The 56,878-nt window shown below is 69.8% G+C and carries 51 protein-coding genes and 1 tRNA gene (1 of these 52 cut by a window edge); 37 read left to right on the forward strand and 15 right to left on the reverse strand.

Features of this window, described 5'->3' with window-relative positions:
* The first annotated feature begins 270 nt into the window (after positions 1 to 270).
* From MFF06_RS10465 to greA, 15 genes are all read left to right on the forward strand, one after another.
* Positions 271 to 347, forward strand: a tRNA-Trp gene (locus MFF06_RS10465).
* Positions 348 to 515: 168 nt separating this feature from the next.
* The gene (secE, locus tag MFF06_RS10470; RefSeq protein ID WP_238203559.1) at positions 516 to 812 is read left to right on the forward strand and encodes a preprotein translocase subunit SecE; all 297 of its coding nucleotides are present in this window, start codon (positions 516 to 518) and stop codon (positions 810 to 812) included.
* A 44-nt stretch (positions 813 to 856) separates the two neighbouring features.
* Positions 857 to 1,390: a transcription termination/antitermination protein NusG gene (nusG, locus tag MFF06_RS10475; RefSeq protein ID WP_238203561.1), complete on the forward strand. Its 534-nt coding sequence runs from the start codon at positions 857 to 859 to the stop codon at positions 1,388 to 1,390.
* 239 nt (positions 1,391 to 1,629) lie between these two features.
* The gene (gene rplK / locus MFF06_RS10480) at positions 1,630 to 2,079 is read left to right on the forward strand and encodes a 50S ribosomal protein L11 (RefSeq protein ID WP_238203563.1); all 450 of its coding nucleotides are present in this window, start codon (positions 1,630 to 1,632) and stop codon (positions 2,077 to 2,079) included.
* A 10-nt stretch (positions 2,080 to 2,089) separates the two neighbouring features.
* Positions 2,090 to 2,788, forward strand: coding sequence for a 50S ribosomal protein L1 (rplA, locus tag MFF06_RS10485; protein WP_238203564.1), 699 nt, complete (start codon positions 2,090 to 2,092; stop codon positions 2,786 to 2,788).
* 156 nt (positions 2,789 to 2,944) lie between these two features.
* Positions 2,945 to 4,588, forward strand: coding sequence for a B12-binding domain-containing radical SAM protein (locus MFF06_RS10490; RefSeq protein WP_238203567.1), 1,644 nt, complete (start codon positions 2,945 to 2,947; stop codon positions 4,586 to 4,588).
* Between the two features lie 621 nt (positions 4,589 to 5,209).
* On the forward strand, positions 5,210 to 5,728 hold the full coding sequence (gene rplJ, locus MFF06_RS10495; protein WP_238203569.1) for a 50S ribosomal protein L10: 519 nt from the start codon (positions 5,210 to 5,212) through the stop codon (positions 5,726 to 5,728).
* Positions 5,729 to 5,779: 51 nt separating this feature from the next.
* Entirely contained in the window at positions 5,780 to 6,160 is a 381-nt protein-coding gene (rplL, locus tag MFF06_RS10500; RefSeq protein ID WP_238203571.1) for a 50S ribosomal protein L7/L12, read from the forward strand.
* Between the two features lie 242 nt (positions 6,161 to 6,402).
* Entirely contained in the window at positions 6,403 to 10,527 is a 4,125-nt protein-coding gene (gene rpoB, locus MFF06_RS10505; RefSeq protein ID WP_238203573.1) for a DNA-directed RNA polymerase subunit beta, read from the forward strand.
* Positions 10,528 to 10,699: 172 nt separating this feature from the next.
* On the forward strand, positions 10,700 to 14,908 hold the full coding sequence (gene rpoC / locus MFF06_RS10510) for a DNA-directed RNA polymerase subunit beta' (protein ID WP_238203575.1): 4,209 nt from the start codon (positions 10,700 to 10,702) through the stop codon (positions 14,906 to 14,908).
* Between the two features lie 324 nt (positions 14,909 to 15,232).
* Positions 15,233 to 16,243, forward strand: coding sequence for a cell wall hydrolase (locus MFF06_RS10515; protein WP_238203811.1), 1,011 nt, complete (start codon positions 15,233 to 15,235; stop codon positions 16,241 to 16,243).
* 468 nt (positions 16,244 to 16,711) lie between these two features.
* Positions 16,712 to 17,299, forward strand: a complete 588-nt coding sequence (locus MFF06_RS10520) for a hypothetical protein (protein WP_238203577.1) — start codon at positions 16,712 to 16,714, stop codon at positions 17,297 to 17,299.
* 237 nt (positions 17,300 to 17,536) lie between these two features.
* Positions 17,537 to 18,097: a hypothetical protein gene (locus tag MFF06_RS10525; protein WP_238203579.1), complete on the forward strand. Its 561-nt coding sequence runs from the start codon at positions 17,537 to 17,539 to the stop codon at positions 18,095 to 18,097.
* A gap of 117 nt (positions 18,098 to 18,214) precedes the next feature.
* Entirely contained in the window at positions 18,215 to 19,201 is a 987-nt protein-coding gene (gene acuI, locus MFF06_RS10530; RefSeq protein WP_238203581.1) for an acrylyl-CoA reductase (NADPH), read from the forward strand.
* Positions 19,202 to 19,249: 48 nt separating this feature from the next.
* On the forward strand, positions 19,250 to 19,723 hold the full coding sequence (gene greA / locus MFF06_RS10535; protein WP_238203583.1) for a transcription elongation factor GreA: 474 nt from the start codon (positions 19,250 to 19,252) through the stop codon (positions 19,721 to 19,723).
* Here greA and MFF06_RS10540 read toward each other — a convergent pair.
* On the reverse strand, positions 19,716 to 20,600 hold the full coding sequence (locus MFF06_RS10540; protein ID WP_238203585.1) for a LysR family transcriptional regulator: 885 nt from the start codon (positions 20,598 to 20,600) through the stop codon (positions 19,716 to 19,718). The two genes, greA and MFF06_RS10540, sit on opposite strands and share 8 nt — an antisense overlap.
* A gap of 119 nt (positions 20,601 to 20,719) precedes the next feature.
* Between MFF06_RS10540 and wrbA the strand changes: the two genes are divergently transcribed.
* Entirely contained in the window at positions 20,720 to 21,316 is a 597-nt protein-coding gene (gene wrbA, locus MFF06_RS10545) for an NAD(P)H:quinone oxidoreductase (protein ID WP_238203587.1), read from the forward strand.
* 221 nt (positions 21,317 to 21,537) lie between these two features.
* Here the strand turns inward: wrbA and MFF06_RS10550 are convergent, their stop codons facing one another.
* Positions 21,538 to 22,536: an L-threonylcarbamoyladenylate synthase gene (locus MFF06_RS10550; protein ID WP_238203590.1), complete on the reverse strand. Its 999-nt coding sequence runs from the start codon at positions 22,534 to 22,536 to the stop codon at positions 21,538 to 21,540.
* Between the two features lie 114 nt (positions 22,537 to 22,650).
* On the opposite strand from MFF06_RS10550, the gene MFF06_RS10555 reads away from it, so the two are divergent.
* The 12 genes from MFF06_RS10555 (at position 22,651) to yciA (ending at position 35,735) form a co-directional block, all read left to right on the forward strand.
* Complete coding sequence (locus tag MFF06_RS10555) at positions 22,651 to 24,390, forward strand: acyl-CoA dehydrogenase family protein (protein WP_238203593.1); 1,740 nt, start codon at positions 22,651 to 22,653, stop codon at positions 24,388 to 24,390.
* An 84-nt stretch (positions 24,391 to 24,474) separates the two neighbouring features.
* Positions 24,475 to 25,248 (forward strand): enoyl-CoA hydratase-related protein, encoded by a 774-nt coding sequence (locus tag MFF06_RS10560; RefSeq protein ID WP_238203595.1) that lies wholly within the window; start codon positions 24,475 to 24,477, stop codon positions 25,246 to 25,248.
* Between the two features lies 1 nt (position 25,249).
* Positions 25,250 to 26,095, forward strand: coding sequence for an SDR family NAD(P)-dependent oxidoreductase (locus MFF06_RS10565; protein WP_238203597.1), 846 nt, complete (start codon positions 25,250 to 25,252; stop codon positions 26,093 to 26,095).
* Positions 26,096 to 26,217: 122 nt separating this feature from the next.
* Positions 26,218 to 27,903, forward strand: a complete 1,686-nt coding sequence (locus tag MFF06_RS10570; RefSeq protein WP_238203599.1) for a B12-binding domain-containing radical SAM protein — start codon at positions 26,218 to 26,220, stop codon at positions 27,901 to 27,903.
* A 383-nt stretch (positions 27,904 to 28,286) separates the two neighbouring features.
* Positions 28,287 to 28,682 carry a helix-turn-helix domain-containing protein gene (locus tag MFF06_RS10575; RefSeq protein WP_238203601.1) on the forward strand — a complete coding sequence of 132 codons (396 nt, stop codon included), beginning with the start codon at positions 28,287 to 28,289 and terminating at the stop codon, positions 28,680 to 28,682.
* A 144-nt stretch (positions 28,683 to 28,826) separates the two neighbouring features.
* Positions 28,827 to 30,005, forward strand: coding sequence for a methionine adenosyltransferase (gene metK, locus MFF06_RS10580; RefSeq protein WP_238203604.1), 1,179 nt, complete (start codon positions 28,827 to 28,829; stop codon positions 30,003 to 30,005).
* A gap of 59 nt (positions 30,006 to 30,064) precedes the next feature.
* A complete protein-coding gene (gene trmB / locus MFF06_RS10585; RefSeq protein WP_238203606.1) occupies positions 30,065 to 30,787 on the forward strand; it encodes a tRNA (guanine(46)-N(7))-methyltransferase TrmB in 723 nt (240 codons plus the stop codon).
* Between the two features lie 223 nt (positions 30,788 to 31,010).
* Positions 31,011 to 32,717, forward strand: a complete 1,707-nt coding sequence (locus MFF06_RS10590) for a sensor histidine kinase (protein ID WP_238203608.1) — start codon at positions 31,011 to 31,013, stop codon at positions 32,715 to 32,717.
* Between the two features lie 291 nt (positions 32,718 to 33,008).
* Positions 33,009 to 34,541: a DEAD/DEAH box helicase gene (locus MFF06_RS10595; protein WP_238203610.1), complete on the forward strand. Its 1,533-nt coding sequence runs from the start codon at positions 33,009 to 33,011 to the stop codon at positions 34,539 to 34,541.
* A 101-nt stretch (positions 34,542 to 34,642) separates the two neighbouring features.
* Positions 34,643 to 34,828 (forward strand): YegP family protein, encoded by a 186-nt coding sequence (locus tag MFF06_RS10600; protein ID WP_238203812.1) that lies wholly within the window; start codon positions 34,643 to 34,645, stop codon positions 34,826 to 34,828.
* A gap of 305 nt (positions 34,829 to 35,133) precedes the next feature.
* Positions 35,134 to 35,271 carry a hypothetical protein gene (locus tag MFF06_RS10605; RefSeq protein WP_238203612.1) on the forward strand — a complete coding sequence of 46 codons (138 nt, stop codon included), beginning with the start codon at positions 35,134 to 35,136 and terminating at the stop codon, positions 35,269 to 35,271.
* A gap of 8 nt (positions 35,272 to 35,279) precedes the next feature.
* On the forward strand, positions 35,280 to 35,735 hold the full coding sequence (yciA, locus tag MFF06_RS10610) for an acyl-CoA thioester hydrolase YciA (protein WP_283207262.1): 456 nt from the start codon (positions 35,280 to 35,282) through the stop codon (positions 35,733 to 35,735).
* On the opposite strand, the gene MFF06_RS10615 is transcribed toward yciA, so the two are convergent.
* Positions 35,728 to 36,273, reverse strand: coding sequence for a superoxide dismutase family protein (locus MFF06_RS10615; RefSeq protein WP_238203615.1), 546 nt, complete (start codon positions 36,271 to 36,273; stop codon positions 35,728 to 35,730). The two genes, yciA and MFF06_RS10615, sit on opposite strands and share 8 nt — an antisense overlap.
* A 202-nt stretch (positions 36,274 to 36,475) precedes the next feature.
* Here MFF06_RS10615 and MFF06_RS10620 point away from each other — a divergent pair, with 202 nt between their 5' ends.
* The 4 genes from MFF06_RS10620 to MFF06_RS10635 all read left to right on the forward strand — a co-directional run bounded on the left by MFF06_RS10620 (position 36,476) and on the right by MFF06_RS10635 (position 39,947).
* On the forward strand, positions 36,476 to 37,213 hold the full coding sequence (locus tag MFF06_RS10620) for a TlyA family RNA methyltransferase (protein ID WP_238203617.1): 738 nt from the start codon (positions 36,476 to 36,478) through the stop codon (positions 37,211 to 37,213).
* Positions 37,210 to 38,445 (forward strand): class I SAM-dependent RNA methyltransferase, encoded by a 1,236-nt coding sequence (locus tag MFF06_RS10625; RefSeq protein ID WP_238203619.1) that lies wholly within the window; start codon positions 37,210 to 37,212, stop codon positions 38,443 to 38,445. The genes MFF06_RS10620 and MFF06_RS10625 overlap by 4 nt, the downstream gene beginning before the upstream one ends.
* A gap of 80 nt (positions 38,446 to 38,525) precedes the next feature.
* Positions 38,526 to 38,810: a hypothetical protein gene (locus MFF06_RS10630; RefSeq protein WP_238203621.1), complete on the forward strand. Its 285-nt coding sequence runs from the start codon at positions 38,526 to 38,528 to the stop codon at positions 38,808 to 38,810.
* Between the two features lie 132 nt (positions 38,811 to 38,942).
* Positions 38,943 to 39,947, forward strand: a complete 1,005-nt coding sequence (locus MFF06_RS10635; protein ID WP_238203623.1) for a magnesium transporter CorA family protein — start codon at positions 38,943 to 38,945, stop codon at positions 39,945 to 39,947.
* Between the two features lie 379 nt (positions 39,948 to 40,326).
* On the opposite strand, the gene MFF06_RS10640 is transcribed toward MFF06_RS10635, so the two are convergent.
* Complete coding sequence (locus MFF06_RS10640; protein WP_238203625.1) at positions 40,327 to 40,758, reverse strand: CBS domain-containing protein; 432 nt, start codon at positions 40,756 to 40,758, stop codon at positions 40,327 to 40,329.
* A 150-nt stretch (positions 40,759 to 40,908) separates the two neighbouring features.
* Positions 40,909 to 41,724, reverse strand: a complete 816-nt coding sequence (locus MFF06_RS10645; protein ID WP_238203626.1) for a rhomboid family intramembrane serine protease — start codon at positions 41,722 to 41,724, stop codon at positions 40,909 to 40,911.
* Between the two features lie 363 nt (positions 41,725 to 42,087).
* Between MFF06_RS10645 and MFF06_RS10650 the strand changes: the two genes are divergently transcribed.
* The 3 genes from MFF06_RS10650 (at position 42,088) to MFF06_RS10660 (ending at position 43,781) form a co-directional block, all read left to right on the forward strand.
* Entirely contained in the window at positions 42,088 to 42,696 is a 609-nt protein-coding gene (locus MFF06_RS10650; protein ID WP_238203627.1) for a PAS domain-containing protein, read from the forward strand.
* Positions 42,697 to 42,818: 122 nt separating this feature from the next.
* The gene (locus MFF06_RS10655) at positions 42,819 to 43,463 is read left to right on the forward strand and encodes a PilZ domain-containing protein (RefSeq protein WP_370876741.1); all 645 of its coding nucleotides are present in this window, start codon (positions 42,819 to 42,821) and stop codon (positions 43,461 to 43,463) included.
* A gap of 78 nt (positions 43,464 to 43,541) precedes the next feature.
* Positions 43,542 to 43,781 (forward strand): hypothetical protein, encoded by a 240-nt coding sequence (locus MFF06_RS10660; protein ID WP_238203629.1) that lies wholly within the window; start codon positions 43,542 to 43,544, stop codon positions 43,779 to 43,781.
* 77 nt (positions 43,782 to 43,858) lie between these two features.
* On the opposite strand, the gene MFF06_RS10665 is transcribed toward MFF06_RS10660, so the two are convergent.
* The 3 genes from MFF06_RS10665 to MFF06_RS10675 all read right to left on the reverse strand — a co-directional run bounded on the left by MFF06_RS10665 (position 43,859) and on the right by MFF06_RS10675 (position 46,672).
* The gene (locus MFF06_RS10665; protein WP_238203814.1) at positions 43,859 to 44,788 is read right to left on the reverse strand and encodes an AEC family transporter; all 930 of its coding nucleotides are present in this window, start codon (positions 44,786 to 44,788) and stop codon (positions 43,859 to 43,861) included.
* Between the two features lie 150 nt (positions 44,789 to 44,938).
* The gene (locus MFF06_RS10670) at positions 44,939 to 45,403 is read right to left on the reverse strand and encodes a hypothetical protein (protein WP_238203630.1); all 465 of its coding nucleotides are present in this window, start codon (positions 45,401 to 45,403) and stop codon (positions 44,939 to 44,941) included.
* 87 nt (positions 45,404 to 45,490) lie between these two features.
* Positions 45,491 to 46,672 (reverse strand): trans-sulfuration enzyme family protein, encoded by a 1,182-nt coding sequence (locus MFF06_RS10675; protein ID WP_238203632.1) that lies wholly within the window; start codon positions 46,670 to 46,672, stop codon positions 45,491 to 45,493.
* 113 nt (positions 46,673 to 46,785) lie between these two features.
* Between MFF06_RS10675 and MFF06_RS10680 the strand changes: the two genes are divergently transcribed.
* Positions 46,786 to 47,316, forward strand: coding sequence for a TspO/MBR family protein (locus MFF06_RS10680; RefSeq protein ID WP_238203634.1), 531 nt, complete (start codon positions 46,786 to 46,788; stop codon positions 47,314 to 47,316).
* 217 nt (positions 47,317 to 47,533) lie between these two features.
* On the opposite strand, the gene MFF06_RS10685 is transcribed toward MFF06_RS10680, so the two are convergent.
* From MFF06_RS10685 to MFF06_RS10700, 4 genes are all read right to left on the reverse strand, one after another.
* The gene (locus tag MFF06_RS10685) at positions 47,534 to 48,064 is read right to left on the reverse strand and encodes a phosphate-starvation-inducible PsiE family protein (protein ID WP_238203636.1); all 531 of its coding nucleotides are present in this window, start codon (positions 48,062 to 48,064) and stop codon (positions 47,534 to 47,536) included.
* A gap of 326 nt (positions 48,065 to 48,390) precedes the next feature.
* Positions 48,391 to 48,948: a DUF4337 domain-containing protein gene (locus MFF06_RS10690; RefSeq protein WP_238203638.1), complete on the reverse strand. Its 558-nt coding sequence runs from the start codon at positions 48,946 to 48,948 to the stop codon at positions 48,391 to 48,393.
* Positions 48,949 to 49,028: 80 nt separating this feature from the next.
* A complete protein-coding gene (locus MFF06_RS10695) occupies positions 49,029 to 52,163 on the reverse strand; it encodes an efflux RND transporter permease subunit (RefSeq protein ID WP_238203640.1) in 3,135 nt (1,044 codons plus the stop codon).
* A gap of 9 nt (positions 52,164 to 52,172) precedes the next feature.
* Positions 52,173 to 53,363, reverse strand: coding sequence for an efflux RND transporter periplasmic adaptor subunit (locus MFF06_RS10700; protein WP_370876742.1), 1,191 nt, complete (start codon positions 53,361 to 53,363; stop codon positions 52,173 to 52,175).
* Between the two features lie 167 nt (positions 53,364 to 53,530).
* Between MFF06_RS10700 and MFF06_RS10705 the strand changes: the two genes are divergently transcribed.
* Positions 53,531 to 53,713, forward strand: a complete 183-nt coding sequence (locus MFF06_RS10705; RefSeq protein WP_238203642.1) for a hypothetical protein — start codon at positions 53,531 to 53,533, stop codon at positions 53,711 to 53,713.
* 153 nt (positions 53,714 to 53,866) lie between these two features.
* On the opposite strand, the gene MFF06_RS10710 is transcribed toward MFF06_RS10705, so the two are convergent.
* The 3 genes in view from MFF06_RS10710 to MFF06_RS10720 are tightly spaced (at most 16 nt apart) and all read right to left on the reverse strand, a layout consistent with a single transcriptional unit that may run on beyond the window.
* A complete protein-coding gene (locus MFF06_RS10710) occupies positions 53,867 to 54,901 on the reverse strand; it encodes a glycosyltransferase (RefSeq protein WP_238203644.1) in 1,035 nt (344 codons plus the stop codon).
* On the reverse strand, positions 54,898 to 55,989 hold the full coding sequence (locus MFF06_RS10715) for a glycosyltransferase family 2 protein (protein ID WP_238203645.1): 1,092 nt from the start codon (positions 55,987 to 55,989) through the stop codon (positions 54,898 to 54,900). Before MFF06_RS10715 ends, MFF06_RS10710 begins: the two co-directional genes overlap by 4 nt.
* Before the next feature lie 16 nt (positions 55,990 to 56,005).
* Positions 56,006 to 56,878: the 3' portion of a glycosyltransferase family 4 protein gene (locus MFF06_RS10720; RefSeq protein WP_283207263.1), read on the reverse strand. It continues 225 nt past the right edge of the window; only the last 873 of its 1,098 coding nucleotides appear in the window; the start codon falls outside the window, past its right edge — the gene reads right to left on this strand; its stop codon occupies positions 56,006 to 56,008.

Below are 56,878 nucleotides of genomic sequence, written 5' to 3' on the forward strand. Positions count from 1 at the left end.
CGCCATCAACGACTGATCGCCCGTCACGGGTGAAGGAAAAGGCCGGCTCCGTGCCGGCCTTTTCTTTTCCGCACTCTCCACCCTCTCGGCGGTGCGAGGGGCGCCGAAGCGATCCAGGGATCCACCGCGTCCCGGTGCGTCTCGGAACGGCTCGCTGCCCCGGACGGCGTCGCGGCCCTCGCAACGGCGGGCGCAGGCCGGCGCAGAAGGCCCTTGCATCCACGGGCGGGTTGCGGCATGGAGCGGTCGCGCCGCGCGAGCGGCGCACACAGGAGTGTAGCTCAACTGGTCAGAGCGCCGGTCTCCAAAACCGGAGGTTGCGGGTTCGAGTCCCTCCACTCCTGCCAGTCCGGCCCGATACCGCGTCCGGTCGACAAGTCTCCCGACTTGCGCTAGAGCGGCTGCGATCCGAGATCTGAAACGACCGTCGGTGCGGGCCCTATGGCCTTCGGCGCCGGGCGTTCGTATTTCCGGATGCGCCGTCACACCTCGCATCCGTCAACGAATCTGGCGCCATGGCATCGAACGAAGCGACGAAGAAGGTGGACCTCGCCCGCGGCACGACCCGCGGTCGCGACGTCGTTCCCCCGGCCCGCCAGGCGCCTCCGGCCCGCGCGCCCCAGAAGCGCGCCTCGCCGGCCGAGTTCATCGCCCAGGTCCGCGACGAGGGCCGCAAGGTCACGTGGCCATCCCGGCGCGAGACCACCATCACCACGATCATGGTGTTCATCATGGTGGTGGTGATGAGCCTGTTCTTCACCGTGGTCGATCAGGCCCTGCGGTACGTCGTCGGCCTGATCCTGGGCCTGTGAGAAGAGGCGCCGGGCCTCGGACCTATCGGAGTTGAGCCAAAGCCGTGTCCAAGCGCTGGTATATCGTCCACGCCTACTCGAATTTCGAGAACAAGGTCGCCCAGTCCATCAAGGATCAGGCCGCCCAGCGCGGGCTGACCGAGCTGTTCGACGAGGTGATGGTTCCGACCGAGAAGGTCGTCGAGGTGCGCCGCGGCCGTAAGGTCGATGCCGAGCGCAAGTTCTTCCCCGGCTACGTGCTAGTGAAGTGCGACCTGACGGACGAGGTCTACCACCTCATCAAGAACACCCCGAAGGTTACGGGCTTCCTCGGTGCGGACAAATCCAAGCCGGTGCCGATCCCGGATGCCGAGGCCGAGCGCATCAAGGGCCAGGTCGCCGAAGGCGTCGACCGTCCCAAGCCCTCGATCTCCTTCGAGATCGGCGAGACCGTCCGCGTGGCGGACGGCCCGTTCGCGAGCTTCAACGGCACCGTCGAGGAAGTCGACGATGCCCGTTCCCGCCTGAAGGTGGCCGTGTCGATCTTCGGCCGCGCCACCCCGGTGGAACTGGAATACGCCCAGGTCGAGAAGGCCTGAGCGTAGACGAGCGAATAGGGGGTAGCGAATAGCGAATTGGGGTGCCGAGCGTGGCACTGCGGCCGGTGTCACGCGCGACGCCTGCCATTCGCTATCCGCTACTCCCTATTCGCCCAAACACCCGCGGGAGATCCGCCCGGCTTCGCCTCCGGGATCCACGGATCGCACCGCGACCTGCAACCGTCCGACCCGCCGCGCCTCGGCAGCGTGGGGGCGGATGAACATTGGGAGCAGTCCCCATGGCGAAGAAGATCACGGGTTACGTGAAGCTTCAGGTCCCGGCCGGCGCGGCCAACCCGTCGCCGCCGATCGGTCCGGCGCTCGGTCAGCGCGGCCTCAACATCATGGAATTCTGCAAGGCCTTCAACGCGAAGACCGCGCAGATGGAGAAGGGCACCCCGATCCCGGTGATCATCACCGCGTATCAGGACCGGTCCTTCACCTTCGAGATGAAGCAGCCGCCGGTCACCTTCTTCCTGAAGAAGGCGGCGGGCCTGAAGCTCGGCAAGAAGCCGGCCTCCGGCTCCAAGACCCCCGGCAAGGGCCCGACGGTCGGCAAGGTTTCCGAGGCGCAGCTTCGCGAGATCGCCGAGAAGAAGATGCCCGACCTCAACTGCGATTCCGTCGATGCGGCGGTCGCCATGATCCGGGGTTCTGCCCGGGCCATGGGCCTCGAAGTGACGGCCTGAGGAGGGACACATGGCACGCGAAGGAAAGCGCATCCGCGCCGCCCGTGAGGGCCTGGAGCCGACCAAGCTCTACTCGATCGCCGAGGCGGTCAAGCTCGTGAAGGAGCGGGCGACCGCGAAGTTCGACGAGACCGTCGAGGTCTCCATGAACCTCGGTGTCGATCCGCGCCACGCCGACCAGATGGTCCGCGGCGTCTGCAACCTGCCGAACGGTTCCGGCCGGACGGTGCGCGTGGCGGTCTTCGCCCGCGGCGCCAAGGCGGACGACGCCAAGGCCGCCGGCGCGGACATCGTCGGCGCGGAGGATCTCCTGGAGATCGTCCAGAGCGGCAAGATCGACTTCGACCGCTGCATCGCCACCCCGGACATGATGCCCCTCGTTGGCCGTCTCGGTAAGGTGCTGGGCCCGCGCGGCCTGATGCCGAACCCGAAGGTCGGCACCGTCACCATGGACGTGAAGGGCGCCGTCGCCGGCGCCAAGGGCGGCTCGGTGGAGTTCCGCGTCGAGAAGGCCGGCATCGTCCACGCCGGCGTCGGCAAGGTCTCGTTCGATGCCGATAAGCTCGTCGAGAACATCAAGGCCTTCGCCGACGCGGTCGCCAAGGCCAAGCCGGCGGGTGCCAAGGGGACCTACGTCCAGCGCATCGCCGTCACCTCGACGATGGGCCCGGGCGTCAAGGTCGAGCCGAACACGGTTCTGACTGCCTGATCCCGACGTCGCGACCCTGCGACGGAACGAAACGCCCGGCCGGGAACGGCCGGGCGTTTCGCCGTTCCGGGGCTGGCGGAATGACGCGCACGCATCCGCACGATTCGTGAACGGCGAGGGGGCGCCGCCGCGCTTTGATGTGCTAGATAAGCGCCCATGCGTAGCACCGTCTCCGTCACCTCCCGTCGGCGCATCCTCTGCGTCTTCCCCGCCTACACGCCGTCCTTCGGGACATTCTCCCACGCCTACCCATTGATGGGCGGGGTGAAGGCGTTCATGCCGCCCCAGGGCCTCCTCGTGATCGCGGCCTACATGCCGCAAACCTGGGAGTGCCGCTTCATCGACGAAAACATCAAGCGCGCCTCGGCGGCGGATTTCGCCTGGGCCGACGCGGTGTTCGTGTCGGGCATGCACATCCAGGAAGGCCAGATCCACGACATCCGCGACCGGGCCCACGCGGCGGGCAAGCTCACGGTGCTCGGCGGCCCCTCCGTCTCGGGCGCGCCGGAGAAGTACCCCGACTTCGATTGCCTCCACATCGGCGAGATCGGCGACGCCACCGACCGGCTGATCGCCCGGCTCGACGGATCCGTCGCCCGCCCGGCCTCCCAGGAGACCTTTGAGACGGCCGACCGGCTGGCCCTCGCGGACTTCCCGGCTCCGGCCTACGACGCCGTGCCGCTCAAGCGCTACCTGATCGGTTCCCTGCAGTTCTCCTCGGGCTGCCCTTACCGCTGCGAGTTCTGCGACATCCCGCAGCTCTACGGCCGCCAGCCCCGGCTGAAGACGCCGGAGCAGCTCTGCGGCGAGCTCGACGCCATCGTCAGCCAGCCGGGCCATCCCGCCGTGGTCTACTTCGTGGACGACAACTTCATCGGCAACCGCAAGGCGACGCGGGAGATGCTGCCGGTCCTCGTGGAGTGGCAGAAGCGGAATAATTACCCGCTGCAATTCGCCTGCGAGGCAACCCTCAACATGGCCAAGCAGCCCGAGATCCTCGAGCTGATGCGGCAGGCGAACTTCATGACCGTGTTCGTCGGCATCGAGACGCCGGAGGCCGAGGCGCTCAAGGGCATCGACAAGACCCACAACGCCGCCGTGCCGATGTACGAGGCGATCGAGACGCTCAATTCCTACGGGCTGGAGGTCACCTCCGGCATCATCCTCGGCCTCGACTCGGACACGGACAAGTCCGAGCAGAACCTGATTGACTTCATCGACCGATCCGCCATTCCGGTGCTGACGATCAACCTGCTCCAGGCCCTGCCCAAGACGCCGCTCTGGGACCGCCTGGAGAAGGAGGGGCGCCTCGTCCACGACGCCGCCCTCGAGTCCAACGTGCTGTTCAAGCGCCCGCACGACACGGTGGTGGCGAGCTGGCGCCGGGCCATCGCCCACGCCTACGATCCGGACAAGATCTTCGAGCGGTTCAAGCACCAGTGCGCGGTGACCTATCCGCACCGGATCACCACGCCCACCGCCGGCAAACTCACCCTCACCAACCTGCGTCGCGGGCTGATTCTCGGCTTCAACATCATCACGCGCGTCGGCCTGTTCTCCGACTATCGCGGCCCCTTCTGGCGGGCGGCCGGCTACGCCCTGAGGCGCGGCCAGATCGAGGCGGTGTTCAACATGGGCTTCGTCGCCCACCACCTCATCCGATTCACCCGCGAGGCCCTGCGCGGCGAGCACAACGCGTCCTTCTACGCGGCCAAGGCCGCCGAGGCGAAGGAGGCGCAGGAGCGGACGTGGTGGGAGAACGCCCGGCGGCGGTTCGTGCCGGAGCGGGAGGCGGCGTAGCCCGCAGCGGCAATCCGTGGGACTCAGATCCTGAGGTCGGCCGATTTCCTTCCACTGCTTCGGAAAAGCGAAGCCCCATGGTCACGGCGTCACCACCTTCGACGCCGGGTTGCGAGCATGGCAGGCCAACATTCCTTCATCCTTGCCTGCGGCGGAAAAGTCGCGCTTCGGCCCTTGGCAGGCGGCTTGCTAGGTTCTATAAGCCGCGCCTCACGCTTTTCATTTCACCATGGAAGACGGCTGTATCGGCCGGTTTCCGTTCGAAATGTCGTCCGGGCGACCGGACGTCACTGGCCGGCGGGATCCGAGGGGTCGCAAACCCCGGGGAGCCTCGTTCGGCCATGTCCTGTCCGAGACTGCAGGCGCCGGTTCGCCGGCTTAATCGCCAAGGCCTGCACAGACGGGGATGACCGAGTTTAACGACAGCCTCGCTCCGGCGCCGCCGGGGCTGTGGCAATCGGTTTGAACCAACTCACCCGGTGAGCTCCCTCGGGGGCGTGTCGGGGACAGGGCCGCGAAGCGTCGTTCGGACGTTCACGGTCTTTCGCGAGGCCGAGCACGTCCGGGCGGCATGTGCAACCGGCGGAGCCGATCCCGGTTCCGCCAACCGGAGAGAGCCCAGTGGACAGGACAGCAAAGGCTGATCTCGTCTCGACGCTCAACGGCGTGTTCAATGAGAGCGCCGTCGTCGTCGTGGCCCACTACAAGGGCCTCACGGTCGCCGACATGCAGAAGCTGCGTTCGCAGATGAAGCAGGCCGGCGCCACCGTGAAGGTCGCCAAGAACAGCCTCGCCGGCATCGCTTTGGATGGCACGGACGTCGCCTCCATCAAGCCGCTCCTGAAGGGCCCGACCCTGCTCGCCTATTCGGGCGATCCGGTCGCCGCCGCGAAGGTCGCGGTCGACTTCGCCAAGACCAACGACAAGCTCGTGATCCTTGGCGGGGCGATGGGAACGACCGCCCTGAACCCCGACGGTGTGAAGGCGCTCGCCTCGCTTCCGTCGCTCGACGAACTGCGCGCCAAGCTCGTGGGCCTCATCCAGGCTCCCGCGACCAAGATCGCTCAGCTCAGCACGGCGCCGGCGGCCAAGCTCGCCCGCGTGTTCGGGGCCTACGCCACCAAGGACGAGGCCGCCTGAGGCCCTTCACAAACCCTTCGTTCAAACCGATATTCCTGGAAGGATACCAACATGGCTGATCTCGCCAAGATCGTCGACGACCTGTCGTCGCTGACCGTTCTCGAGGCCGCCGAGCTCGCCAAGATGCTCGAAGAGAAGTGGGGCGTCTCGGCTGCTGCCGCCGTCGCCGTCGCCGCTGCCCCGGGTGCGGGCGGTGGCGCCGCCGCCGCCGCCGAGGAGCAGACCGAGTTCACGGTCGTCCTCGCCAGCGCCGGCGACAAGAAGATCGAGGTCATCAAGGAGGTCCGCGCGATCACCGGCCTCGGCCTCAAGGAAGCCAAGGACCTCGTCGAGGGCGCTCCGAAGCCCGTCAAGGAAGGCGTCTCGAAGGACGACGCCGCCAAGCTCAAGGCCCAGCTCGAGAAGGCTGGTGCCAAGGTCGAGCTCAAGTAAGACCGCGATGGGCCTTCACCGGCCCATCTCTCCCCGGCGCGCCTTCCGAGGCTGACCGGGACCGGAGCCCGCGGGTGTTCGCACCCGCGGGCTAAGGTCGCTTCGGGCGACCGGTGGACCCTGGGACGGGTCCGGCGGAATTCGAGACGGGTGGCGCGGTCCGGCGGGGCGCGCGTCATAGCCACGGTGCGGGAGCCGAGAGCTTCCCCGGGCAACGGGCACGCGGAATGGAGCGAGGTCACATGGCCAACACGCCGGTCGGTCGCAAGCGCATTCGGAAGTTCTTCGGCAAGATCCGGGAAGTGGCGCAGATGCCGAACCTCATCGAGGTTCAGAAGGCGTCCTACGATCAGTTCCTGATGGTCGACGAGCCGGAGGGCGGCCGCGCCGACGAGGGCCTGCAGAGCGTGTTCAAGTCGGTCTTCCCGATTTCGGACTTCGCCTCGACGGCCCTGCTCGAGTTCGTCCGCTACACGTTCGAGCCGCCGAAGTACGACGTGGACGAGTGTCGCCAGCGCGGCATCACCTTCGCCGCCCCGCTGAAGGTGACGCTGCGCCTGATCGTGTTCGATGTCGATCCGGACACGCAGGCCAAGTCCGTGAAGGACATCAAGGAGCAGGACGTCTACATGGGCGACATGCCCCTGATGACGGAGAACGGCACCTTCATCGTCAACGGCACCGAGCGCGTCATCGTTTCCCAGATGCATCGCTCGCCGGGCGTGTTCTTCGACCACGACAAGGGCAAGACCCACTCCTCGGGCAAGCTCCTGTTCGCCGCCCGCATCATCCCGTACCGCGGCTCCTGGCTGGACGTGGAGTTCGACGCGAAGGACATCGTGCATGTCCGCATCGACCGGAAGCGCAAGCTGCCGGTGACGTCGCTGCTCTACGCCCTCGGCCTCGACGGCGAGGAGATCCTCTCGACCTTCTACAACCGCGTGGTCTACGACCGCGACGGCGCCGACTGGCGCGTGCCCTTCGACGCCGAGCGCATGAAGGGCATGAAGGCCACCACCGATCTGATCGACGCCGAGTCCGGCGAGGTCGTGCTGGAGGCGGGCAAGAAGCTCAACGCCCGCAACGCCCGCCAGATCACCGAGAAGGGCGTGAAGTTCCTCAAGGCGACCGACGAGGATCTCGTCAGCCAGTACATCGCCGAAGACCTCGTCAACATGCACACCGGCGAGATCTGGGCCGAGGCCGGCGAGGAGATCACCGAGAAGCTGCTCAAGTCGCTCGACGACGTCGGCGTCACCGAACTGCCGGTGCTCGACATCGACCACGTCAACGTCGGCCCCTACATCCGCAACACGCTGGCGGTGGACAAGAACTCCGCCCGCGAGGGCGCGCTGTTCGACATCTACCGGGTCATGCGTCCCGGTGAGCCGCCGACGCTCGACACCGCCGAGGCAATGTTCCACTCGCTGTTCTTCGACGCCGAGCGCTACGACCTCTCGGCGGTCGGCCGCGTGAAGATGAACATGCGCCTCGACCTCGACGCCGCCGACACCGTGCGGACGCTCCGCAAGGAGGACATGCTGGCGGTGGTGAAGGCCCTCGTGGAGCTCCGCGACGGCAAGGGCGAGATCGACGACATCGACCACCTCGGCAACCGCCGGGTGCGCTCGGTGGGCGAGCTGATGGAGAATCAGTATCGCCTCGGCCTGCTCCGCATGGAGCGCGCCATCCGCGAGCGCATGAGCCAGGTCGATATCGACACGGTGATGCCGCAGGATCTCATCAACGCGAAGCCCGCCGCGGCGGCGGTGCGCGAGTTCTTCGGCTCGTCGCAGCTCTCGCAGTTCATGGACCAGACCAACCCGCTCTCCGAGGTGACGCACAAGCGCCGCCTCTCGGCCCTCGGCCCGGGCGGCCTGACCCGCGAGCGCGCCGGCTTCGAGGTGCGCGACGTGCACCCGACCCACTACGGCCGTATCTGCCCGATCGAGACGCCGGAAGGCCCGAACATCGGCCTCATCAACTCGCTGGCGACCTTCGCCCGCGTCAACAAGTACGGCTTCATCGAGACCCCGTTCCGCCGCGTCCGCGACGGCGTGGTGACCGATGAGGTCGCCTACCTCTCCGCCATGGAGGAGGCGAAGTACTACGTCGCCCAGGCCAACGCCGTGATGGACGAGAACCGCAAGCTGACGGAGGACCTCGTGGTCTGCCGTCGCGCCGGCGAGGTCATCGTCGTCGGTCCCGAGCGCGTCGACCTCATGGACGTGTCGCCCAAGCAGCTCGTGTCGGTCGCCGCGGCGCTCATCCCGTTCCTCGAGAACGACGACGCCAACCGCGCCCTCATGGGCTCGAACATGCAGCGCCAGGCGGTGCCGCTCGTCCGCGCCGACGCTCCCTTCGTGGGCACCGGCATGGAGGCGGTGGTCGCCCGCGATTCGGGTGCCGCCATCGCGGCCCGCCGCACGGGCATCGTCGATCAGGTGGACGCCACCCGTATCGTCATCCGCGCGACGGAGGAGGCCGACGCCAACAAGCCGGGCGTCGACATCTACCGCCTGCAGAAGTTCCAGCGCTCCAACCAGTCGACCTGCATCACGCAGAAGCCGCTGGTCCGCGTCGGCGAGTTCGTGAAGAAGGGCGAGATCATCGCCGACGGTCCCTCGACCGAGTTCGGTGAGCTGGCGCTCGGCCGGAACGTGCTCGTCGCGTTCATGCCGTGGAACGGCTACAACTTCGAGGACTCGATCCTGCTCTCCGAGCGGATCGTGAAGGATGACGTGTTCACCTCGATCCACATCGAGGAGTTCGAGGTGATGGCCCGCGACACCAAGCTCGGGCCGGAGGAAATCACCCGCGACATCCCGAACGTCTCCGAAGAGGCGCTGAAGAACCTGGACGAGGCCGGCATCGTCTACATCGGCGCCGAGGTCCATGCCGGCGACATCCTCGTCGGCAAGATCACCCCGAAGGGTGAGAGCCCGATGACGCCGGAGGAGAAGCTCCTCCGCGCCATCTTCGGCGAGAAGGCCTCCGACGTGCGCGACACGTCGCTCCGCGTGCCCCCGGGCGTCACCGGCACCATCGTCGAGGTGCGGGTGTTCAACCGGCACGGCGTCGACAAGGACGAGCGCGCGCAAGCCATCGAGCGCGAGGAGATCGAGCGTCTCGCCAAGGACCGCGACGACGAGCAGGCGATCCTCGACCGCAACACCTACGCCCGTCTGGCGGACGTGCTGATCGGCCAGGCGCCGGTGGCCGGGCCGAAGGGCTTCAAGAAGGACACCACGCTCACCCGTGAGCTGATCAACGATTACCCGCGTTCGCAGTGGTGGCAGTTCGCCGTCATCGACGACCGTCTCATGACCGAGATGGAAGCGATGCAGAAGCAGTACGACGAGTCGAAGAAGCGCCTGGAGCAGCGCTTCCTCGACAAGGTCGAGAAGCTGCAGCGCGGCGACGAGCTGCCCCCCGGCGTCATGAAGATGGTCAAGGTCTTCGTGGCGGTGAAGCGCAAGATCCAGCCGGGCGACAAGATGGCCGGCCGCCACGGCAACAAGGGTGTCGTGTCGCGGATCGTGCCGATCGAGGACATGCCGTTCCTTGAGGACGGCACGCACGCCGACATCGTGCTCAACCCGCTCGGCGTGCCGAGCCGCATGAACGTCGGCCAGATCCTCGAGACGCACCTCGGCTGGGCGGCTGCGGGCCTGGGTCGCAAGGTGTCCAAGGCGGTCGATGCCTATCTGAAGACGCAGGACGTCGCGCCGCTCCGCGAGGAGATGCAGGCAATCTACTCGCCAGCGGAGTTGGATGGCCTGTCGGACGAGGACCTCGTGGAGGCCGGCAACAACGTCCGTCGCGGCGTGCCGATGGCCACCCCGGTGTTCAACGGCGCCAAGGAGGCCGACATCGAGCAGATGCTGGAGATGGCCGGGCTGGACCGCTCGGCGCAGTCGACGCTCTACGACGGGCGGACCGGCGAACCCTTCGACCGCAAGGTCACGATGGGCTACATCTACATGCTGAAGCTGCACCACCTCGTGGACGACAAGATCCACGCGCGGTCGATCGGCCCGTACTCCCTCGTCACCCAGCAGCCGCTGGGCGGCAAGGCGCAGTTCGGCGGTCAGCGCTTCGGTGAGATGGAGGTCTGGGCGCTGGAGGCCTACGGCGCCGCCTACACCCTGCAGGAGATGCTCACGGTCAAGTCGGACGACGTGGCTGGCCGCACCAAGGTCTACGAGGCCATCGTGCGCGGCGACGACACCTTCGAGGCGGGCATCCCCGAGTCGTTCAACGTGCTCGTCAAGGAGATGCGTTCGCTCGGCCTCAACGTCGAGCTAACCTCCTCCAAGAAGGCGGCGAACGACCAGCTGGAGCCGCCCGCCGACGCGGCGGAGTGATCGAGTAGTCAGAAAACCTCCCGTGGCGGCGTCCGCGCCGCCACGGTCGAGCGGGGAGGGGAGGGGCCTCCGAGACGACGGCAGACGCGCCCGCGAGGGCACGGCGCCGGCCCTTTTTTGAAGACGCTGCGGCCCGGCGCGGGGCCGGCGGCGTCGAGCGCAGGAGCGGATCATGAACCAAGAGGTCATGAACCTTTTCAACCAGCAGCCTCAGCCGGTGAGCTTCGACCAGATCAAGATTTCGATCTCGTCGCCGGAGAAGATCCTCTCCTGGTCCTACGGAGAGATCAAGAAGCCCGAGACCATCAACTACCGGACCTTCAAGCCCGAGCGCGACGGCCTGTTCTGCGCGCGCATCTTTGGGCCTATCAAGGATTACGAGTGCTTGTGCGGCAAGTACAAGCGCATGAAGTACAAGGGCGTCATCTGTGAGAAGTGCGGCGTCGAGGTGACGCTGGCGCGCGTCCGGCGCGACCGCATGGGCCACATCGAGCTGGCCGCCCCCGTGGCGCACATCTGGTTCCTGAAGTCGCTGCCCTCGCGCATCGGCCTCCTGCTCGACATGGCCCTCAAGGACCTTGAGCGGATCCTGTACTTCGAGTCGTACTGCGTCATCGAGCCGGGCCTCACCCCCCTCAAGGAGCGGCAGCTCCTGACGGAGGAGGAGTACCTGCGCGCCCAGGAGGAGTACGGCGAGGACAGCTTCACCGCCATGATCGGCGCCGAGGCCATCCGCCGGATCCTTCAGGAACTCGACCTCGACAAGATCGCCAACGATCTGCGCGAGGAAATCGCGGTCACGACCTCGGAGCTGAAGCCGAAGAAGCTCCTGAAGCGCCTCAAGATCATCGAGGCGTTCCAGCAGTCCGGCAACAAGCCCGAGTGGATGATCCTGACGGTGATCCCCGTGATCCCGCCGGACCTGCGCCCGCTGGTCCCGCTGGATGGCGGTCGCTTCGCCACGTCCGACCTCAACGACCTGTACCGCCGCGTCATCAACCGCAACAACCGCCTGAAGCGGCTGATCGAGCTGCGCGCGCCTGACATCATCATCCGCAACGAGAAGCGGATGCTGCAGGAGGCCGTCGACGCCCTGTTCGACAACGGCCGCCGCGGTCGCGTCATCACCGGCGCCAACAAGCGTCCGCTGAAGTCCCTCGCCGACATGCTGAAGGGCAAGCAGGGCCGCTTCCGCCAGAACCTGCTCGGCAAGCGCGTCGACTACTCCGGCCGTTCGGTCATCGTGGTGGGTCCGGAGCTGAAGCTCCACCAGTGCGGCCTGCCGAAGAAGATGGCGCTGGAGCTGTTCAAGCCGTTCATCTACGCGCGCCTCGACGCCAAGGGCTTCTCCGCCACGGTGAAGCAGGCCAAGAAGCTCGTGGAGAAGGAGAAGCCGGAGGTTTGGGACATCCTCGATGAGGTGATCCGCGAGCACCCGGTGATGCTGAACCGCGCGCCGACGCTCCACCGCCTCGGCATCCAGGCCTTCGAGCCGAAGCTGATCGAGGGCAAGGCGATCCAGCTGCACCCGCTGGTCTGCGCCGCGTTCAATGCCGACTTCGACGGCGACCAGATGGCCGTGCACGTCCCGCTGTCGCTCGAGGCGCAGCTGGAAGCGCGCGTGCTGATGATGTCGACGAACAACATCCTGCACCCGGCCAACGGCCAGCCGATCATCGTGCCCTCGCAGGACATCGTGCTCGGCCTCTACTACCTGTCGATCGTCGGCGAGGGCCTTCCGGGCGCCTTCGACGGCACCAACAAGCTGAACCCGATGCAGGGTGTCTACGGCAACCTCGGCGAACTCGAGCACGCGCTCGCCGCCGGGGCCGTGAAGCTGCACTCGAAGATCAAGTGGCGCTGGAAGGGCATCGGCCCGGATGGCGAGCCGCTGACCAAGACCTACGAGACCACCCCCGGCCGCGTCATCCTGTCCGGCGCCCTGCCGCTGCACCGGAAGGTGCCCTTCGACGTCGTCAACAAGCTGATGACCAAGAAGGAGATCTCGGCGATGATCGACACCGTCTACCGCCACTGCGGTCAGAAGGAGTCGGTGATCTTCTGTGACCGGATCATGGCGCTCGGCTTCAGCCACGCCTTCAAGGCCGGCATCTCCTTCGGCAAGGACGACATGGTCGTGCCGGAGAACAAGTGGGAGATCGTCGAGGGCACCCGCACGCTCGTGAAGGACTACGAGCAGCAGTACAACGACGGCCTGATCACCCAGGGCGAGAAGTACAACAAGGTCGTGGATGCCTGGGCGAAGTGTTCGGACAAGCTGGCCCAGGAGATGATGGGCCGGATCTCCTCGGTCCAGAAGGACGACACGGGGGCCGACAAGCAGGTCAACTCGATCTACATGATGAGCCACTCGGGCGCCCGTGGTTCGCCCGCGCAGATGAAGCAGCTCGCCGCCATGCGCGGCCTCATGGCCAAGCCCTCGGGCGAGATCATCGAGACGCCGATCATCTCGAACTTCAAGGAAGGTCTGGACGTGCTGGAGTACTTCAACTCCACGCACGGTGCCCGTAAGGGCCTCGCCGATACCGCCCTGAAGACCGCCAACTCCGGTTACCTGACCCGCCGCCTCGTCGACGTGGCCCAGGACGCGGTGATCCGCGAGGTGGATTGCGGCACCACCAACGGCATCAAGATGCGCGCCATCGTCGATGCCGGCCAGGTGGTGGCGACGCTCGCCACCCGCATCCTCGGCCGCGCGGCCGCGGAGGATCTCGTCGCGCAGGACGGCTCGGTCATCGTGAAGACCGGCGAGACCATCGAGGAGCGGCACCTGCCGGCGATCACTGCCGCCGGCATTCAGGAGGTGAAGATCCGCTCCGTGCTGGTCTGCGCCACCCGCAGCGGCGTCTGCGCCACCTGTTACGGGCGCGACCTCGCCCGCGGCACGCCCGTCAATATGGGCGAGGCCGTCGGCGTCATCGCGGCGCAGTCGATCGGCGAGCCGGGCACCCAGCTCACCATGCGCACCTTCCACATCGGCGGCGCCGCCCAGATCGCCGACTCGTCCTTCATCGAGTCGAGCTTCGAGGGCACCATCAAGATCCGCAACCGGGCTCTCGCGAAGAACTCGGACGGGGATCTGGTGGCCACCGGCCGCAACGTGGCGGTCGTCATCGTCGGGTCCGACGGCGTGGAGCGGGCGGTCCACCGTCTGCAATACGGCGCCCGGGTTCGTGTGGACGAGGGCGACAAGATCAAGCGCGGCCAGCGCATCGCCGAGTGGGACCCCTACACCCGTCCGATCCTCACCGAGGTGGACGGCATCGTGGCCTACGAGGATCTCTACGACGGCCAGTCGATGACCGAGACGACCGACGAGTCGACGGGCATCGCCAAGCGCGTCGTGGTGGATTGGCGCGGCTCGGCGCGGACCTCCGACCTGAAGCCGTCGATGGTCGTCGTCGACAAGGACGGGAAGGCGGTGAAGCTGCCCCGCGGCTCCGACGCCCGCTACGCCCTGCCGGTGGACGCCATCATCGGTTTCGATCCGGGCGCCAAGGTGAAGGCCGGCGACATCCTCGCCCGCGTCTCCACCGACTCGGCCAAGACCCGCGACATCACCGGCGGTCTGCCGCGGGTGGCGGAGCTGTTCGAGGCCCGTCGTCCGAAGGACGCGGCGATCATCGCCGAGAAGTCCGGCACGATCGCCTTCGGCCGCGACTACAAGAACAAGCGCCGCTTGACGCTGACCCCGCACGACGGTTCGGAGCCGGTCGAGTACCTGATCCCCAAGGGCAAGCACATCCACCTGCAGGATGGGGACGTGGTGGAGCTCGGCGACTACATCGTCGACGGCAACCCGGCGCCGCACGACATCCTGGCCATCAAGGGCGTGGAGGAGCTCGCCGCCTACCTCGTCAACGAGATCCAGGAGGTCTACCGGCTCCAGGGCGTGTCGATCAACGACAAGCACATCGAGGTGATCGTCCGCCAGATGCTGCAAAAGGTCGAAGTGACCGATGGCGGCGACTCGGACATCCTCTCGGGCGATCAGATCGATCGGACGGAGCTGACCGAGTACAACGACAAGCTTCTCGCCGAGGGCAAGAAGCCGATCCAGGGCGTGCCTGTGCTGCTCGGCATCACCAAGGCGTCGCTGCAGACGAAGTCGTTCATCTCGGCCGCCTCCTTCCAGGAGACGACCCGCGTGCTCACCGAGGCCGCCGTCAACGGCAAGGTCGATACCCTCGACGGCCTGAAGGAGAACGTGATCGTCGGCTCGCTTATCCCGGCCGGCACCGGTTCGCAGATCCACGACATCCGCTCGGTGGCCCGTCGCCGGGATACGATGATCCTGCAGCAGCGCCAGACCGAGAGCGGCATCGAGCCGGTCGAGGAGCTTCCGCCCGCCGCCGAGTGATCGACGCCGGAGCGACGTGACGACGGGGGGGCGGCCGAAGGGCCGCCCCCTTTTTTCGTGGGTGTCCCGCACCGCAGGTCCATCGCCCCCTGGCGGCGCGGGCGGAGCCCCGCCGCGCGGTTCCGGATCCGGCCCCACCGCGGGACCCGTCATTAACCCTCGCTCAACCATCCCGGCCGATAAATTCGTCCTGTGGCCCGCCTCCGCCTTGATCGGCCGGACCGGGCCTCTGTGGCGCATCGAACCGGATCGGCGGTCGTGGTGACGAGACGAGTGCGACGGGACAGAAGCCTGCTGTGGCTGTCGGCGGCCCTGACGCCGTGGATGGCGGGCCTCGGGCTGCTGGTGTCCTTCACCGCGAGCGCGGGCACGGAGAGCACGGTGGGATCGGGCGTCCTCGGCGCGGCGGATCTCGCCCGGGTCGGGCCGTCCCTGCCGCCCGGCACCGCCCTGATCGGCGCGGCGATGCGCCGGATCGGCGAGGATCCCCTACATCCCGACGCCGTGGCCCTGACGCAGCGGGACGGGCAGGCCATGCTGTTCGGCGACGTCACCGGCGGCGTGAGCGGCATGCTCACGCCCGGTTCCGCGGTCTGGGATGCCGAGGCGGAACCCCTGTTCGGCTTCATGCCGACCCCCGATCTCGGGCTGGGCACCGGCCCCGGCAGCGCCGCCTCGACGGGCGAGGGCCGCGCGGACCTGACCGGCGAAGCCACGGACCCCGTTCTCGACGGTGCGACGCCGGCCGTGCCGAAGGCCATCGCCCTGTCCTCGACCACCCCCGCGCCGGCCGACTCGCTTCCCGTCGAAGTGGCGGCGGCGAGCCTCCTGATGCCCGAATACGCCCTTCGCCCGGGTCAGGACATCGAGGCGGCTCCGCAGGGCGAGCCCCAGAGCCGCTATGCCGACCTGATCGATCCCGACTCCCTCGACAAGGAGCAGCGCTGCCTCTCGGAGGCCGTCTATTTCGAAGCCAGGGGCGAGACCGAGACGGGGCAGGCCGCCGTGGCGCAGGTGGTGTTGAACCGGGTGAAGAGCGGCCTCTATCCGGCGAGCGTCTGCGGCGTCGTCTACCAGAACCGCCATCACTACATGGGCTGCCAATTCTCCTTCGCCTGCGAAGGCCGGTCCCTGCGCGTGACAGACACTTCGGCCTGGGCGAACGCGACCCGCGTCGCCCGCTCCGTCCTGGAAGGGCGAACCTATGTCGCGGAGGTCGGCAGCGCGACCCACTACCATGCCGACTACGTCCGGCCCGGCTGGTCGCGACGGATGCGCAAGCTCGACGTCATCGGCCGGCACATTTTCTACGGGCTGAAGCCGGGCCAGACCTGATTGTCGCGTCCGGCCGGCCCAGGACGGCGATGGAGGCTGGCCCAAGCCGGGACCGGCCCTCACGCGCAGGAAACTTCAACAACTTGTGAAGTTCCCAGGGGCTCGCATCCCTGGAATGTCCCCGCCAGTAGTCGTGAGGCCGACGGCCAAGCTGGAGGGCGATACGAAGGTTCGGCGCGCGATCAATTCTGTGCATTCATGTCGAATAACAGGGCTCGGACCAAGGCGACGCACCCCAAGTCTCCGACGAATAGCGATCGGCTCAATACATTCCTGTTTTGTGTCGACCGAAAAGCGATGGGCTGATTACCGCGCGATCCGTCGGCTTCACAGTATTATCGGGCGCGGGTGCATCTGAATTCAATTTTCGGGAAGTTTCGGCGCGCTCCGCCGTGAACTGTGCAGCGACTTCCGTGTTTCACCTCGCGGCCCTTGCACCGCCGAGCTGGGACGTCGGGGGAAGCGTCGATGCCAACAATCGCTATCCATAAGCCGGACAACGTGGCCGATTGGCTCAGAGACGCGATCCTGGCCGGCGAGGCGGGCCTCTGGCGCTGGGATCACCGGCGGACGACCGTTCAACTCTGCACGGGGGCGGCTCACATGCTGGCGGGGGACCACACCCTCGCTGGCCGGGAATTGCCCCTCGACGCTGCCTTCTCCGAATTGCACCCGAGCGACCTCGAACGGCTGCGCCTCATCGTCGACACGACCGCGCGGGGCTTTCGCTCGCACTCGCGGCAGTTCCACATCGTGTTCGGGCAGGCTGGGGGACGCAAGCTCCTCCTGCGCGGGCGGACGCAGCACGGAGCCGAAGGCGAGCCCGTGGCGACCCTCGGGGTCATCGTCGATACGACGGAAGCCCAAGCCGCGGAAGACGAGTGGTTCTCGACCCTCACGAACGACACCCTCGACGAGGCCGCCCATCATGGGCTCGCCGCCTACAACGCGATCCACGCGACCGGACTCGCCTCCCTCATCGCCCCGGCGCGGGAGCTCCTGCTGGCGATCGGACGGGAGATCGCCGCCGGCATCAAGGGCCGGCGCTCGCACTGACGGCGCGCGGTGCGACCGGGAACGGTTCCGCGTCCACAGGCGAATGGCGCTGTTTTACTTGCAGCGACAGTTAACAGAAGAAGATGCGGGCGCTGCACAGGCGGAAAAATAGATTAATTTTACTCTGATACGCGAACTTTGTTGCGTCGGGCGAGGCAATACTGCTTCCATCGAGAGAATGGGGAGTGCGACAGGTTCGTGCGTCCCTCAGTTTGCGTCTTTCGAGGTCTGCCCGCGATGTCCGCGCCCGTCTCCACGCTCTTCCTCGCCGCTGCCCTGGGCGGCACCCTCCTCGCCGGTCCCGCCTCCGCCGGGGGATGCTACGGCCGGGAATGCTACCGCTACGCCGTGTCGCCGCCCGTCTACGCGGTGGAGCAGGAGAACGTGCTGGTGAGCCCGCCGCGCACCGTCTACCAGACGGTCCCGCCGGTCTACGACACCGTGTCCGAGCAGGTGCTCGTCGCCCCCGGCGGTCGCGTCTGGCAGACGCGACCGGGCCCGAACGGCGAGCTGATCGGGTGCTGGATCGAGACCCCACCGCGCTACGCCGTGCGGCAGCGGACCGTCCTCGTCCGCCCCGCCGAGACCGTTCCGGTGACGCTCGCGCCGCAATATGCCACCGTCAGCCACCGGGTGCGCGTCGCGCCCGCCCGGGCTGGCTGGGTGCCCCTCCGGGCCGGCTACGCCCGCCCGCGCGACGCCTCGCTCCTCGATTGGCTCGGCATGACCGGCGGCGGCGCCGCCGATGTCGGCGTGGGACTCGGGCTCGCCCGCGGCAGCATCTACGACGGGTACTGACGGCAAAGCGGGGCGCGCAGGCAGGGCCCGCACGCGACCGCCGTGCGCTTGTCCCCGCCCTCGCCTTGATTCCGGGCCGCGCCGGCGTACCTCCCCGGTCAACAACGGGAGGCCGGGATGGGCGCGTTCAAGGCGTGGGTGATCGAGAAGGCCGAGGGTGGGCAGTCCCTCGCCTTCAGGGACTTCGACGAAGCCGACTTCATGGAAGGCGACGTGACCGTCCGGGTCACGCACTCGACGCTCAACTACAAGGATGGGCTGGCCCTTACCGGGCGTTCCCCCGTGGTCCGCCGCTTCCCGATGATCCCCGGCATCGACTTTTCCGGCGTGGTCGAGGCCTCCGGGCATCCGGAGTACAGGCCCGGCGACGCGGTGGTCCTCACCGGCTGGGGTGTCGGCGAAACGCATCTCGGCGCCTTCGCGCAGAAGGCGCGGGTGAAGGGTGACTGGCTCGTGCCCCTGCCGAAGGGGCTGACGCCGGCGCAGGCCATGGCGGTGGGCACGGCGGGCTACACCGCGATGCTGGCGCTCATGGCGCTCGACGCCCACGGGGTGAAGCCCGCCGATGGGCCGGCCCTGGTGACGGGCGCCTCGGGCGGCGTCGGCTCGGTGGCCGTGGCGCTGCTGGCGAAGGCCGGATGGCACGTCATCGCCTCCACTGGCCGGGCGGAGGAGTCCGACTACCTTCAAGGGCTCGGCGCCGCCGAGATCCTGGACCGGAACGAACTCGCCAAGCCCGGCCGTCCGCTGGGCAAGGAGCGCTGGGCCGCTGCCATCGACGCGGTGGGGTCGGCGACCCTCGCCAACGTCCTGTCGATGACGAAGTCCGATGGGGCGGTGGCCGCCTGCGGCCTCGCCCAGGGCATGGACCTGCCGACCTCGGTGGCGCCCTTCATCCTGCGCGGCGTGTCGCTGCTCGGGATCAACAGCGTGACCACGCCCCAGCCGAAGCGCCGGGAAGCCTGGGCCCGGATCGCCCTGGACCTCGACCTGGAAAAGCTCGCGGCGATGACGAAGACCGTGAAGCTGGAGGAGGTCGGTCGCCTCGGGGAGGCGATCCTCGACGGCGGCGTCCGCGGGCGCACCGTGGTCGAGGTCGGCTGAGGCCCTCCCGTTCGGAACCGTTGCCGTGGCTTGCGGGTTTTGTCTCTCATGAGCGTCGCATTCGTCAAAGAAACCGAAGGTGGGGAAGCGTTCGAGAACCTTCCCGACCGTCCGATTTCCCCCCACACCAACTTCGTCACCCCGGAGGGCCTTAAGCAGATCGAGGCCGAGGTGGCGCGCTTGGAGCGCGAGGTCGCGTCCCTCGATCCGAGCGACAAGGCCGAGGATTCCCGCATCGGCCGCGACCTTCGCTACTGGGCGGCGCGGAAGAACACCGCGCAGCTCGTGGAGCCGATGAGCGGCGACACGGTGCATTTCGGTGCCACCGTGACGGTGGTCCGCGAGGACGAATCCGGCAAGGAGACGAAGCAGACCTTCCGCATCGTCGGCGAGGACGAGGCGGACCCGCACAAGGGGTCCATCTCGTACGTCGCGCCCCTCGCCCGTGCCATCACCGGCAAGAGCGTCGGTGACGTGGTCGAGGTGAACGGCCAGGACGTCGAGATCCTCGAGATCAGGTGATGCCCCCGCGGCCCTCGAACAGGGGCCGGAGGGGCAGCATCGCCGCCGCGACGTGATCCATGAACGCCCGGACCCGCGCCGACCGGCGCAGGTCCTGGTGGGTCAGGAGCCACAGGTCCGTGTGCAGTTCGGGCTCCACGTCGCCCAACCGCCGGAGGCGCGCGTCGGCGTCGCCCTCGATGCAGGGCAGGGGGCCGATCCCGATCCCCGCCGCCACCGCCTCCCGCAGGCCCGCCACCCCGTTGAGGCTGAGCGCGATCCGGTCCGGCGAGACCCGCCGGGCCAGGAAACGGGCGAACAGTCCCCCCGCGACGCTCTCCCCGAGGCCGACCCAGCGCTCGTCGCCGAGGCGGCCGAAGGTTTGCCCCGCCGCCCCGTAGAGTGCCCAGCCCACGCCCGTCAGGCGGCGTCCCACAAGGGTTTCGTCCGGCCCCCGGCTCGCGCGCAAGGCCACGTCGGCGTCCCGGCGGGAGAGGTTGAGCGTCTCCTCCGCCAGGATGAGTTCAAGCCGCACCGCCGGGTGCCTGCGGCTGAAATCCGCCAGGATCGGCATGAGGAACGTGCCCGCGAAGCTCGTCGGCGCGGTGATGCGCAACTCGCCCACCATCACGTCCGACCGGCCGACCACCTCCCTGGAGAAGCCATCGACGTCCGCCTCCATCCGCGTCGCGACGGCGAGCATCGCCTGGCCGGCGGCGGTCGCGGTGTAACCGCCCCGATGCCGCTCGAAGAGGGGCACGCCCAGGGCCTTTTCGATGGCGCCGAGGCGCCGGAACGCCGTGGAATGGTCGATGCCCAGGGCCTCGGCGGCGCCGGTCAGGCCCTGCCTGTCGGCCACCACTTTCACGAACCGGAAATCGTCCCAGCTGGCCTGCATCGCTCTGCCTTGCAAATCTGCAAGGTCATTCTTGCACGCGGTGGGCTTCCTGCAAGCGGCCGGAGGCGCGATGTGAACGGTGTCGCGCCCCTGCGGCGCCCCGACAAGGAGAGACCGCCATGGCCAAGATCCTCGTGCTCTATTACTCGACCTACGGCCATGTCGAGCAGATGGCCTACGCCGTCGCGGAGGGCGCCCGCGAGACCGGCGCCGAGGTCGTGGTCAAGCGCGTGCCGGAGCTGGTGCCCGAGGAGGTCGCCCGGCAGAACCATTTCAAGCTCGATCAGCAGGCCCCCATCGCCACCGCCAACGAGCTGGCCGACTACGACGGCATCATCTTCGGCACGCCGACCCGCTTCGGCAACATGGCCTCCCAGATGAAGCAGTTCCTCGACCAGACCGGTGGACTCTGGATGAAGGGCGCCCTCGTCGGCAAGGTCGGCTCGGTCTTCACCTCCACGGCCTCGCAGCACGGCGGGCAGGAGACGACGATCACGAGCTTCCAGACGGTGCTGTTCCACCACGGCATGGTGGTGGTCGGCTTGCCTTACGCCTTCCAGGGGCAGGCGGGCGTCGAGGCGGTGAAGGGCGGCACGCCCTACGGCGCCAGCACCATCGCCGACGGCGACGGCTCCCGTCAGCCGAGCCAAGTGGAACTCGACGGCGCCCGCTTCCAGGGACGCCACGTCGCCACCATCGCGGGCAAGCTCGCGTAAGTCTTCTAGGTGCGCCCCTCCCGGCCGCGTGAGGGGCGTGCCACTCCCGGCTTCGGCCGTCAGTGCTTCGTTATGCTCACAGTGACGGGACGACCGGCCAAGAAAAAAGGCTCGGATTTCTCCGAGCCGTAAAAGGTTGAAGGCCGTATGGGGGCTGAGTGGCCTTCCTGTCCAATGAACGGGCGGGATCGGGTTCTGTTCCGAGGCCGCGCGAGAAAAAATCAGCGGGGCGCCGCCGCGCGGACGAGCCTGTCGCGGATCGCCTCGCCGAGACCCTCGCCGGGGATCGGCGCCACGGCGATGGTGGGCGCGCCCGTCGCATCGAGGCGGCGCAGGGCCCCGAACAGCCGGGCGGCCGCCTCGACGACATCGCCCGCCGGACTGAGGTTGAGGCTGGCCGATGCCGTCTCCACGCCCACGGGCGGGATCGGGCCGAAGAGAAGGGCCGCTTCGCCGGGCAGGATCCGGTCCGCGTCGAGCCGGACCCGCGCGTTCGGTGCGTAGTGGGAGGAGAGCATCCCCGGCCCGACGGGCGCCTCCGCAGCGGCCATGTCCGGGGCCTCCGGCGCGTGGCCGAGCACGGCCGCGAGGTCGGCGCGGGTGATGCCCCCCGGCCGGAGCAGGCGCACCCGCCCGTCGAGGCAGGCCACCACCGTCGACTCGACGCCGACGACGGTCTCGCCGCCGTCGAGCACCGCCGCGATCCGCCCGGCGAGGTCCTCCAGCACATGCGCCGCCGCGGTCGGGCTGACGCGGCCCGACCGGTTGGCGGAGGGGCCCGCCAGCGGGCGACCGAAGGCGTGGAGGAGGTCCCGGGCGAGGTCGCTGCCCGGCACCCGCAGGGCGACGCTGCCGAGACCCGCGCGGGCGAGGTCGCAGACCGTGATCGAGGAGGCGGCGGGCAGGACGAGGGTGAGCGGCCCCGGCCAGAAGGCGTCGGCCAGACGCCGGGCATCCTCGGAGAAGACTCCCTGCCGCCCGGCGGCCTCCCGGTCGGGGACATGGGCGATCAGCGGGTTGAACTGCGGGCGCGCCTTGGCGGCGTAGATCGCGGCCACCGCCGCCGGATCGGTGGCGTCGCCGCCGAGGCCGTAGACGGTCTCCGTCGGGAAGGCGACGAGCCGCCCCGCGCGCAGGAGCGCCGCCGCCGCCGCGATGCCGTCGGCGTCGGGGGCGAGGCGCCGCGTGTCGGCCACGGCCGTTGACCCCGGATCGCTCATGCGGGATGCCATCTCCGGCGGCCGCGTGCCGCCTCACGGGTTCGAATGCATACCGCCCTAGCGCCGGCCGCCGGGTGGGGTCAAACGCGTCATGGCGCGTCGGGAGGGATTGAGATGAGCTATCGCGCGCCCGTGGCGGAGATGCTGTTCACCCTGCGCCATGTCGTCGGGCTGGAAGGGATCGACGCGGAGGATGCGGAGGCGATCCTTTCCGAGGCCGGGCGTATCGCGGGCGAGGTGCTGGCGCCCCTCAACCGCGTCGGCGACCGGCACGGCACGCCCTTTGCCGAGGGGCGCGTCACCACGGCGCCGGGCTTCCGCGAGGCCTACGCCACCTTCACCGCCGGTGGCTGGAACGGCCTCTCCGCCGACCCCGACCATGGCGGCCAGGGCCTGCCGAAGGCGCTGGAGGCGGCCTGCACGGAGATGTGGAACGGCGCCAACCTCGGCTTCAGCCTCTGCCCGCTCCTCACCCAGGGCGGGATCGAGGCGCTGGCGGCCCACGGCTCGGAGGCGTTGAAGGAGCGCTATCTCGCCAAGCTCGTCTCGGGCGAGTGGCCGGCGACGATGAACCTGACCGAGCCGCAGGCGGGTTCGGACCTGGCCCTGCTCCGCACCCGGGCCGAGCCGGCCGGCGACGGCACCTACCGGATCACCGGCTCGAAGATCTACATCACCTACGGCGAGCACGACATGGCGGACAACATCGTCCACCTCGTCCTGGCCCGCCTGAAGGACGCGCCGGCGGGCACCCGCGGCATCTCGCTCTTCCTCGTGCCGAAGGTGCTGCCGGACGGCTCCCTGAACGATCTGCGCTGCTCCGGCATCGAGCACAAGCTCGGCATCAATGCCTCGCCCACCTGCTCCATGGCCTTCGGCGACCGGGGCGGCGCCACCGGCTGGCTGATCGGCCAGGAGAACAAGGGGCTGGCCTGCATGTTCACGATGATGAACGCGGCCCGCCTCGCGGTCGGGGTGCAGGGCGTCGGCGTCGCCGAGGCGGCCACCCAGAAGGCCCTGGCCTACGCGCGCGAGCGGCGGCAGGGCAAGGCCATCGGCGCGGCGGAGGCCACGAGCCCCATCGTCGCCCATCCGGACGTGCAGCGGATGCTGCTCACCATGAAGGCGTACACCGCCGCCGCCCGGAGCATCTGCTACCTCACCGCCGCCGCCCTCGATGCCGCCCACGGGCCGGAGGGGAAGGCCGCCCACGACCGGGCCTCCCTCCTCACCCCCGTGGCGAAGGCGTTCTCCACCGACCTCGCCAACGAGATCACCTCGCTCGGCGTCCAGGTCCACGGCGGCATGGGCTTCGTGGAGGAGACCGGGGCGGCGCAACTCATGCGCGACGCCCGCATCCTCGCCATCTACGAGGGGACGAACGGCATCCAGGCCATCGACCTCACCGGCCGCAAGCTCGCCCTCGACGGCGGCACGACGGCCCGCGCGCAGATCGCCTGGATGCGCCGGGCGGGGGAGGGGCTCCTCAAGAACGCCGACCCCGCCTTCGGCCGGATGGGCGCCCGCCTGCGGGCCGCCATCGAATCCCTCGACCGGGCGACGACGTTCCAGCTCGCCGCGCTGACCTCGAACCGGCCGGAGACGGCGCTCGCCGGGGCGAGCCCGTACCTGCGCCTGTTCGGCCTCGCCCTCGGCGGCGCCTGCCTCGCCAAGGCGGCGCTCGCCGCCTCCGCCGCGCAGAAGGCCGGGGAGACGGACCCCGCCCATGCCGGGCGCGTGGCGCTGGCCCGCTTCTACGCCGAGAACCTCCTGCCGGCGGCCTCCGGCCTGGAGGAGACGGTCCTGGGTGGCGGCGCCTTCACCGAGGACGCCGAACTGGCGCTGGCGGTGTGAGCCCTTCCGTCGCCGCACTCGCCGTGACGGCACGAATTCGGGCCGAGGGGGCCGTCCCATGACAGCGGTCGAGGGAAAGCGGACATGACCGACCATATCACCGTCGCGGACGCGGGGAACGGCGTCCGCCTCGTCACCATCGACCGGCCGCAGAAGAAGAACGCCCTCACCGGCGCGATGTACGACGCCATGCGCGCGGCGCTGGAGCAGGCCGATCTCTCGCCCGAGATCCGCGCGGTGGTCTTCGCCGGGCAGCCGGGGATGTTCAGCGCGGGCAACGACCTGACGGATTTCCTCGGCCAGGGGGAGGGCGGCTTCGGCGACACGCCCGCCCTGCGCTTCATCCGCCAACTCGCCCGCACGCAGACGCCGATGGTGGCCGCGGTGGACGGCATCGCCGTGGGGATCGGCGCGACGCTGACCCTGCATTGCGACCTCGTCTACGCGAGCCCCGTGGCCCGGCTGCGGATGCCCTTCGTGGAGCTCGGCCTCGTGCCGGAGGCGGCGTCGAGCTACCTGCTGCCCCTGCGGGTCGGACGGCTGAAGGCGACGGAGATCCTGCTCCTGTCCGAGACCGTCGATGCCGACGCCGCCTTCGCCCTCGGCCTCGTCAACGCGGTGATCCCCGCCGACATGCTGGTGGAGCACGCGCTCGCGCAGGCCGCGCGCCTCGCCGCCCTGCCGCCGGGGGCGCTCAGTGCCTCGCGACGGCTGATCCGGGGCGACCGGGACCGGGTCGAGGCGGCCCTGGAGGCGGAGGCGACGGCCTTCGAGGCGCAGTTGCGCTCGCCGGAATCGCAGGAGCGGTTCCAGGCGTTCCTTTCGAAGGCCGCCTCCGCCAAGTCGCGGCCCGCCTGAGGTGGCCGTGCCGGATCTCTCGGGGAAGATCTGCCTCGTCGCCGGGGCTTCCCGCGGCGTCGGACGGGGCCTTGCCCGGGGCCTCGGCGAGGCGGGCGCGACGGTGATCGTCACCGCCCGGTCGAGCGAGACCGGCCCCCGCACGGAGATGCGCCCGGAGGCGATCGAGGACACCGCCCGGCTGGTCGATCTCGCCGGGGGGAGGGGGCACCACTTCCTCTGCGACCACCGTTCAGAGCGCTCCACCGACGAGATGGTCCACTGGGTGTTGCGCCGGTTCGGGCGGATCGACGTCGCCGCCTGTGCCGTCTGGGGCGGCAACGAGGGGTTCGACGGCGAACGCTATGCCGACGGCACCGCCTGGGGCACGCCCTTCTGGCGCCGCTCCGCCGAGCCCTATCTGGGCCTGATGCAGGCCGGGCCCGTGCCGGCCCTGCTGCTGGCCCGCGCCGTCGCCCCCGCCATGGTGGCGGCGGGCTCGGGCCTCCTCGCCCTGGTCTCCTTCGGGACGGAGGACGGCTATCTCGGCGACATCTTCTACGACGCCGCCAAGGCCGCCACGAACCGCCTCGCCGTCGCCCTGGCGCAGGATCTCGGGCCGAGGGGCGTCACGGCGCTCGGCCTCTCGCCGGGGCCCGTCGCCACGGAGCGTGCCCGCGACCTCGGCACCGTGGGCGAGGAGGACGAGTCGCCGCTCTATGCCGGGCGGGCGCTGGCGGCCCTGGCTGCCGATCCCGCGATCGCCTCCAGGGCCGGGCGGACGTGGCATGTGGGCGACCTCGCCACGGCCTACGGCTTCGCCGATGATGACGGTCGGCAACCGAAACGGCATTACGTGGGCGGTTAGATACGCCCGCCGCGCAAAACGGCCTCATTTCCGGCGCAGGTCTTCCCAAGCCGGTGGCGACCGGGTGAAGGTATCTCGGCGCCTGGGAACAGGCCGTCCCGGACCCGCGCAGCGAGGATGACATGGACCGCAACACGGACGCGAACACGGCACCGCGCGTGCTGCTCGTGTTCCCGAAGTTCTACGAAAACTCGATGTGGAACTTCAAAGAGGCCATGGAGATCCAGGGCGCCCGCGCGGCTGCGCCGCCGCTCGGCCTGATCACCCTCGCGGCCATGCTGCCGGAGACGTGGCGGATCAGCCTCGTCAACGCGAATTGCGAACCGCTGACCGACGAGGCAATCCGCAACGCCGACCTCGTGATGACCGGGGGCATGCTGCCCCAGGAGCCCGACTGCCTGACCATCATCGAGCGGTGCCGGGCGCTGGGCACGCCGGTCTGCGTCGGCGGCCCGGCCCCGACCTCGACCCCCGAGGTCTACGGTCACGCGGACTTCGTCGTGGCGGGCGAGGCCGAGGGCATCCTGCCGGAATTCGTCGCCGCCTGGGAACGCGGCGAGCGCACGGGCCGCTTCACCGCCGCGAAGTTCAAGGCCGACGTCACCAAGAGCCCGATCCCGCGCTTCGACCTCCTGACCTTCAGCCACTACCTGTACATCGGCGTGCAGTTCTCCCGCGGGTGTCCCTTCACCTGCGAGTTCTGCGACATCATCGAACTGTACGGCCGCGCCCCGCGGACCAAGACCGCGCCGCAGATGCTCGCCGAACTCGACCGTCTTTACAGTCTCGGCTACCGGGGCCACGTCGATTTCGTGGACGACAACCTGATCGGCAACAAGAAGGCGATCAAGCTGTTCCTGCCGCACCTCATCCAGTGGCAGGAGAAGCACGGCTACCCGTTCAAGTTCTCGACGGAGGCCTCCCTCAACCTCGCGGACGATGACGAGCTTCTGGAACTGATGCGGCAGGCGAACTTCTTCGCGCTGTTCACCGGCATCGAGACGCCCGACGAGGCGACCCTCATCCAGACCCAGAAGAAGCAGAACACCCGCCGCTCCATCGCGGAGAGCGTGCACAAGCTCTATTCCGCCGGCATGTTCGTCACCGCCGGGTTCATCGTCGGCTTCGACAGCGAGAAGGAGAGCATCACCCGCGCGATGGCGGACTGCATCCGCGACACGGGCATCCCGATCGCGATGGTCGGCCTGCTGTTCGCCCTTCCGAACACGCAGCTCTCCCGGCGCCTGCGCAAGGAGAGCCGTCTGTACGAGAATTACGCCGCCACCACCGCCGACCAGGGCGACCAGTGCACGCAAGGCTTGAACTTCGTCACCCTGCGCCCGCAGCGTGAGGTGTTGGCCGACTACCGGGACGTGCTGGCCGAGATCTACGACCCCGCGAACTTCTTCGAGCGCGTCCGCGAAGTCGGGCGCCGTCTGGACCGCCCGCGCTTCGCCGCGCAGAACATCCAGTGGCGGGCCGTCGCCAAGGATCTCGTCTCGATGACGCGCATCCTGTACCGGGTGAGCGTGAAGCGTCCCGAACTGGCCAAGCACGCCTGGGGGGCCTTCCTCGCCACCGCCCGTTCGAACCCCGCCGCCCTGGAGGCCGTGGTGACGAACATCGTCATCTACCTGCACGTCTACCCGTTCTCGCGGTACGTGATGAAGGAGATCGACGGGAGGATCGCGGCGATCGACGCCGGGCAGTGGGTCGCGCCGCCGGTCCTTCCTGTGGAGGAGACCTCCAGCGCGCCTGTGCGCGTCGGCATCGCGGCCCCGGCCGAGCACTTCGCCGCCGTGGCCTGAACCGACCGAGGGGGTGGGCGCATGACGAATCTCCCCCCTTCGGCTCGGGCGCTTTGCGCAAGCGGACGGCCTGAGCGAGCTGGCCGTCCGGTCCTGCGAGGAAGGAAAGTCTAGCGCTTTCGATTGTTCGATCGGATACGGGCCCTGAAATTCTGAGCTACCTAAAGTAGCTTGTCCAAGCACTGGTTCGTAGCAAATTTCACTTTATCTTGGATCGCTGACGTTGGCGGACTAGAGCCGGTGAAAAGATTTGTCGCTTTGCTGGGATCATGCACGAGCTAAGCAATTCCCACCGTGACAATTTGTCGATCTACGTCTAAATGGGCGATCACCCCTGACGGTGAAACCGAGGGGTCGGCAGTCAGGAGGTCTAGGGTCGCTCAATGGCAGGTCAGAAGACAGACGAGCGCGACGTCTATTTGGGGCAGCGCATCGCCGAGCAACGGCGCAAAGCGTCGCTTACACAGCGGCATGTTGCTCAAAGCTTCGGAATGTCGGCGGCTCAGCTCCAGAAGTACGAGAAGGGAACGAATCGCATTAGTGCGATTCACTTAAACATCTTTTCGCGAATGATCGGAGTACCGGTCGAGTATTTCTTCCGCGGAATGCCAGGTGCCGCCGAAGGCTTCGCCGAGGACACGCAGGCGCCCTTCACCGAGTCCGGTTTAAGCAGCATCGCCGACGTCCTCGGGCGCCACATCAGCGAGACCTTTTCCGACGAGACCCGGCGCGATATCGCCGCCGCAGTCCATGTGCTGGAGCGCCGGCTGCGCTCGTGATGCCACGCGGCCACGTTCGTCCTATATAACGGACGAGTTCGCTTCGACGGGTTGACCCGTCCCGTGCCCGGTGGGAAAAGCCCGCCAGAATTGGGCGCCGTGACGCGATGGCGGGACGCCCGCGACCGGAAGGCGGCGAAACCGATGGCCCGTTCGAATTATCTCTTCACCAGCGAGTCGGTGTCCGAGGGGCATCCCGACAAGGTCAGCGACCGGATTTCCGACACCGTGGTGGACGCCTACCTCGCCGCCATGCCGGAGGCGCGCCTGGGCGTCGAGACGCTGACGACGACCAACCGCATCGTCATCGCCGGCGAGGTCCGCGGCCCCGATTCCGTGACCTTCAAAGACCTGGAGCACCTGACCCGCGAGGCCGTGAAGGACATCGGCTACGAGCAGGACGGCTTCCACTGGAAGAACAACGAGGTGCAGATCTACCTGCACGCCCAGTCCGCCGACATCGCCCAGGGCGTGGACGCCGCCGGCAACAAGGATGAGGGTGCCGGCGACCAGGGCATCATGTTCGGCTACGCCTCGGACGAGACGCCCGAGCTGATGCCGGCGCCGCTGTTCTACGCCCACAAGATCCTCAAGGACCTCGCCGACGCCCGCAAGGCCGGCACGGGTGACGCCGCCAAGCTCGGCCCCGACGCCAAGAGCCAGGTGACGGTGCGGTACGAGAACGGCCGCCCGGTGGAGGTGACGCAGATCGTCCTCTCGACCCAGCACCTCGACGCCTCCCTCGATTCGGCCGACGTGCGCGCCATCGTGGAGCCCCACATCCTGAAGGCCCTGCCGCAGGGCTGGGTGAACGAGGGCACCGTCTGGCACGTAAACCCGACCGGCAAGTTCGTCATTGGCGGCCCGGACGGCGATTGCGGCCTCACCGGCCGCAAGATCATCGTGGACACCTACGGCGGCGCGGCCCCGCACGGCGGCGGCGCCTTCTCGGGCAAGGACCCGACGAAGGTGGACCGCTCGGCCGCCTACGCCGCCCGCTACCTCGCCAAGAATGTGGTGGCCGCCGGCCTCGCCTCCCGGGCGACGATCCAGCTTTCCTACGCCATCGGCGTGTCCAAGCCCCTGTCGATCTACGTCGACCTGCACGGCACCGGCAAGGTGGACGAGGCCAAGCTGGAGGGCGTCCTGATGGACGCCATCGACCTCTCGCCCCGCGGCATCCGCACGGCGCTCGGCCTCAACAAGCCGATCTACGCGCGCACCGCCGCCTACGGGCATTTCGGGCGCGCCCCGGAGGCGGATGGCGGCTTCTCCTGGGAGCGCACCGACCTCGCCGACAAGCTTCGCTCGGCCCTGGCCTGATCCCGTCCGTGACCGGGGGGGATGGCATCCCTCCCGCGCCGGAGGGTAATGGGACCGGGATGCCCGCGGCGGGCGCCGTAACGGACGGTGCCGACCGCGCCTTCTTCGGCCGCCGCAAGGGCAAGCGCCTGCGCGGCGCGCAGGAGGACCGGCTGGAGGCCCTCCTCCCGTCCCTGCGGATCGGCCTGCCCGAGGGGACAGGCTTCATCGATCCCCGCGCCCTGTTCCCCGCCATCGCGGGCGGGCCGGACGAGGTCAGGCTCGAGATCGGCTTCGGTGGCGGCGAGCACCTCGCCGCCCGGGCCGCCGAGCAGCCCCGCATCGGCTTCATCGGCGCCGAAGCCTTCATCAACGGGGTGGTGAAACTCCTTGCGGAGATCGAGGCGCGGGACCTGTCCAACGTCCGCATCCGCGACGGGGACGTGGCACCGCTCCTCGTCCGCCTCCCCGATGCCTGCCTCGGGCAGGTCAGTCTCCTCTATCCCGATCCCTGGCCGAAGCGCCGGCAGCGCAAGCGGCGCTTCGTCTCGGACGAGACCCTCGCCCAGATCGCGAGGGTGCTGAAGGACGGCGGCACGTTCCGGTTCGCCAGCGATATCGACGACTACGTCGGCTGGACGCTGGCCCGGGTGGCCCGCAACCCCGACCTGCGCTGGACGGCCGCGACGTCGCGCGATTGGCTGACCCCGTTCCCCGGATGGCCGGGCACCCGCTACGAGGCAAAGGCCGTCGCCACGGGCCGCGTGCCGACGTATATCGAATGTGTACGGATGTCGCGGTAAGGTCACCGGCCGGTGCCATTGGTCGAAGGCCGGGGACACCATCGCAACGACGTCGTGACATCCCCGCGGGGATAGTGGACATTGATCCCGCGAGCCTGGGCGCGACACGGTAAGCCTTGCCGACGCCACACCGGGGCGCCATCCTCCCGGCAAGAGGTGGCGGGATGAGAGGCGGGACCGGGGCGACGACCCGGCGGCCCGCGCGGGTCCAAGGGTTCCTGGAGTGACCGAACGGACGAAGCACGATCCCGAGGAGGCCGACCTGCGCCGGACCGCGTTCGACGGCGCGCTGGTGGGGCTCGTCCTCCTGTCCGATGACGGCACCGGGATCCGCGTCGCTAACCCGGCCCTCCACGCCCTCCTGGCCCGGTCCTCGGGCAGCCTCGACGGCGCGCCCGCCTCGGACCTCACTGCCGACCCCGACGGCCTGTGCACGGGCATCCGCGTCTGGCGGCGGGCGGACGGGGTCGAGATCGACGTACGGGTGCGGCGCTCCCAGGACGTCCTCGTGGTGGAGGCGGTGGACGCGGACGAGGCCGCCCATTCCGAGGCGAACCGCGACGCCATGGCCGCCGCCGGCCTCGGCGAGTGGCGGTGGGACCGCCGGAGCGGTGCCGTGACCCTGTCCCATCGCGCGGCCCGCATCCTCGGCCAGCCGCCGGGGCGGTCGGTCACCTGGGGCGTGCTGCGGCCCTTCTTCACCGAGCCGGACCGGATCTCCGCCCTTGTGAAGGAGGCGGTGGAGAATCTGGAGCCCGCCCGCTTCGAGACGCACCTCACCATCGAAGGCCGGGACGTGGTGGTGCGCGTCGCGGGCCAGGCGCTCACCGACGAGGGCGGCACCTTCACCGGCATGGTCGGCGTGGTGCAGGACATCACCACCCGGATCGAGGCCCGCAGCGAACTCCTTGCCCACGATCACCGGCTGCGGGCGGCTACGGCCGTGGCCCGCCTCGGCATCTTCGAATGGCACATGCTCGACGACCACGCCGTGTGGGAGAACGAGCGGATGTACGAGATCTTCGGGCACGGCCCCGAGGACGGGACCATCGGCAAGACGGAGTTCCTGACCGGGATCCTCCACCCGGACGACCGTGCCGCCGTCCGCAAGGCCATCTCCGGCGCGCTGCGTGAGGACCGCGACCTGCAGATCACCGGCCGCATCCGCCGGAAATCCGACGGCGCGTGGCGGACCATCGAGATGGGCGGGCGCTTCGAGCGGGATACGCCCGACCGCCTGCCCCGGCGTCTCATCGGCGTCGTCGCGGACGTCACCGACCGCCGCCTCGCCGAGGAGCGCCAGACCCTCCTGATCCGCGAGTTGCACCACCGGGTGAAGAACACGCTGGCCACGGTGCAGGCCATCGTCGGCTCGACGGCGCGCACCGCCAACGACATCGACAGCTTCTACGAGGCCTTCGTCGGCCGCATCAAATCGCTCGCCCACACCCATTCCGTGCTCACGGAGGCGACGTGGCAGACGGCCTCCCTCGGCAGTCTCCTCGTCAACGAGCTGCGCCCCTACGCGGAGGTCGCGGAGGCGGGCGGCGTGGACGGGCGCGTCGTCCTGCAGGGGCCCGCGATCGACCTCCCCTCCGACGTCGCCGTGCCCATCGGCATGGCGATCCACGAACTCACCACCAACGCCGCCAAGTACGGCGCCCTCTCGAACCGGACGGGCCGGGTCACCGTCGCCTGGGAACTGGAGCCGGTGGGGCCGGCGGGGACGCTGCGCCTCACATGGCGAGAGACCGGCGGTCCGCCCGTCTCGCCGCCCCGGCGCCAGGGCTTCGGCTCGCGCCTCCTGCACCGCGTGCTGATCACGCAGGTCCAGGCCGAGGTGAGGACCGACTACGCGCCCGACGGCTTCTCCCTCACCATGCGCGCGCCGCTGCCGGTGCGGAACATGAGCCTGAACCCGCTGGCCTAACCCCGATCGTCAGCGCCTCGCCGGGCCGGGCAGCGGCCGGCGTGGACCGTGCCATTGACTTCCCCGCCGCACTGCAGCATATCGAGGGTGCAGCGTCAGCGGCCGCATCGACGGACCGCCTGAGGGGGCTGCGTGACGGACGGGCTGAAGCGCCGCGGTCCGGCCCCCCTCTTCATAACGTGCATGCACCCGGACGGCCCCATCACGCGGGCTTTCCCCCTGTCACGGACCGCCTCACGAGATCGCCGCCCTTCGCGCGGCGCGGCCGGTCCTGCTGCCACGGATACCGACTTGACCCAATTCTCCGATTTCGGCCTCGCTCCGCCCGTCCTGCGGGCGCTCGACGAGGCCGGCTACACGGCGCCGACGCCGATCCAGTCCCAGGCGATCCGCCCGGCGATGGACGGCCGTGACCTCTGCGGCATCGCCCAGACCGGCACCGGCAAGACCGCCGCCTTCGCCCTGCCCATCCTGCACCGGCTCAGCCTCGAGGATCGCCGTCCGCCCCGTCGCGGCTGCCGGGTCCTCGTGCTCTCGCCGACCCGCGAACTCGCCAACCAGATCGCGGATTCCTTCTCCGATTACGGCAAGCATCTGCGCTTCACGAACACGGTGGTGTTCGGCGGCGTCACCATCGGCCGCCAGGAGCGGGCGCTGGCGCCGGGCGTCGATATCCTCGTCGCCACGCCGGGCCGCCTGATCGACCTCGTGGACCGCCGCTCCCTGACGCTGGAAGGCGTCGAGATCCTCGTCCTCGACGAGGCCGACCAGATGCTCGACCTCGGCTTCATCCACGCCCTCAAGCGGATCGTCCGGATGCTGCCGCAGAAGCGCCAGAGCCTGTTCTTCTCGGCCACCATGCCGAAGAACATCGCCGGGCTGGCCGCCCAGTACCTGAACGATCCCGTGCAGGTGGCGGTGACGCCCGTCGCCACCACGGCGGAGCGCGTGGAGCAGCAGGTGATCTTCGCCCATACCGGCGCGAAGCAGTCGCTGCTGGCCCACATCCTGCGCGATCCGGCGATCGACCGGGTGCTCGTCTTCACCCGGACCAAGCACGGCGCCGACCGCGTGGTGCGCGGTCTCGACAAGGTCGGCATCGCGGGTGCCGCCATCCACGGCAACAAGAGCCAGCCCCAGCGCGAGCGCGCCCTTCAGGCGTTCCGCGACGGCGAGTGCCGGGTGCTGGTGGCCACCGACATCGCCGCCCGCGGCATCGACGTCGAGGGCGTCAGCCACGTCGTCAACTTCGACCTGCCGAACGTGCCGGAAAGCTATGTCCATCGCATCGGCCGCACGGCCCGCGCGGGCAAGGACGGTCTCGCCATCTCGTTCTGCAACGACGAGGAGCGGGCCTACCTGCGCGACATCGAGCGGCTGACCCGCCAGAAGGTGCCGGTCATCGGCTTCCCCGAGGGCTTCACGCCGCCGTCGGGAGAAGCGGCCGCCGAGATCGCCCGCGAAGAGGCCCGCCGGCCCCCACGCCAGCCCCAGGGTCCGCGCGGCGGACGCCAGCAGGACGGTCGCGGCCGTTCCGGCCAGGGACGCCCGCAGCAGGGACGTCCGCAGCAGGGACGCCCCGAGGGCGGCCGCGGCGCCGCCCCCGGCCAGAACGCTCAGCGTCCGGCCGCCCAGGGCCAGCCGCGCCCGGCCCAGGGCCGTCCGCAGCAGGCTCGCCCCGCCCAGGGCCGTGACGGCCAGGGCCGCGATGCCCGCCCGCAGCAGCCCCGTTCCGGCCGCGACAACCGCCCGCGCCAGGGCGAGTCGTCCGGTCGCGGCGACGGTCGCAGCATCGGCTGGCTCGACCGCGCCCCACGCTCGTGATCGAGCGGCCCGCCGGAACCCTCCGGCGGGCCGTTTCCGTCTTGCGGCAGGGAACGGGATGGCCCGTCGCCGGTTTCGCGGTTCGCACCACGGAGATGACGATGCGCTTCGAAATGTACCGTGATTCCGCCGGAGAATGGCGCTGGCGCCTGCGAGCCCGCAACGGCGAGGTCATCGCCGACTCGGGCGAAGGCTATAAGCGCCGCGAGGATTGCGAGCACGGCATCGAGCTCGTGCGCCAGAGCGCCGAGGCGAAGTTCGTCGATATGACGACGCAGATCGCCTGAAGGCCACCGACATCCGTCTCTTCAGACGTACGCGAAGCGTTCCAGGGTAGTCCTACGCTTCCGCAGCCGTTCGCAAATTTGGACGGACTCGCGTGCGCTTGAGATGACCAAGCGGGTCGGTGTCGGCCATCGCCGTCGGCGCGCGCATGGCAATTTCGGAAGGCTTTGGGAGCGGGATCGGTAACACGGCTCGCCAAGCGATTCATGCCGCCCATCGTCTCGCGACAATCGCTGCGCTATGATGCAGCCTGAGCACGGCCGGCGACAGATCCGGCTGGCTCCGAGGAAACGCAGGACCCACCGAGATGAACGATATCGCCGAGCGGCGCGCGGAGGCGGGAGCCTCGCGTGACCTCTGGCAATCGATCCCGTTCGATTGCATCCTGAGCGCCGTGTTCGTGATCGCGGCGGCGGGCTTGGTGCTCGCCGGGGTGTTTCCCTGAGGGCGGCCATGCAGGTTTCCGGCACAGCGGGTCAGGGCTTCGAGGGCACGCGCGAGGGCGCGCCGCCCGCCGATGGGGCGAAGGGCGCGGAGGAACTGCCCCAGGGCGACCTCACCGTGCGCACCATCGCCATGCCCGCCGACACCAACGCCAACGGCGACATCTTCGGCGGCTGGGTGCTGTCGCAGATGGATCAGGCCGGGGGGATCGCCGGGGTGGAGCGGGCCAGCGGGCGGGTGGTCACGGTCGCCGTGGACGGCATGACCTTCCTCCGCCCCGTGGCGGTGGGGGACGTGCTCTGCGTCTACACCCGCGTGTCCCATGTCGGCCGGACGTCGATGAAGATCGAGGTCGAGGCCTGGGCGCGGCGCTTCCGCACCCAGTTCAGGGAAAGGGTGACGCGGGCGACCTTCACCTTCGTCTCCATCGACGACGAGGGCCGCCCGCGCCCGATCCCTACTTGATTACGCCGCAGGCGATCCGGTCGCCCGCGCCGCCGATCGGCTGGGTGGTGTGGTCGTCCTCGTTGGCGTGAATGATCAGGGCCGAGCCGTCGCCGTCCTTCAGGCCGCCCTCGCCGGTGAGGGCCGTCTCGGAGGAGACCTCGGCGTTGGCCGAGCCGTCCTGATTGGCGAAGATGTTGGCGAGATCGCCCTCGTCCGGCCCGTCGGGGTTGAGCAGGCCGTGCTTGCTCTGGTCGTGGTTCACATGGGCTTTCGAGTTCATGAACTTCGCGTCGGAGCAGTCGCCGACCGCGTGGAAGTGCATGCCGTGCCAGCCCGGGGGCAGGCCGCCCGGCTGGATGGCCACGCGCAGGACGAGGTTGTTCGCGCCGTCACGGATCGTCAGCTTGCCGATCGTGTCGCCCTTCGCATTCTTGATCGGGCTCTCGAAGGCCTCCGGCGCGGAGACCTTCGCGGCCTCCTTCGGGGGCTCCTGGGCGAGGGCGGGGGCAGCTGTCGCGAGGCTCGAAAGGGCGAGGAGCGTCAGGGTACGGATCATTCGGTTTCCCCCAATTTCCTGTGCGCCGCGGTGGGGATCGGAGGGTCATGGCCCCCAATCCGTGCGCGCGCGCCGTGTCTTAGGTCGATTCGGCTTTTCTGTCGCCGGCGCGCCCTCTAGGTAGGGGGCACGCGCTCCGCAGACAGGGGCCACCGATCCGCAGCCGCGTCGGCGCGGCATCCACAACGAAGCCCGAAGGTCGATGAACCGCGAGCGGCAGAGGGCCGACCTGTTCCTGGTCGCGCACGGTCATTTCGAGAGTCGCGCCAGGGCCCAGGCCGCGATCCGGGCGGGGCTCGTGCGGGTCGACGGGCGCCCGCTCGCCCGCGCCTCGGACACGATCGCCCCCGGCGCCACGGTGGAGGCGCAGCCCGATCACCCCTTCGTGTCGCGCGGTGGCCTCAAGCTCGCCGCCGCCCTCGATGCCTTCGGGATTGACCCGGCGGGCCGGGTCTGCCTCGATGTCGGCGCCTCGACGGGCGGCTTCACGGATGTGTGGCTCGCCCGGGGCGCCGCGCATGTCCACGCCGTCGATGTCGGGCGCGACCAGCTCCATCCGCGCCTGCGGGCGGAGCCGCGCGTCACCAGCCTGGAGGGCACGGATATCCGCTCGCTCGGGGCCGGCGCCCTCGAACCCCGCCCGGCGCTCGCGAGCGTCGATGTCAGCTTCATCGCCCTGCGCCTCGTCCTGCCCGCGCTGCCGCCCCTGCTGGCGGCGGGGGCGGAGGTCGTCGCGCTGATCAAGCCGCAATTCGAGGCGGGGCGCGAGCGGGTCGGCCGGGGCGGGATCGTCCGCGATCCCGCGGTGCGCGAGGCGGTCTGCGCCGAGGTCCGGGCGCAGGTCGAGGCCATGGGCGGCAGCGTCCTCGGCCTCGTTCCGTCCCCCATCGAAGGGGGCGACGGCAATGTCGAATTTCTGATCGGGGCACGCCTGCCGTGAGCGAGACCGTCACCATCGAACGGCTCGGCGCCAAGGGCGACGGGATCGCGGCGGACGGCACCATCGTGCCCTTCGCCCTGCCCGGCGAGCAGGCCGCGATCCACCGCGAGGGCCAGCGGGCCGAGTTGCTCGGCATCGAGGAGCCCTCGCCGGAGCGGATCGAGCCCTTCTGTCCCCATTTCATGCGCTGCGGCGGGTGCCGCACGCAGCATCTCGCCCGCCCCGCCGAATTGGAGTGGAAACGCGGCATCGTCGCCGGGGCGCTGACCCAGGCCGGGCTCTCCGTGGTGCCGGAGCCGACCGTCGACGCCCACGGGGCGGGGCGGCGGCGCATCACCCTCCACGTCCGCTTTATCGACGGGCGAACGGAAGCGGGCCTCATGGCCGCCCGCAGCCATGCCCTGGTGCCCCTCGACCATTGCCCCATCACCGTCCCCGCCCTGCGCGAGGCCCCGGCCGTGGCCCGTGCCCTGGCGGCTCCCGTCGGCGGCGGGCGCAAGCCCCTCGACGTGGCGATCACCGCCACCGATCAGGGGCTCGATGTCGATCTGCGCGGCCACGGTCCGGTCCAGCCCCGCGCAACGGAGGCCCTGGTCCGTCTGGCGGGGGAACTCGGCCTCGCCCGGCTGTCGCTGCACGGGGAGCGCCTGATGGAGGCCGAGCCCGTGACGGTCGGGGCCGAGGGCGGGTCGCTCTATCCCGCGCCCGGCGGCTTCCTCCAGGCGACGGAGGCCGGTCAGGCGGTGCTGACCCGCCTCGTCGTCGAGGCCCTCGACCCCAAGGTGAAGCGCGTCGCGGACCTTTTCTCCGGCTGCGGGCCCCTGGCGCTGGCGATGGCCGGGCGGGCCGCCGTCCACGCCGTGGAGGGGGAGGCGACGGCGCTCGCCGGGCTGGAGCGCTCCGCCAGGGCCGCCACCGGCCTCAAGCGGATCACCACCGAGCGGCGCGACCTGTTCCGGCGCCCGCTCCTGCCCCTCGAACTCAAGGTCTTCGACGCCGTGGTGTTCGATCCGCCCCGCGCCGGGGCCGAGGCGCAGGCGAAGCAACTCGCGGCCTCCCCGGTGCCCCTGGTGGTGGGCGTGGCCTGCGATGCCGGAACCTTCGGGCGCGACGCGGCGACCCTCGCCGGCGGCGGCTATCGCCTGGAGCGGGTGGTGCCGGTCGATCAGTTCCGCCATGCGGGGCATGTGGAGATGGTCGGCGTGTTCCGCCGGGAGGCCCGGCGCCGCTGAGCCCTGTGTTCCGGCGCACGCAACCGCCTCGTCCGTCACCTGTTTTTTCCCCAAGGGAGAGGCATGACGGAGACCAGGAGATGACCCCGAGGAACACCCCCATTCGGACGCTTGCCGCGACGCTCATGGTCGCGTCGTTGCTGCCGCCGGCTGCGGCGTTCGCCAACTCCGACGGGTTGCCGCATGTGACCGGCACCGGCGGAGGCCCGCTGACGACGGTGACGGCCCCCCACACCCAGGGCACCGGGGTCACCAAGCCGCCGGGCGCCGCCCTCCAGGGCGAGGCGGGCGAACTCGCCGCCCAGCACCGTCGCGGACAGATCCTCAGCGACCGGCTCCAGCGCAGCATCTGCAACGGCTGCTGAGCGCCCCCGGGCACGCCCGTCACGGAACCTTCAAGAAACCGCGCCACATGCCCCCGGCCCCTTGCGCGTGCCGCCGTCGTGCGGGATGCGGGGCGCCGGAAGCCGTCGCCGTTTCTGAAGTCGAGACCGTTCGTGATCTTCATCCATCAGCCCATCACGGAGGCCGGGCAGCACCTGCTCGAGCGCCGGGCCGTGAACCTTCAGGATGTCATCCCCGAGGACACGCTGTGGCTCGACCTCATCAGGCCGACCCGCGAGGAGGAGCTGAAAGCCGAGGAATTCGCCGGGATCGAGGTGCCGACCCGCGAGGAGATGAAGGACATCGAGCCCTCCGAACTGCTCTACGTGGAGGACGGCGCCCGCTACATGACCGGTCGGGTGCTCTCGAAGGTGACGGGATCGGAGGAGCCGGGGCTTGCCGGCATCACCTTCATCCTGCGGGGCAACCGGCTGATCACCGTGCGGCATGAAGAGCCGCAGGCCTTCCGCATGTTCACCCAGCGCGCGGGCCGGGCCACGGGCAACGGCCACGCCGTGGTGGCATCGGGCGATGCCATCCTGGCCGGGCTGATCGAGGCGGTGATCGACCGGGCGGCGGACGTGCTCCAGCTCCAAGGCGAGCGGATCGACCGTCTCTCCGGCTCGATCTTCGAGGTGCAGGAGGATCCGAGCGCCCGCAACACGGCCCTGCAGGACACCCTCCGGGCACTCGGCCGCCACGGCGACCTGATCTCGAAGCAGCGCGAGAGTCTCGTCTCGATGGAGCGGATTCTGCTCTCGCTCTCGGCGACCTACCGGACCAACAAGGCCCCCCGCGACCTGCGCGAGGACGTGCGCTCGACCCTGCGCGACCTCCAGTCGCTGGAAGAGCACGCCACCTTCCTCTCCACCAAGATCCAGTTCCTGCTCGACGCGACTCTCGGTCTCGTCAACCTGGAGCAGAACAACATCATCAAGCTGTTCTCGGTCATGGCGGTGGTCTTCATGCCCCCGACGCTGATCGCGTCGATCTACGGCATGAACTTCAAGTCCATCCCCGAGCTGGACTGGTCCTTCGGCTACCCGATGGCCGTCGTCATGATGGTGGTCGCGGCCGTGCTGCCCTACGCCTTCTTCCGCTGGAAGAGGTGGCTGTAGGCGTCCTGCGGTCATCACGAGCGATCCAGGGCTGCGCGCCGTTCGAAGGCGCCCCTGGATTGCTCGCTCGCAAGGACGGGAGTTCGAGCCGACCCGCCTGGCTCTGTTGCCACGGATGCGGGACGCTCGCGGACGGGGCGCATCCCCCGCTCGCTCCGTTCCCCCCGCCATGACGGGAGGGGAGGTCCTGAGAGTCCGGCCGGACAGTCAGCCCTTTTCCCCTGCGCGACCTCATCCCGAGGTGACGGAGCGCACCGGAGGGCTCGAAGGAGACCTCCAGGGATCGCGGCGCGCTCTGGAGCCCTGCTTCGAGGCGGCTTCGCCGCACCTCAGGATGAGGGGGTGGGATGGGAGGCGGAGGGGCTCTCCGGCCAGCCTCTCAGGCCGTCGTGATGTACTCCCTGAGCGCCTGATGCTCCGCCTCGACGGTGGCGATGCGCCGGGCCACGACGTCGCCGATGGAGACGATGCCGACGAGGCGGCCGTCCTCGCAGACCGGAACGTGGCGGAACCGGCCGTTGGTCATCAGCTCCATCACGTCCTCAATCGTGGCCGAGCGGTTGCAGGTCGTGACGTGGGTGGTCATGTGGTCGCTCACCGGCGCATCGAAGGTCGCCGCGCCGAGGCGGGCCAGCGCCCGCATGATGTCCCGCTCCGAGACGACGCCTGCCACAGTGCCGTCCGGATGCGCGACGACGAGGGCGCCGATGCGCTGCTCCGCCAGCGTGTGAATGACGTCTCCGAGGGTCTTGTCCGGGCTCACGGTGGCCACGGTCGTCCCCTTCTCGGCGAGAATGCGCGCGACGGTCATCGATCCCTCCCTGTGGGCGAATGAGGCGTCCCGATCGTCCCGGCACGCCGGTCCGGGCCGGGTTGATCCCGGCTTCCGTAGTTCGCGGCGAGTGTGTGACCGAATGCGCGAACGCGCAAGATCGTGATCGCCGCGGACGTCGCGGCATCCTCAGCGCCTGACCGGACCGGGCCGGTCAAAGAAGGGAAACAGCAGGAAGCCGACGACGAAGCCGCCGAGATGCGCGTCCCACGCGATGGCCGAGCTGTCGGCGAGGAGCGGCGTGCTCACCACACCGAAGATCAGGTTGGTCACCAGCCAGATCGCGAGGAAGGACACGGCGGTGCGGTTGCGCAGCAGTTCCGGGATGGTCTCCACCGGGCGGTGCACCGGCACCTGCCAGGGCGCGCCGTAGCCGGAGACGGGGGGCTGGAAGACGAAGCGGGAGGCCGCCGCCATCAGCGCCGAGATGCCCGCCGAGGCGCCCACCAACGGTGTGGCGCCGAGCGGATCGACCAGGATGTGCAGGAGGCCGCCCGCCACGATCCCGGCCAGGCCGATGGCCAGGAAACGCCAGGGGCCGCAGCGGCGGGCGACGGGGGTGCCGAAGGCCGCGAGCCAGACGCTGTTGAAGATCACGTGCATCCACGAACCGTGGAGCAGGGCATAGGTGGCGAGCGTCCACGGTTCCAGCGCACCCTCGCCGATGATGTAGCGGGCGAATGCCTCCCGCAGGGGGGCGACGTCCGGCGCCCCCGCGCCCGCCGCCGCGAGCACGTCCGCAGCGCGGGACGGATCGAACCAGATCGTCCAGCGGGCCGGCACCAGGGCGAAATCGAGCACGAGACGGATATCGGCGGAATCCGGAAGCAGGTATTCACGGATCGCCTGGATCGCGAGAATCACCCCGATCGAGGCGGTGACCACCCCGGGCATGTTGAAGACCGGGGCGCGGCTCTGGCGCGGGAAATCGGGCAAGGCATCCATCGTCCCACATGTCGTTGCCGCGCCGCCGCGGGCAAGCCCGTCCCGGCAGGGAAGTGCACGTCCGTCCCGGCGGGGACCCGAGGGCGCCGCGCCGACGGGCCGGGGACGGCGGCGACTGATTCGTCCCGCGGGGGGCGAGATGCCGGTCGCCCTGGGGATGCAAAGTTGAGTTGCAAGGTAAGCCGCAATCTTTAGTTGCGATTAGGCTTAACCAAACTCGAACTTTTCTCACGATTGGCGCCAATCTACGGGCATAGGGATTGCCGGGAGACCAGAAATCCGCACGATGCCCCGGCGAGATATGTTAACTTTGTCTCAAAATGGGCGGTAGCGGGGGCGAAGTTGTACCGACTCGGGACCGATATGAAGCATCCCACCAGCCACCGTCTTCACGCGTACTGGGATCAGCTCCGCGGAGACCGCGCGGCTCCAGAGCGCTCGGAGATCGAGCCCGGCGAAATCCGTCATCTTCTGGCAGATAGCCTGATCCTCGAACTCGATGTCCCGGCCAAGTCGGCCGTGATCCGCCTCGCCGGCACCAGGGTCTGCGCCCTGTACGGGCGCGAACTGCGCGGCCAGCCCTTCTCGGCCCTCTGGGGGGACCGCTCCTGCGATGCGTGGCGCCTCGCGGAGACGGTGGCCCTCGACACGCTCGGCGTGGTCGCGGGCCTGCGCGGCGTGAACCGGGCGGAGGAGGGGCTCGACCTCGAACTGCTGCTGCTGCCCCTGCGGCATCGGGGCCGGCCGCATGTGCGCGCGCTGGGCGCCCTGAGCTTCACCAGCGCGCCGCACTGGCTGGGCCTCCGGCCGGTGCTCCGCGCCGAGACGACCTCCCTGCGGATCCTGGCGCCGCGCAGCCGCACCACCCGGCCGGGGGCCGGCCAGGGTGGCGGCGACGTGCGCCGGCCGGTGCTCCCGGAGGGCGTGGTGCAGCGCGGGCACCTCATGGTCCATACCGGAGGGCGGGCCTGAGCGGACGGATCGACAGAATTCGTTGCGCTTCGGTGCGCCAAGATCACTGAAGTCGCGAGTGGGAAGGCTTTCGTAAAGGCTCGGCGCATACCTTGATGCCGACGTGTAGAAACTGACGACCCATGGTGGCGATGCTCGCGGTAGACTCCGAACGGAGACGGACCCTCACCGCGTACCCCTTCGGCGACGCGGCGGGGGACCGTCGCCTGCACCAGCGCGTGAAGGTCGCGGTCCTCGGCCGTTACATGCTGTCCGACCGCCGGGAATATCCGTGCCAGACGGTGGACATGTCGCCGGGCGGCGTGCGCCTCACCTGCGCCGTCATGGGCGAGGTCGGCGAGCGGGTCGTCCTCTATCTCGAGTTCATCGGCCGCATCGAGGGCGTCGTGGCTCGGCAGACGCAGGGCGGCTTCGCCGTCCGCCTCGCCGCCTCGGCCCGCAAGCGGGACAAGCTCGCCTCCCAGCTCACATGGCTCGCCAACCGCGAGATCCTCGGCCTGCCGGAGGGCCGCAGCCACGAGCGCATCGTGCCGGACAAGCCGATGGTGACGCTCAAGCTGGAGAATGGCCGCGAGGTCGTCGCCCGCCTCATCGACATCTCCCTGTCGGGCGTCGCGATCCAGTGCCCCGTGCAGCCGCCCATGGGCAGCGTGGTGACGGTGGGCAGCACCCCCGGCCGCCTCGTGCGCTTCTTCGACGGCGGCTTCGGCGTGCAGTTCATGCTCCCCCTCTCGCCGGATCGGTTCCACGCCGGGATGACCCTGTAGACGGGAGCGCCGCGGGCAAGCGGAACCGTAGGACGGCGGTCGCCGTTCCTTGGCGCATATCCCCTCTCGGAGCCCCCGATGCGCCACTTCCTGCCCGCCGCCGCGCTGCTGCTCGCCGGCCTGACCCCGCAGATCGCCGCCGCCCAGACCACCATCATCGAACGCGACCGGCCGGACACGGTGGTGGTCGATCGCCCCGTCTCCGAGCGGAAGACGGTGGAGACCCGCGAGACCAGCGACGGCTGCTCCTCGAAGACCGTGACGAAGACCAACGACCTCGGCGACCGCAAGACCGTCACCAAGGAAAGCTGCGACTAACGTCTCGGCCCGGCGGCCGGATCGCCCCGCGCGATCCGGCCATCGCGCCCGCCCGCGTCATCGCCCAGGTCTTGCGTTCAGGTCTTGCCGAGGACGGCGAGCCAAAGCAGCGTGGTGATGGGCGCCAGCAGCGTCGAGACGAGGACGGAGGCGGCGATCATGCCGGTCTCTGTCTTGTAGCGGACCGCCATCAAGTAGGCGTTGATCCCCACCGGCATGGCCGCGAACAGCACCGCGACGCCGGCATAGGCCACCGGCATCGAGAAGACGTGGAAGGCAAGCAGCCACACGGCCAGCGGGTGGAGGATGTTCTTGAGAAGCGCGATCACCGTGGCGCCCCTCAGGTCGAACAGCACCCGGTAGCGCTTCAGCCCCGCCCCGAGGGCCACCAGCGCGCAGGTGGAGGCGGTGCCCGCGAAGGCGTCGATCAGCGCCTTGGGGAAACCCGAGGGCGTGACCCCCAGCGCCTTCATCGCCATGCCCACGCCGAGCGACAGGAAGATCGGGTTCTTGAGAAGGACCAGCGCGAGGCCCCTCAGCCGGGCGAGGATCGACTTGTTCGCGTCCGACTCCACGAGGAACGTGGCGCAGCCCATCATCAGGGGCAGGTGGACCGCGAGCAGCATGAACAGCGGGAAGGCCCCGTCCTCACCGTAGGCCTGGAGGATCATCGGGACGCCGACGAACACCGTGTTCGACTGGCTGGCGGCGAAGCCGTGCAGGATGGTCCCCCGGCGATCGATGCCCGTCCGCCGCCGCGCGATGAGCGTTCCGGTGAACCACGAGGCCGCCGCCCCGCCGAAATACGAGAACCAGTAGGACCACGCGACCTCGCCGGTCATGCCGGGGCGGGTCAGGGTCGAGACGATGAGCGCCGGAACGGCGATGGCGAAGACGTATTCGGACAGGCCGTCGCTCACCTTGTCCGAGATCAGTCCCGCGAGCGCCGCCCCCCAGCCGATCAGGACGATCCCGAAGATCGGAGCGATGATGGTAAGGGCGTTCACGGGTAGACGGCCGTCTTGCGCTGCCATGCCGAAGGGCTCGGCGGCGCATAGCACGGCCTGGTATGCAAACGGGGCCGACCTCCCCCGCGTCGTGCGGCGCCGACGCGGGGTGTGGCCGCCGATCGTCCCGGGCGAGGAGCCCGCGACGGCTCAGTCCTTTTCGAGAACCTTGATCGGGTCGGTCCGCTGGCTCGGGCTCGGCTCCTTCGTCATGTTCTGCGGCCCGGAACTCTCCGTCTGCACGGCGCGGTAGGAGCCGTTGCCGCCCACCGCCGTGCTTTTGTCCGGAGTGCCCGAGGGCACCGTGCCGGTGGCGAGTTCCAGGCAGGTGATCATCTCCACGTAGGACGGATAGCCGCCTGCCTTGAACTGCGACTCGCACTGGCGCTTCGCCGGGGTGGTGAACTTGCTCCAATGCTGCTCGGCCTGCCGCTTCGCGTCGCGCTCGGACCGCAGGCAGCCCTCGTAGCTCGCCTTGTCGTCGACGGTGGGGTCGGCGACCTGAGCGGACCGGCAGGTCCGCTCGATGTCGAGGTTCGGCACGGTGTCCGCCAGCGCGGGCACCGCGCAGAGGCCGAGGAGGAGGCCGGCTGCGCCGGACAGGAGAACCTTCATCGTCTGAACCCATGGATGCGAAAGGGCGCCCCTGACGGGGCTTTGGGCGACAACGCGCCATGTCCGCTTTCGGTACCAACGGTCGTTCTACGGACGCTCGGGGCCGCCATGGGCGCCGCGCAGGGCGCCGTCCAGATCGCGGAGGAGATCCTCCGTGTCCTCGATCCCGGTGGAGAGCCGCAGCAGATCGGGCGGGCAGGGGCTGTCCGGCCCCTCGACGGAGGCCCGATGCTCGATCAGGCTTTCGACGCCGCCGAGCGAGGTCGCCCGCTTCCACAGCTTGACCCGCGCCGCGGTCGCGATCGCCCCCGCCTCGCCCCCCGCCACGCGGATCGAGAGCATGAAGCCGAACCCGTCCCGCATCTGGCGCGCGGCGACCGCGTGGCCGGGATCCTCGGGCAGGCCGGGATAGAGCACGTGGGTGACGTGGGGGTGCTCCCGCAGCCGCCCGGCGAGGCGGAGCGCCCCCGCCGACTGCGCCGCCGCCCGGAGGTGAAAGGTGCGCAGGGAGCGCATGAGCAGGTAGGCCTCGAACGGCCCGAGAATGCCCCCGCTCCCGGCACGGATGGCGCCGATCCGCTCCCAGAACGCGTCCGCCCGCGCGGCGGCCAGCACGCCCGCCACCACGTCGGAATGCCCGTTGAGGATCTTCGTGGCGGAATGCATCACGATATCGGCGCCGAGATCGAGGGGCCGCGTGTGGAAGGGCGAGGCGGCGGTGGAATCCACCGCCAGCCGGGCACCCGCCCCGTGGGCGATGATCGCGGCGGCGGCGATGTCGGTGACGGTCCAGAGGGGATTCCCGGGCGTCTCGATCCAGACCAGTTTCGTGGCGCCGGGGCGCACCGCCGCGCGCAGGGCCGCGAGGTCGTCCGTCTCCACGAAATCGACGGTGAAGCCCCGCCGGGGCGCCTCGTTGCGCAACCAGCGCTTGAGCGCCCAGTACATCACCGTGCCGGCCACCACATGGTCGCCGGGCTCAAGGGCGCCGAACACGGCGGTGGCGGCCGCCATCCCCGAGCCGAAGAGCATCGCGCCCGCCTGCGCGCCCTCCAGCATGGCGATGACCGCCTCGGCCTCCCGTACGGTGGCGTTGTCGGGCCGGGCGTAGGAGTAGCCGGAGCTGTAGCCGTTGTCGGGGTCGCGCAGGAAGGTCGTGGCGACGTGCAGCGGCATCACCACCGCGCGGGTCACGGGATCGATCCGCCCCATCGCCTGCGCCGCGAGGCTCCGGCGCGAGAAATCCACTGCCGCGTCGTCGCCGGCCATGCCGTCCCGTCCCTTTGATGCGTTAGTGCCTGACATGACGTCCCCATTCCGTCCGTCCCATGCGCTGGCATGACGGAGGGGCCGTCGCAACCCGTGAGCCCCGCCGAGACGTCATGCCCGCCCCCTCGCAAGCCACCACGCGTGTCCCCGAAGGACCGGCCCTGTCGCCTTGGATGCGCCTCGCCGCCGCGATCCTGCCCGTCGCCGCCACGGCGGTGGTGGGCTCGCTCTCCACCCAGGCCGAGATCGAGGGTTGGTACGCCCAGCTCAACAAGCCGTGGTTCAACCCGCCCGACTGGGTATTCCCCGTCGCTTGGACGATCCTCTACACGATGATCGCCATCGCGCTCTGGCGGCTCCTGGGCGCCCGGCCGCGCACCGGACCGAGCCGCGAGGGCTGGCGGCTGGCGCTCGCCGTCTTCCTCGTGCAGATCGCCCTCAATGCCGCCTGGACGCCGGTCTTCTTCTCGGCCCACGCCATCGGGCTCGGCCTCGTCGTGGTGGCGGCCCTGTTGGTGATGGTGCTGTGGACCATCCGCCTCACATGGCGGTTCGACAGCCTCGCCGCATGGCTGCTCATGCCCTACGCCGCCTGGGTCGCCTTCGCGACGATCCTCAACGCGGCGATCCTGCGCGTGAACTGAGGGCGGTGGGGGGCAGAGCGGCCCCCTCGCCAACGCGACGCGCAGCGTCTCGCGGCCTGAACGAGGCAGTCTTGCAGGACCGTCACGCCCTCATCGTCATTGCGAGCGTCAGCGAAGCAATCCAGGGTCGCGCCGCGCTCTAAATCGTCCCGCCGTCCTGGATTGCTTCGCCCCGCGCGCAATGACTGAGACGCTTGCGACCCTTGCGACTGGCCGCTCATCCCCCCGCATCCTCGTGCTTTTCCTCGCCCGCCGGCTTCCCGTCGTCGCGGGCGCGGTGCAGCAGGAAGATCGCGAAGACCATCACGATGATCAGCCCGGCCAGCACACCGAGCTCGATCATCGCCGCCTGGAACAGCGCGTATTTTTCCGGCGGCAACTCCTTGGCGTGGGTGAGTTCGGAGGATTGCAGGGTGATCACGAGCACCCGCCGGATTGAGGCGATCAGCCCGACGATCAGGAACGGCTCGCAGGTCAGCTTGCCCGACTGCATCGACACCCGCACCGTGTGCAGGATCTCGATGATCATAAGCAGGAACAGCAGCCGGTCGATCACCTCCAGGATCTGGTCCGCCCCGCCGAGGGAGTGCAGGGCGCCCCAGGTCAACACCGTGGCCTCCACCAACGCGGCGATCGCCGTCAGCGCGAGGAGGATGCCGAGCGCCGCGTAGATCGCGTGTTCGGTGTGCAGGAAAATGAAGCTCGCCGCCTTCGTCAGGCGGCCCTGGTCGTCGTCGCGCTCGGCCATCGTCGGTAACCCCCCGGTTTCCCCACGGTGTAGAGCGCGGCCGTACGAAGGGAATACCGGGTGAGCGAGTGGTCTCTCCGCTCCGTGTGCCGGTCTCGGCGAGCGCGACGCGGCACCGGGTGGCGCGGTCACCGGTCTTCGACCGAGGAGCCGGCCTCTCCCACCCCTCTCCTCATTCTGAGAGGTTGGCGGGAAAGGTCGTCGCCCCCTCCGTCTTCGCTCGCAAAGACGAGGAGGGTGGATGGGGGAATTCGAATCCGTCGATCAGGCTCCGGGGTGTCCCGCAGTCTCCTCGCGCTTCGCTCCGCCCGCGACGACGCGGGGTCTCAGTGGAGGAACGGCAGCGTGTGCGGCGCGAGGTAGCCGAAGGCCAGAAGCACGGCGCCCGCGACGCCGAGGGCGCCGCCCGCGAAGACCAGGGCGGCGATGCCGGTGATGACCTCGGCCGAAGCGAGCACGATGCCGATCTGGAAGGCCGCCGAGGCAAGTTCGTAATGGTGGTAGCGCAGCAGCGAGAGGTCCCGGCGCTCCTCGGCCTGCTTGGCCTTGGCCGAGAGTTCCTTGCGGCCCTCGCCGGTGCCGGGCTCGGAGTCGTAGCGGGCGATGGTCTTCGCCCAGTCGGCCCGCTTCGCCTGGATCGCCTCCTGGCTGGTGCCGGGCGGCAGCAGGGCGACCGCCTCGTCGGCGGTCCTGAGCACCGTCATGCGGATCGTCCGCGCCTGGAAGAAGGCCCAGAGGTTCGAGGCCTCGACGTTGGCGCCCAGCGCCTCGGTCTGCGAAGCCTTGCCGAGGGTTTCGCTGAAGGCCAGGAACAGGGCCAGCACCGCGATCAGCAGCGCCACCTTCTTGTTCGACCCCTCGACCGCGCCGTGACCACCCGACATCGCAATCCCCTCGTGATTCCCGGGACGGGAGACACCCTATCGGGGCGGCGAGCGCAAGGGCGGCCGGCGGCGCGGGGTGCCTATTCCGCCGCCACCCGGGGCGGGCGGTGGCCGTCGTTGGAAGCCGGTGGGTGCTCGTAGTCCGGGTTGTCGAGCGGGTCGTCGCGCTCGCCGATGAACCGGCCGAGGACCCGGCCGATGAAGCGCGAGAGGTCGTCCATCAGCACGAAGATCGCCGGCACGAAGACGAGGGACAGGCCCGTCGAGACGATGAGCCCGCCGATCACCGCGATGGCCATCGGCGACCGGAACTCGCCGCCGATGCCGAGCGCCATGGCGGAGGGGATCATGCCGGCCGCCATGGCGATGGTGGTCATCACGATGGGACGGGCGCGCTTGCGGCCGGCATCGACGATGGCGGTCGTCCGGTCGACGCCCTCGCGGATCTGCTCCACGGCGAAGTCCACGAGCATGATCGCGTTCTTCGTCACCACGCCCATCAGCATCAGGATGCCGATGACCACGGGCATCGAGATCGGCTTCTGCACGATGAGCAGCGCCAGGATCGCCCCGCCGATGGAGAGCGGCAGGGAGAACAGGATGGTGAGCGGCTGGAGGAAGTTGCCGAACAGCAGGATCAGCACGCCGAACACCATCATCAGCCCGGCGCCCATGGCCAGCGCGAAGCCCTCGAAGACCTCTCCCATCACCTCGGCGTCGCCGGTCTGCTTGATGGTGACACCAGGCGGCAGGTTCTTCGCCGCGGGCAGCTTGAGCACCTGGGCGATGAGTTCGCCCAGGGCGTCCGACCCCTGCATGTCGCCCTCGATGGCGACGCGCACGGCGCGGTCGTAGCGGTCGATGGCGGTCGGCCCCTGGCCGAGGGTGATGTCGGCCACGGTGGCCAGCGGCACCGCCGCCCCGCCCTTCACCGGGACCTTCATGGCCCCGAGTTCGGAGAGCTGGCCGCGCAGGACCTCGGGCAGTTGCACCCGGATCGGGATCTGCCGGTCGGTGGCGTTGAACTTGGCGAGGTTGAGCCCGATGTCGCCGATCGTGCCGACTCGCACCGTCTCGGCGATGGTGTCGGTACTGATGCCGAGGTCGGCGGCCACCTCGGGCTTGGGCCGGATGCGGATCTCCGTCCGGTCGAGGGGCGCCGTCGACATCACGTTGACGAGGTGGGGCACGCCCATCGCCTCGCGCTGGAGCCGCGCGGCGACATCGGCCACCACGGCCTTGTCCGGCCCGGAGACGATCAGGGCGAGGTCGCGCTGGCCGCCCTCGCGCAAAGCCCAGAAGCGCAGGTCGGGCTCCTGGCGCAGGATCGCGGCGACCTCCGCATCCACCTGCTTCTGCGTGCGCTCGCGGGTGTTCTTCGGCGTCAGGTTGATGGTGAGGCTCGCGAGCCGCACCTCCTTCTTGGCCGGCAACTGGCGACCGCCATCCACGAAGACGCTCTTCACCTCCGGCAGCTTGCGGATCCGGTCCACCAGCGTGTCGCTGACCCGGACGGTGTCCTGGAGCCGGGCGCCGGGGGGCAACTCCACCACGAACAGCGTGCGGGCTTGGTCCTCGGCCGGGAGGAAGCCCGCCGGCAGGAGGCCCGTGGACATGATGGAGGCGACGAAGCAGGCGAGGCCGAGCACCAGCGTGATGTACTTGTGCCGGACGGACCAGCCGACGAGGCGCGTGTAGGCCCGCATCACCCGGCCCTCGTGGCTGTGGTCCGGCCCGTGGTCGCGCAGGAAGTAGGCGGCCAGCAGCGGCGTGATGAGGCGGGCCACGAGCAGCGACATGAACACCGCCGCCGCGATGGTGAGGCCGAACTGCTTGAAGTACTGCCCGGCGATGCCGCCCATGAAGGAGACGGGCGAGAAGATCGCGATGATCGTCGCCGTGATGGCGATGACCGCGAGCCCGATCTCGTCGGCGGCCTCCAGGGAGGCGCGGTAGGGCGACTTCCCCATCCGCATGTGCCGGACGATGTTCTCGATCTCGACGATGGCGTCGTCCACGAGGATGCCGGTGACCAGGGTGATGGCGAGCAGGCTCACGGCGTTGAGCGAGAAGCCCATGGCGCTCATGGCCCAGAAGGTCGGGATCACCGAGAGCGGCAGGGCCACCGCCGCGATGAGGGTCGCCCGCCAGTCCCGCAGGAACAGGAGCACGACGATCACGGCGAGCGCCGCACCCTCGATCAGCCCCATCATCGCCGAGTGGTAGTTGCCGATCGTGTTGGTGACGCTGGTGTCGATCAGGTCGAAATGCACGTCGGGCCGGGCCGCGTGCAGCTCCGCGATCTTCCTGGCCACGCCCACGGAGACGTCGGCGTCGCTGGCGCCCGTGGCGCGGGAGATGGCGAAGGCCACCACCGGCTCGCCGTTGAAGCGGGCGAAGGTGCGCGGCTCCTCGGCCGTGTCGGCCAGCGTCGCCAACTCGTCGAGGCGCACCTTGCGGTTGCCGGGCACGACGATGGACGTGGCGGCCAGCGTGTCGAGGCTCGCCGACGCCGCGAGCGCCCGGATCGACTGCTCCTGCCCGCCGACCTCGCCGCGCCCTCCCGCCATGTCGGCCGAGGTGAGGCGCAACTGGCGGTTCACGTCGGCGGCGGTGATGCCCAGCGACAGAAGCCTGTCGGGCTTGAGGGTGACGCGGATCTCCCGGGCGACGCCGCCCAGCCGCTCGACGCCGCCCACGCCCTTCACCGATTGCAGCCCGCGGGCGACGACGTCGTCCACGAACCACGACAGGTCCTCCGGCGTCATGGCGGGGGCCGAGGCGCCGTAGATCATGATCGGCAGGCCCGCGATCTCGACGCGGGAGATGATCGGCTCGTCGATGGTCCGCGGCAGGTTGATGCGGATCTTGGAGATCGCATCCTTCACGTCGTTGACGGCGCGGTCCTGGTTGATCTCCAGCCGGAACTCGATGGTGGTGGTCGAGATGCCCTCGGTGATGGTGGAGAGGACGTGCTTCACGCCCTTCACCCCGGCCACCGAATCCTCGACCCACTTCGTCACCTGGGTCTGCAGCTCGGAGGGCGCGGCGCCGGCCTGGGTGATCGTCACCGCGACGATCGGGATGTCGATGTTCGGGAAGCGGGTGATCGGCAGGGAGCGGAAGCTCACGAGCCCCAGCACCATCAGCACCAGGAACAGCACGACGGAGGGAAGCGGCTTGCGGATCGCCCAGGCGGAGACGTTGAGGCGCATGGTCGGTCCTCAGCGCGCCGCCGCGACGGAGGCCGCGTCCACGGCCCGCACCCGGTCGCCGTCGCGCAGGAAGCTGCCCGCGCGGGCCACCACCCGCTCGCCCGCCGCGATGCCCTTGCGGATCTCTGTGTAGCCCTCGGCGGAGAGGCCGGGCACCACGGTGCGCGCCTCCACCCGGCCGTCCTTGGCGACCAGGACGCTGGCCCGCCCGTCGGCGGCGTAGAGCAGGCTGGAGACCGGCACCGACACGCCCTCGCGCCGGGCGATCTCGACGGTGCCGCGGGCGAAGGCGCCGATCCGCAGGGCGGGATCGTCGGCGAGCCGGATGCGGACCTTGCCGAGCCGCGTCGCCCGGTCGACCTCGGGGTAGACCCGGCGGACGGATCCCTCGATGGAGCGGCCCTGATCGATGACGAGCCGGGCGCGATCCCCGACCTTCATCCGCGAGAGCCACACCTCGGGCACCTCGCCCTCCAGCTCGATCTCGCCCCGGGCGATGAGGCGGAACAGGGGCTCGCCCACGGCGGTGGCGGTGGCGCCGACCCGAGCCGTGCGGCGGTTGACGATTCCGGCCTCGGGCGCCCGGATCTCGGTACGCGCCCGCCGCAGGGCGATCTCGGAGCCGGCGGCGCGGGCGGTGGCGAGGTCCGCCTCGGCCACTTGCAGCCCTCCCTTGGCCGCGGCCACGCGGCCGGTGGCGGTCTGCGCGGCGGAGGCACGCTGCTCCAGCACGGCGGGGGTCGCGTTGCCCGTCTTCGAGAGGGCCTGCGCCCGCTCGTAGGACAGGCGCGCCTCGGTCTCGGCGGCCTCCGCCTGCACGATCTGGCTGCGGGCCTGGGTGATCGCCGCCTCGGCGCGGGCGATGGCGGCGGTGTTCGAGGCCTCCTGCGTCGCGATCATCTCGCTCGACAGGCGGGCCAGGACTTGGCCCCTGGCGACCCGGTCGCCCTCCTCGACGAGCAACTCCGTGATCCGCAGGCCCTCGACCTCGGGGGAGACGAGGATCTCGTCGCGCGGCACCAGCGTGCCGGTGACCACGGCCCGCTCGGTGATCTCCCGGCTCTCGGCGGGCACCACGGTCACGAGGGGAGCGAGGGCGCTCGCATCCGGCACGGTGGCGGGCTCCACGGCCCGCGCCGGGATCGTGAGGAGCGCGGTGAGGACCAGGGCGCAGGCGGCGCCGGTAAGGCGGATCGACAAGATTATGGGCTCACATCGGCGAGTCGCAGTTCGCAAGTCTCCCTCCCGCGCGAGCCCGGCCTTTTGATGGCGAACGAGCCTCGCCGTTGCGATCAGAGTGCGTGCAACCCGAGAAACGGTCCCGCGTTTTACCATTAGAATTGATCTCGCACAGGCGCAGCCGACCAATGAGCATTTTCCAGATCCGACAGAAGACCAGCGGCGCGGTGCTGTGGACCGGTTCGGCGCCCGATGCGCAGGCCGCCCTCGATGCCATGGCGCGCGAGGCCGGGTACCGCGACTTCGCGGCGCTGCCGGAGACTCTGCGCACGCGGGGCGTGCAGGCCGACAAGCTCGATTTGGTTTCGTAAGCGCCCCGCGGTCCTCCCATTCACATCGCCTTCGGGACCAAAGCGAAGCGATCCAGGGAGCCGTCACGCTTCGAGGCGTGGGGCTACCCTGGATCGCTTCATTGCGTTGGCGCAGGCACTGGAGCCTCGCGATGACGGTGTGTATTGGGTTTCTCAGCCGCCCGCGACGCTGTCGAGGAACGCCGCACACCGCGTGAGGGCCTCAGGCTCGTGGAGCCCGCCGATCCGTTCGGGATCGAGGTCGAGAACTGCGGCGATGACGGCCGGCCACTCCGCCGCCGCCGGCCAATCCGAGCGGACGACCGCCGCGCCGAGTCGGGCCAGGGCCTCGGCTTTCACCGTCTGCTCCCCGAAGCCTCGGGGTTCCGGCAGGCACAGGAAGCGCTGGCGCTGAGCACTCGCCATCGCCACGAGACCGTCGCCTCCTCCGCCCACGAGGATGGCCGCCGTCGCCACGCGCGGGCCGATCCGCTCGACCCATCCGTGCACATGCAGGTTCGGTGGCATCTCGGCCTGTCCCGACACGGGGCCGTAGACCTGCCACTGCCGCTCGGGCACCGCCCGCGCCGCCGCCGCGAGGGCGGGCAGGTCGCCCCCCGTGCCGCCCCGGCCGAAGACCACCGCGATATCCGTTCCCGCCTGCGGAGGCGCCGCCGCGTCCTCTCCGAGGAAGCCCGCATAGAAGGTCTTGTCCCGCACCCAGGCGGGTGTCTCCGGCGCCTCGAGGGAGGCCGGGAACGGCGCGAGGATGCGGCTCGCGCTGCGGAAGGCTTCGAGATGGGGCGTATCGGTCCGGTCCCCGGCGAGGCGCACCACCACCGTCGGCAGCGACAGGAGACGGGCGAAGAGCGACACCTCCACGGAGACGTCCACCACGAGGAGGGAGGGATTCGTCCGCTCGGCCCACTCCGCGATCAGCGCCATGCGGCGGCGCAGGCCGGGATGGTTCAGGGGCGCGTAGTGGAACGCCTCCGGCCGCGCGGCCTCTCCGTCCCGTCCCGAAAAGCCTTCCGCCGGGTCGAGGGGCCGGTCATCCGGCAGGTCGAGGGCGGGCAGGCCGCCCGGATCGAGGCCCGCGAGGGTGCCGATGACGGTGCAGGGCCGGGCGAGGTGGGCGGCCACGGCGCGGGCGCGGTGCAGGTGCCCGGCACCCTGGTGGTGGACGTACCAGCCGATCCCGCCGGTCACGCGGCCGCCTTGGCGGCGGTCCCGCCCGCCAACCGTGCGGCCAGCGCGTCGAGGTCGGCGATGGCGCGGTCGATGTCGCAGGCGGCGGCGGGGTCGGCTCCGGCCTCGATCAGCCGGTCGGCCCGTTCCACGAAGGCGAAGGCGTTCGGGCACCCGCCCGCCAGGATCGCCGCGAGATCGTTGGGGCCGAGGCCGTGGGCCGCGCAACGCTCCGCGCGGGCATCGTCGGACAGGGCGAAGGCCCGGCGCAGGTCGGCCCGGCGCAGGACGACCCGGTGCCAGTGGGCGGCCTCCGGCAGCCGATAGGGCTCCCCGGCGGCGGCGCGGGCCCGGCGCTCCATCTCGGTGGCCATGCCGCCGGTGACGCGCCCGTCGCGGCGGGCGGAGACGAAGACGCTCACCTGCGGGCAGTGCCGCAGCCGCGCGCCACGATCCCGCATCAGGCCGACGAGGGCGTTGTCCTCGCCGCAGGGCAGGGGGGGCAACCCGCCGACCGCGCGGTAGAGGGATACGGGAAAGGCGAGGCTGGCGCCGGTATGGTCGCCATGGCGCGGCGCCGGATCATGGGGGAGGGGGTCGATCAGTTCCTCGATCCGCCGCACCGCCGCCCAGTAGCGCTCGACGCGGGCGGTGAGGTCGGCCACCGCCGGGGCGAGGGCCTCGTCCCCGTCGATCACGAGGCGACCGCCGACGATCTCCGCCGCGCCGAGCGCCGTCAGGTTGGCCGGGAGCCAATCCGCCGGCAGGCGGGCGTCCGCGTCCGTGGTGAGCAGGATGCCGTCCCCGGCGCCCTCCGCTTCCAGCCACTCGGCGCCCGCTTCGAGGGCCATGCGCCGGGCGGTGCCGACATGGGCCTCAGACGGGGCGAGGGTGGCCGAGATCAGCCGCAGGTCGAGCCCGTTCAGGGAGCCCGACGCCTCGGCGTCGCGCACGGCCTCCTCGGTGCCGTCGGTGCAGTTGTTGGCCAGCACCACGACCTTCAGGGCCGTGCCCGGCCCCACCCCCTCCTGCGCCGCGAGGCTCGCGAGCAGGCGGGGCAACCGCAGGGCCTCGTTCCGGGCCGGAATGCAGACGACGCAGGGACGCATCGGAGGTGGTCCTCGATCAGGCCCGGCCGCCCGCGACCCGGCGCAGGGGCGTGTGGGCCCGCTCCGCCGCATGGGCGATGACGGATTGGTAGATCTCGAAGTACTTCTCGAACATCGATTCGGCGTCGTAGAGGGCCTCCGCCCGCTCGCGGCACGCGCGCCGGGACAGGATGGCCGCGCCGCGGATCGCCTCGGCGAGGCTCTGCGCGTCATCCGGCTCCGCGAGGCGCCCGCAGGTCTCGTCCAGGATGTCCGGCATGGCACCCCGGCGGAAGGCCGCCACGGGCGTGCCGCAGGCCAGCGCCTCGGCGACCACGAGGCCGAAGGGCTCCTCCCAGCGCGGCGAGACGATCGCCACCCTTGCCTTGGCGAGGTGGCGGGCGAGATCCCGGTGGGTGAGGTGGCCGAGATGGGTGAGGTCCGGCCCGAGGCGCGGCGCGATCTCCTCGTCCCAGTAGCCGGGGTTGAGCTTCGGCCCGGCGAAGACGAGGGGCAGGCCGGCGGCGCGGGCGGCGTCGATGGCGAGGTGCAGGCCCTTTTCCGGCACGATCCGGCCCGACCAGAAGGCATAGGCCGGCTCGTCCGGCGTCGCCCCGAAGGCGAAGGTCGAGAGATCGACGCCGTTGCCCACCACCTGGGCGTGGGGCACGAACTCGGTCCAATCCTGGGCGAGCGAGGTGGAGACGGCCAGGAACGCCATGTCCGGGTCGGCCTTCACGATGCCCTTGGTCAGGGCCTCGAAGGGCGGGCAATGCAGCACCGTCACCCAGGGCAGCCCGAGTCGACCGCTCTCCTGCAGGGGCAGGGCGTGGAGGGAATTGTTGTGGACGAGGTCGAAGCCGCCTTCGGCCACCATCTGCATCATCCGCCGGTAGGCGTCCGCCTCGGT

Origin of the sequence: Methylobacterium aerolatum (assembly GCF_022179085.1) — a bacterium.
In the GTDB taxonomy this organism is placed as follows: domain Bacteria; phylum Pseudomonadota; class Alphaproteobacteria; order Rhizobiales; family Beijerinckiaceae; genus Methylobacterium; species Methylobacterium aerolatum.

Excerpts from the sequence above, each read along its gene's own strand:
- secE (WP_238203559.1), top strand. The coding sequence starts at position 516 with ATGGCATCGAACGAAGCGACGAAGAAGGTGGACCTCGCCCGCGGCACG.
- rplK (WP_238203563.1), top strand. The coding sequence starts at position 1,630 with ATGGCGAAGAAGATCACGGGTTACGTGAAGCTTCAGGTCCCGGCCGGC.
- rplA (WP_238203564.1), top strand. The coding sequence starts at position 2,090 with ATGGCACGCGAAGGAAAGCGCATCCGCGCCGCCCGTGAGGGCCTGGAG.
- MFF06_RS10490 (WP_238203567.1), top strand. The coding sequence starts at position 2,945 with ATGCGTAGCACCGTCTCCGTCACCTCCCGTCGGCGCATCCTCTGCGTC.
- rplL (WP_238203571.1), top strand. The coding sequence starts at position 5,780 with ATGGCTGATCTCGCCAAGATCGTCGACGACCTGTCGTCGCTGACCGTT.
- rpoB (WP_238203573.1), top strand. The coding sequence starts at position 6,403 with ATGGCCAACACGCCGGTCGGTCGCAAGCGCATTCGGAAGTTCTTCGGC.
- rpoC (WP_238203575.1), top strand. The coding sequence starts at position 10,700 with ATGAACCAAGAGGTCATGAACCTTTTCAACCAGCAGCCTCAGCCGGTG.
- MFF06_RS10515 (WP_238203811.1), top strand. The coding sequence starts at position 15,233 with ATGGCGGGCCTCGGGCTGCTGGTGTCCTTCACCGCGAGCGCGGGCACG.
- MFF06_RS10520 (WP_238203577.1), top strand. The coding sequence starts at position 16,712 with ATGCCAACAATCGCTATCCATAAGCCGGACAACGTGGCCGATTGGCTC.
- MFF06_RS10525 (WP_238203579.1), top strand. The coding sequence starts at position 17,537 with ATGTCCGCGCCCGTCTCCACGCTCTTCCTCGCCGCTGCCCTGGGCGGC.
- acuI (WP_238203581.1), top strand. The coding sequence starts at position 18,215 with ATGGGCGCGTTCAAGGCGTGGGTGATCGAGAAGGCCGAGGGTGGGCAG.
- greA (WP_238203583.1), top strand. The coding sequence starts at position 19,250 with ATGAGCGTCGCATTCGTCAAAGAAACCGAAGGTGGGGAAGCGTTCGAG.
- MFF06_RS10540 (WP_238203585.1), bottom strand. The coding sequence starts at position 20,600 with ATGCAGGCCAGCTGGGACGATTTCCGGTTCGTGAAAGTGGTGGCCGAC.
- wrbA (WP_238203587.1), top strand. The coding sequence starts at position 20,720 with ATGGCCAAGATCCTCGTGCTCTATTACTCGACCTACGGCCATGTCGAG.
- MFF06_RS10550 (WP_238203590.1), bottom strand. The coding sequence starts at position 22,536 with ATGAGCGATCCGGGGTCAACGGCCGTGGCCGACACGCGGCGCCTCGCC.
- MFF06_RS10555 (WP_238203593.1), top strand. The coding sequence starts at position 22,651 with ATGAGCTATCGCGCGCCCGTGGCGGAGATGCTGTTCACCCTGCGCCAT.
- MFF06_RS10560 (WP_238203595.1), top strand. The coding sequence starts at position 24,475 with ATGACCGACCATATCACCGTCGCGGACGCGGGGAACGGCGTCCGCCTC.
- MFF06_RS10570 (WP_238203599.1), top strand. The coding sequence starts at position 26,218 with ATGGACCGCAACACGGACGCGAACACGGCACCGCGCGTGCTGCTCGTG.
- MFF06_RS10575 (WP_238203601.1), top strand. The coding sequence starts at position 28,287 with ATGGCAGGTCAGAAGACAGACGAGCGCGACGTCTATTTGGGGCAGCGC.
- metK (WP_238203604.1), top strand. The coding sequence starts at position 28,827 with ATGGCCCGTTCGAATTATCTCTTCACCAGCGAGTCGGTGTCCGAGGGG.
- trmB (WP_238203606.1), top strand. The coding sequence starts at position 30,065 with ATGCCCGCGGCGGGCGCCGTAACGGACGGTGCCGACCGCGCCTTCTTC.
- MFF06_RS10600 (WP_238203812.1), top strand. The coding sequence starts at position 34,643 with ATGCGCTTCGAAATGTACCGTGATTCCGCCGGAGAATGGCGCTGGCGC.
- MFF06_RS10605 (WP_238203612.1), top strand. The coding sequence starts at position 35,134 with ATGAACGATATCGCCGAGCGGCGCGCGGAGGCGGGAGCCTCGCGTGAC.
- yciA (WP_283207262.1), top strand. The coding sequence starts at position 35,280 with ATGCAGGTTTCCGGCACAGCGGGTCAGGGCTTCGAGGGCACGCGCGAG.
- MFF06_RS10615 (WP_238203615.1), bottom strand. The coding sequence starts at position 36,273 with ATGATCCGTACCCTGACGCTCCTCGCCCTTTCGAGCCTCGCGACAGCT.
- MFF06_RS10620 (WP_238203617.1), top strand. The coding sequence starts at position 36,476 with ATGAACCGCGAGCGGCAGAGGGCCGACCTGTTCCTGGTCGCGCACGGT.
- MFF06_RS10630 (WP_238203621.1), top strand. The coding sequence starts at position 38,526 with ATGACCCCGAGGAACACCCCCATTCGGACGCTTGCCGCGACGCTCATG.
- MFF06_RS10640 (WP_238203625.1), bottom strand. The coding sequence starts at position 40,758 with ATGACCGTCGCGCGCATTCTCGCCGAGAAGGGGACGACCGTGGCCACC.
- MFF06_RS10645 (WP_238203626.1), bottom strand. The coding sequence starts at position 41,724 with ATGGATGCCTTGCCCGATTTCCCGCGCCAGAGCCGCGCCCCGGTCTTC.
- MFF06_RS10650 (WP_238203627.1), top strand. The coding sequence starts at position 42,088 with ATGAAGCATCCCACCAGCCACCGTCTTCACGCGTACTGGGATCAGCTC.
- MFF06_RS10655 (WP_370876741.1), top strand. The coding sequence starts at position 42,819 with ATGGTGGCGATGCTCGCGGTAGACTCCGAACGGAGACGGACCCTCACC.
- MFF06_RS10660 (WP_238203629.1), top strand. The coding sequence starts at position 43,542 with ATGCGCCACTTCCTGCCCGCCGCCGCGCTGCTGCTCGCCGGCCTGACC.
- MFF06_RS10670 (WP_238203630.1), bottom strand. The coding sequence starts at position 45,403 with ATGAAGGTTCTCCTGTCCGGCGCAGCCGGCCTCCTCCTCGGCCTCTGC.
- MFF06_RS10675 (WP_238203632.1), bottom strand. The coding sequence starts at position 46,672 with ATGGCCGGCGACGACGCGGCAGTGGATTTCTCGCGCCGGAGCCTCGCG.
- MFF06_RS10680 (WP_238203634.1), top strand. The coding sequence starts at position 46,786 with ATGCCCGCCCCCTCGCAAGCCACCACGCGTGTCCCCGAAGGACCGGCC.
- MFF06_RS10685 (WP_238203636.1), bottom strand. The coding sequence starts at position 48,064 with ATGGCCGAGCGCGACGACGACCAGGGCCGCCTGACGAAGGCGGCGAGC.
- MFF06_RS10690 (WP_238203638.1), bottom strand. The coding sequence starts at position 48,948 with ATGTCGGGTGGTCACGGCGCGGTCGAGGGGTCGAACAAGAAGGTGGCG.
- MFF06_RS10695 (WP_238203640.1), bottom strand. The coding sequence starts at position 52,163 with ATGCGCCTCAACGTCTCCGCCTGGGCGATCCGCAAGCCGCTTCCCTCC.
- MFF06_RS10705 (WP_238203642.1), top strand. The coding sequence starts at position 53,531 with ATGAGCATTTTCCAGATCCGACAGAAGACCAGCGGCGCGGTGCTGTGG.
- MFF06_RS10715 (WP_238203645.1), bottom strand. The coding sequence starts at position 55,989 with ATGCGTCCCTGCGTCGTCTGCATTCCGGCCCGGAACGAGGCCCTGCGG.